This window comes from Roseovarius mucosus, assembly GCF_002080415.1.
Classification (GTDB): Bacteria; Pseudomonadota; Alphaproteobacteria; order Rhodobacterales; family Rhodobacteraceae; genus Roseovarius; species Roseovarius mucosus_A.
This window is the reverse complement of the sequence record NZ_CP020474.1, coordinates 1281517-1335585: the sequence shown is the minus strand read 5'-3', so window position 1 is coordinate 1335585 and position 54069 is coordinate 1281517. Positions and strand designations below refer to the sequence as shown.

The window sequence follows — 54069 nt, the reverse complement described above, 5'->3', positions numbered from 1 at the left end:
AAGTTTCACAGGGTGACTCCATTCGGCGACCACCGCTGCGGGGTGGCGGATCGCCTTGGCGAGATAGCCAAGCGTCACGGCGGCAAAGACCGCCATGGTCAGCCCATGCGCCGCCCATGACAGTGCGTGGGTGAGGCCGAGGGCCTCTTCGCCCGCGCGAAGCGCGAGGGTAAAGCCGCAAAGCCCCATGACGATGGTAAAAAGCGTCACGGGCACATATTGCAGGCGGCCTTGGGCCGGGTTTGTCATCGGGTTTACTCTGCGGCGGTGATGGTAAGGGTGAGCGGGGCCAGACCGTCAATCTCGCCCAAGAGCACATTACCGGGCAGCACGGGGCCAACGCCCGCTGGCGTGCCGGTATAGATCAGGTCTCCGGGGGCGAGATGATAAAAGCGCGACAGATGGGCGATGATTTCGGGCACGGACCAGATCATATCGGCCAGCGTCGCCTCTTGTGTGATGCGCCCGTCCACGGAGAGGCGAATGGTTTGCTCCGCGATGTCGCCAAACTCGGCCTTTGGGGTGATTGGGGCGATGATCGAGGCGTTTTCGAAATCCTTGCCGATGTCCCAGGGGCGGCGCTTTTCCTTGGCCACGCTTTGCAGGTCGCGGCGGGTGAGGTCGATGCCGCAGGCATAGCCATAGACGGCGTTCATCGCCTCGGCTGCGCTGATGCGAAACGCGGGGGCGCTGAGCGCCACGACGAATTCCATCTCGTGGTGGCAATCCGAGGTTTCGAGCGGATAGGGGATGCTGGACCCGCTGAGGCAGAGGGTTTGAGGGGCCTTGTTGAAGTAGAACGGCGCTTCGCGGTCCACCTCATTGCCCATTTCGAGTGCGTGGGCGGCGTAGTTGCGCCCGACGCAGAAGATGCGCTGCACCGGATAGCCCTGATCCGTGCCGGTGATCGGCACCAGAGGGGGGCTGGGCAGGGTGAAGAGCGGTTGGGTCATCGGGGCCTCCGGCGCAAGCGATTGAATTCGCGCCCGTTATGCGCCCCGATTCGACGGTTGTCAAAGCAGGCCTCAGGCGACGCGGGCCCCTTGCGACCAGACACCCCGCAGTGCTGGTGCGCCGCTGCGCAGGCGAAAGCGGATGAGGTCGGCGCGGGCGTTTACCGCCAGTTGGCCGCGATCCGAGAGGCCCACGGCGCGGGCGGGATTGGCGGTGACGGTGGCAAGGCCGCGCGCCATATCGCCCCACCGCGCGCCCAGTTGCACCGCGCCCAAAAGCAGCGCGGAGGGTACGTAATCGGACGAGAGGATATCGAGAAAGCCCAGATCGGCCAATTCCCCCGCCGCGACATTGCCGGAGTGCGATCCGCCCCGGATGAGATTGGGCGCGCCCATGATGACCGAGATATCATGGGCGTGGCAGGTGCTTGCGGCCTCGACCGTGGTGGGAAACTCGGCCAGCCGGATGCCGTAGCCGCCGGACACCGCCACCTGTTCGGCGGTGGTGTCGTCATGGCTGGCCAGCACCGCGCCATAGCGGGCGGCATGGGCCACGGCGGCGGCCTCGTGGCGGTCGCCATGCGCGGCGCGCAGCGCCTTGAGTTGGGCCACGTGTTCGGCGAATTCCGCATCCGTGAGGGCGTGTTTGCCCTTCATGTATTCTTCGAGTTTGGTCAGGTCGCGGAATTGGCGCTGACCCGGCGTATGGTCCATCAGGCTGACGATGCCGACGCGGTCCGATGGGCCGAATTGTTCCATCTCTTCTTCCAGTGTTTCGGAACAGACCTCGGCGCGCAGATGCAGGAAATGGCTGATCTTGAGCGCCTCCTCGGCGCGCAGGCTGAGGAGTTCGTTGGCGAGACCGCGCGCGTATTTGCTGTAGCGCCCGACGCCGGTGGGGATCGACCCCACGCGCATCGCGTCAAAGACGGTGGTGATGCCGACGCTGGCCAGTTCCGCGTCATGGGCGAGGATGGCGGCGTGATGCGGCCAATCCACCTTGGGGCGGGGTTGGATGTGCCGCTCCAGATTATCGGTGTGCAGCTCGATCAGGCCTGGGGCAAGGTAATCACCTTCGCAATCCACCGCACCGGGTGGCAGGGCTGTGCCGCTGTCGAGAGCGGTGATTTTACCGCCCTTGATCTGCAGCGCGCCGGGGATCACCTCGGTTGGCAGAATGAGGAGGGCATTGGCGAGAATGATGTCTTCTGTCATTTGGATGTCACGCTTTCTTGGCACGTCACGGCAACCCGACGAGAGACCTCATGGATTTTCACCGCTACGCGATTTATGTCACGCCCCCCGAGGGGGAATTTGCCGCCTTTGGTGCGGCGTGGTTGGGATGGGATAGCGCGCAGGGTTGTGCTGTGGCGCATCCCGAGGTGCCGGGGTTGCCCGCGCCCGTGGCGGAGATCACCGAGACCCCGCGCAAATACGGGCTGCATGCCACGATCAAGCCGCCCTTTGGCCTGGCCGAGGGACAGGGAGAGGCGGGGCTGGTTGCGGCGTTCGAGCGGTTTTGCGCAGGCGAGGCGGCGGTCACGCTGGAGGGGGTGCAGATCGCGGGGTTGGGCCGGTTTCTGGCGCTGGTGCCGGTGGGGGATCAGAGCGCCTTGAACGGGTTGGCAGCGCGCGCCGTGGCGGCGTTCGAGCCGTGGCGCGCGCCCTTGACCGAGGCGCAACTGGCGCGACGGCGGGCAGGGGGCCTGACGCCTGCGCAAGACGCGCATCTGCTGCGCTGGGGCTATCCCTATGTGATGGAGGAGTTCCGGTTTCATATCACCCTGACCGGCAAGCGGCCCAAGGCGGAATTGGCGCCGATCAAGGCCGCGCTGGAGGCGCGTTTGGGGCCGCTGGTGCCGCAGCCCTATGTCATCGACGCGCTGTCGCTGATGGGCGAGGATGAGATGGGGCGGTTTCACCTGCTGCACCGTCAGACCCTCACCGCGTAAACCGCCTTGAGCGCGGCCTTGGTCAGGCGGGGCAGGGCTGCGTCGGTGTCAAGCGTGATGACCGGGCCTACGCCCTCGGGCAAGGCCATATCCGCGCCGGTCAGGCGTTCGCGAATATCCTGCGGGGTTTCGCGCCCGCGCGCCACAAGGCGGGATGCCAGCACCTGCGGTGTGGCGGTCAGGTGCAGGATGACAAAGGGCTGAAACCGCGCCTGCGCCTGTGCCAGAACGCCCCGTGAGAGATTGACCAAGAGGTCGCGCCCCGCCGCGAGATCAAGGCAGATGCCCACCGGCACCCCGTAGCGCAGGCCGTGCGCGCGCCAATGCAGGGCAAAGCCGCCCTCTTTGAGGCGGGCGTCGAATTCGGTGTCGCTGACCGCCTCATGGCCTTCGCCCTCGGGGTCTGGGGGGCGGGTGATGACGCGGCGGGCACGGCGCAGGCCCGGATGCTCTGCGATCATCGCGCGCATCAGCGTGTCCTTGCCCACGCCCGACGGGCCGACCACGGCGATGAGGCGGCCATGTGTCATGCGGCGCGCGCCGGGGTGAAGGCGGTCACATCCACCTCGCGGTCGCAGACACGGGCGCGCGCGGCCTCGTCGTGGAAGATGCCCACAATGGCCGCGCCACGCGCCTTGGCCTCTTCAATCAGGGTCAGCACCACCTCGCGGTTGGTGGAGTCAAGGCTGGCGGTGGGTTCATCCAACAGCAGGGCGGGAAAGGGATGCGCAAAACCGCGCGCGATATTGACGCGCTGTTGCTCGCCGCCCGAGAATGTCGTGGGGCTGAGCGACCAGAGCCGTTCGGGGATATTGAGGCGGTCTAGCAACGCCTCGGCGCGGGCGCGGGCCGCATCGGGCGCGCTGCCAAGGATCAAGAGCGGTTCGGCCACCACATCGCGGGTGGGCACACGGGGCACGACGCGCAAGAACTGGCTGACATAGCCCAGCGTATGACGGCGCAACTGGATGATATCGCGCGGTTCGGCGCGGGCGACATCGGTGTCGCCGACCATGATCCGCCCTGCATTGGCGCGGTAATTGCCATAGATCATCCGCATGAGGGTGGATTTGCCCGCGCCCGAAGAACCGGTCAGCGCCACGCAAGCGCCGGCGGCGACATGCAGATGCGCGCCTGCCATCACGGGGATCACCGCGCCGCCCTGATTATGCAGGGTGAAGCTTTTGCTCAGGCTGTCGATCTCGATCATTGCGGGTCTCCGATAGGGTTAAAGCCAGCCGCGGCGGCGGAAAATCCAGAGCGGCACCAGTGCGGACAGCGCCATAAGCCCGAGCGCCATCGGATAGCCGAAGGGCCAGGACAGTTCTGGCATCACCTCGAAATTCATGCCGTAGATCGACGCCACCAGCGTGGGCGGTAGAAAGGCCACCGCCGCCACCGAGAAAATCTTGATGATGGCGTTCTGTTCGATGGTGATGAGGCCAAGGGCCGCATCCAGCATGAAGGCGGTTTTCTGTTGCAGATAGCCTGCCTGTTCGGTGATCGTGCGCACGTCGCGATATTGCGATTTGAGCGCGCCGCGCAGGGGTTTGGCCCCGCGCCGGGTGTCGATCACCGGCACGACAAAGCCCAAAAGCCGCTCGAGCGTCATCAGGCTCTCGCGGATTTGCATGACGCGCCCGTCAGCTTGGCCGATATCGCGGAGCGCCGTGCGATAGGCCGCGGTATTGAGGGGTTTGTCGCCAAAGATGCGCTTGGAGAGCGCGTCGATGTCGCGGCCAGCCTGTTCGATGATATCGGCAAGCCGGTCGATGATTTCCTCGATCAGGCCGATCAGCACCGCCTCGACCGTGGCGCAGCCATGCGAGGATTTCCCCGCCTTGTCGGGATAGGTGGTAAAGGGGCGCGGGGCGTGGTGGCGCAGCGTCACCAGCCGGTCTGCCATGAGCACGAAAGACACCGGGCCGACGATGGTTTCGCCCGCGTCGTTGCGCGCGGGCAAGAGGGCGGTCATCACAGGCACGCCCTCTTCGAGATAGAGGCGGGAGGATTGTTCGATTTCGTCCTGATCCTCGCGGCTGGGCAGGGCGATGCCAAGACGCCCCGACATTTGCGCCAATTCCTGCGGGTCGGGGCTGAGCATGTCGATCCAGAGGACGGGGGCATCGCCAAGGTCTGGCACCTGATGCAACCCGGTCTCGTGCTTGGCGTAATAGGTGATCATGCTCTGCTCCTGCTCATGGCGTCAGACCTGCAATACGCTGGAAACAAGCAGTTGCGTATAGCCGTGTTGCGGATCATCCAGCACTTGATCGGTCAGCCCGTCTTCGACCACAAAGCCATCTTTCATCACCATCAACCGGTCGGCGAGCAATCGCACCACCGCCAGATCATGGGTGACGATAATGGCCGAGAGACCCATTTCGCGCACCAGCCCGCGCAAAAGATCAAGAAGCCGCGCCTGAACGCTGACATCAAGGCCGCCGGTGGGTTCATCCATGAACACCAAGCGCGGGCCGGTCACGAGGTTGCGGGCGATTTGCAGGCGTTGCTGCATGCCCCCCGAGAACGCCTGTGGCTTGTCATCCACCCGGTCGGCGGCAATTTCGACCCGGCCCAGCCAGTCAATCGCCTGATCGCGGATATCCCCGTAATGCCGTGCGCCCACGGCCATCAGCCGTTCGCCGACATTGCCGCCCGCCGAGACCCCCATGCGCAGCCCGTCGCGGGCGTGCTGATGGACAAAGGCCCAATCGGTGCGCATCAGCATCCGCCGTTCGGGTTCGGACATATGCAGCGTGTCGCGGGGGCCGTGGCCACGCGTGTCAAAGATCACCTCGCCCCGGTCGGGGGGCAGATGCCCGGCAAGGCAACTGAGCAGCGTCGATTTGCCTGATCCGCTCTCGCCCACGATGCCCATCACCTCGCCGGGGTAAAGATCAAAGCTGACACCGTCACAGCCGCGCCGCGGCCCGTAGAATTTGGCGAGATCGCGCACTTGCAAGAGGGGGGTCATACCGTGGCCTCCTCATAGGGGGCACCCTGCGCCCCGATATGGCCGCCTGCGCGGCGCGCGCGGCAATAATCGGTGTCGGAGCAGACGAACATGCGCCCGCCCGCGTCATTCATGATCACCTCGTCCAGATAGCTGTGGGATGCGCCGCAGAGGTCGCAATCGTGATTGGCCTTGGTGGCCTCGAACGGGTGATCCTCGAAATCGAGACTGACGACCCGAGTATAGGGCGGCAGAGCATAGATGCGCTGTTCGCGCCCCGCGCCGAAAAGCTGGATCGCGGCCATGCTGAGTTTCGGGTTATCGAATTTGGGGATCGGCGAAGGGTCCATCACATAGCGCCCCTCGACCTTGACGGGATAGGCATAGGCGGTGGCGATGGCCCCGTGTTGGCTGATATCCTCATAGAGTTTCACATGCATGAGGCCGTATTCCTCGAGCGCGTGCATCTTGCGGGTTTCCACCTCGGAGGGTTCGAGAAAGCGCAGCGGTTCGGGGATCGGCACTTGGTAGACAAGGATCTGATCCTCGGTCAGCGGTTCCTCGGGGATGCGGTGGCGGGTCTGGATGAGGCTGGCGCGGGCGGTCTCCTCCGTGGTGGCGACCTGCGCGGTTTTCTCAAAGAATTTGCGGATCGAGACGGCGTTGGTCGTGTCATCCGCGCCCTGATCAATCACCTTGAACGTGTCATCCGGCGTGAGGCAGGCGGCAGAGACCTGCACGCCGCCCGTGCCCCAGCCATAGGGCATCGGCATTTCGCGGCTGGCAAAGGGCACCTGATAGCCGGGGATTGCCAGCGCCTTGAGAATGGCGCGGCGGATCATGCGCTTGGTCTGCTCATCGAGATAGGCAAAGTTGTAATCGCTCATAGGAGGCCCCTGTCGCAAAGGTCGGCGCGCAGGCCCTCGGGCCTGGTAAAGTGATGCGCCTGCCAGCCTGCGGCGCGGGCGCCGGTGACATTGCTGGCGGTGTCGTCGATGAAATAACACGCCTCGGGCGCGGCATCGGCGCGGGTGCAGAGGAGGTCGAAAATCTCGCGGTCGGGTTTGACCATGCGCTCGTGCCCCGACACGACGATGCCCTCGAAAAGCGTGTTCAGGTCGGGATGCAGATGGAGCGCCTGCGGCCATGTGTCGGCCGAAAAATTCGTAAGCGCCCAGAGGCGGTGGCCGCTATCCTTGAGCGTGGTGGCGATGTCCCATGACCCTTGGATGCGGTTCTGGATGGTCAGGCCGAAGCGATCGAAATAGCCGTCCATCAGATCGGCATGCTCTGGCCAGTGGGCGGCAATCGCTGCCACCGCCTCGAGCCTGCTCCGGCCCCGGTCCTGCTCATAGTTCCAGTCGTAGAATCGAACCTCGGCCAGCAGCGCATCAATCTCGGCGTCGCTGCCGATGGCATGGCGAAAGGCGGCCTGCGGGTCCCAGCGCAAGAGGACATTGCCGATGTCAAAGACAATGAGGGTCATGGGCGGGCCTGCTTCTTTATGGCAAAAATACTCATTCCGCCGCCTCCCGATGCGCCGCGCCCTCGGCCTCGCGGCGGAGTTTGCGCACCAGTTCCAGTTCGGACTGGAAATCGACGTAATGCGGCAGCTTGATATGCTCGAGAAAGCCGGTGGCCTGAATGTTGTCGGCATGCATGAGGACGAATTCCTCGTCCTGCGCGGGTGCGCCTTGATCCTCTTCGCCCAATTCTTTCCAGCGCAGCGCGCGGTCCACCAGTGCCATGGCGATGGCCTTGCGCTCGGTCTGGCCAAAGACCAGCCCATAGCCGCGCGTGAATTGCGGCGGTTCGGTTTTCGAGCCTTTGAACTGGTTGACGGTTTCGCATTCGGTGAGGGTGATCTCGCCCAGCTCAATCGCAAAGCCCAGTTCGGGGATATCCATTTCCACGGCAACAGCGCCGATGCGCAACTCGCCCACAAAGGCGTGGTTGCGGGCATAGCCGCGCTGGGTGGAATAGGCGAGCGAGAGGATAAACCCCTCATCGCCGCGCGTCAGCGCCTGAAGCCGCAGCGCGCGGTCTGCGGGCAGTTGCATCGGTTCGCGGGTGAGGTCGGGGGGCGTGCTGTCGCTCGGGTTTTCCTGCTGGATCAGCCCCTCGCGGTCGAGATAGCCCATGATATGCGGCGTGGGGCCGGGGGTGGGCGTGGCTGTGGGCGCTTGCGGCGTCTCGCCCTCTGCCGCGAGTTTGAAATCCAAGAGGCGGTGGGTGTAGTCAAACGTCGGCCCCAGCACCTGCCCGCCCGGCGCGTCCTTGAACGTGGCCGAGATGCGCCGATCACAGCGCATGGCGGCGGTATTCACTGGATGAGACGCGCCAAAGCGGGGCAGGGTGGTGCGATAGGCGCGGATGAGAAAGATCGCCTCGATCAGATCGCCGCGCGCCTGTTTGATGGCGAGCGCGGCAAGGTCGGGATCATAGAGCGAGCCCTCGGCCATGACGCGGTTGACGGCAAGGCTGAGCTGTTCGCGGATCTGCGCCACGCTGAGCTCGGCCACGGATGTATCGCCGCGCCGTTCCTCGGCCAGCCAAGCATGGGCGTTGTCGATGGCGCGTTCGCCGCCTTTGACTGCGACATACATCTATTGGCCCTCCACACGGGTTGAGCGCGGCAGCGCCGCGAGGTCATGACCAGAGGTAAAGAGAAAATCGAGCCCCAGCGGAAACTGTGCGGCGTTGCGCTGAAATGCGGCCATGTCGGGCGGCAGCGAGAGCGCGGCGGTGGTTGCAATCCCCGGTCCGGTCAGGCGTGCGCCGGTGTGCGTGAGCTGCGCCATCTCGACGATCAGGGTGGTTGCGCGGTCGGGGTATTCGGCCGTGCCGATGGGATAATCGGCCAGCGGTAGAAGGGCAGACCAAGGCCCGAGCGCGAACATGGCGCGGGGGCGGTCCACCAGCGATGCGCCGGTGTGAAAGGTGATCCAGTCGCGCACCATTGGGGTATCAACCGCCCCCGCCAGATAGAGTGGCGTTTCAGGATCACAGAGCGTCAAGAGCACCGCGCCTGCCGCGGGCGATAGGGGCGGTGGCGGCTCTGCGCCCATGATCTGCTCAATGGTGCCGGGACGGGCCATGGCGCGCATCACCGCGCGAAAGGCCAGGGCGGCCTCGGTGGGGGCTGCGGCAAAGCCGCCGGTCAGGGCTTCGGTCTGCATCAATCCTCTCCGCGCACAAGGGTGAAGAAATCGACCTTGGTCGCTGCGGCGCGGGCGGCGCGGGCGCTGCGGCGGGTGGTCTCGGCCTCGGCCAAAGGGGCCAGAACGCGGTCGCGGATCAGCGCGGCCTCGGCCCCCTGCATCAGCGCGTCAATCAGCGCGGCCTGCGTGGCGTGGCGCTTGTCGCGGCCCTGCACATAGCCGTGGCCAACGCGGCCATCGCCCAGTTGCAAGGCGCAGCGGGTGACGGTCATTTCACCAAGGTTGAAGGCGCCCCCCGTGGCCCCGGCGCGGCCCCGCACCATGACGCCGCCCACCTCGGGCGCACGCAGATAGGCGTAATCAGGGGATAGCCCCGTGTCAGACAAGAGCGTTTGCACATCCTCGGCGGGGGTGCGCGCCAAAAGACCCATCCAGCCCTTGCGCTCGGTTTCTTTGCTCATGTGGACACCTTGTGAAGTTGTCGGTATTACTATACAACTAGACAAATCTATACGCCAAACCCGCCTCCCTAGCAAGCCAGTCCACAATGAAACTTATGTGACATGCCCCGAGAAAAACCCGATGCCCTCTGGCGGGCGATCCACGACAGTCTGAGCCGTGACATCGCGGCAGGGCGCTATGGCCCCGGTGACAAGCTGCCGACCGAGGCGGTTCTGGCCACGCGGTTCGGCGTCAATCGCCATACGGTGCGGCGGGCGCTCGCGGTTTTGGCCGAGGCGGGGGTGATCTTTGCCCGGCGCGGGGCCGGGGCGTTCGTGGCGCATCGCCCGACCGAGTATCCGATTGGTCGGCGGGTGCGGTTTCACCAGAATTTGCAAGCGGCCGGGCGGTTGCCAACCAAAGAGATCTTGGCGCTTGAGACCCGCAGCGCCGATGCCGCTGAGGCCGAGGCGCTCAGGCTTGCGCCCGGGGCCATGGTGCATGTCTGTGACGGGCTGTCGCTGGCCGATGGCGTGCCGGTGGCGGTGTTTCGCAGCAGCTTTCCGGCGGCGCGGTTTCCCGGCCTGCCCGAGGCGCTGCGGCGGCTCAGATCGGTGACGGCGGCGCTGGCAGAGCAAGGGGTTGCGGATTTCACCCGCGCCTCGACGCGGCTCACTGCGAAACTGGCCAGCCCGATGCAGGCGGTGCATCTGCATCTCAGCCCGGGTGCGCCGATCCTGCGCACGATTGCGGTCAATGTCGATCCCGAGGGGCAGCCTATCGAATATGGCCGCACATGGTTTGCCGGGGACCGGATCACGCTGACCCTGGCGGATGCTTGAACACTTGCCCCGATGTCACGGCGCTGTCACATCGCGGGCCTATCAGCGATGTATAGATCAGCTGCCTTTTTCATCCATGATTTCAGCATCTCAAGGGCGGCCCGTTGTGGCCGCCTTTTTCTTGCGGTCAGCCGCCGTGCTTTTCAAGAAAGGCCTCGGCGCTCAGGCTGCGAAAATCATCTAGGTTCTCCCGCAGGCGGGCGTGATCCCACTCCCACCACGCCAGTGCCATCATGCGGTCGGCCAGAGCGGGGGCAAGGCGCGGGCGCAGCGGCTGGGCGGGCACGCCTGCGACGATCATATAGGGGGCTACGTCATGCGTTACCACAGCCCCGGCGGCGATAACCGCCCCGTGGCCCACGGTGATCTCGGGCTTGACCTGCGCATTGTGGCCGATCCAGGTGTCATGGCCAATGCGCGCCAGCCGCGCGCGGCGTTTGTCGAACCAAAGCGCATCGTCGGGCGCATCCTCCCAATAGCTGGCAGAGCGATAGAGAAAGTGGTGCAGGCTGGCGCGGTCGAGCGGATGATCCGTGGCCCCCACGCGCACAAAGCTGGCGATATTGGCGAATTTGCCGATCTCTGTATTGGCGAGATCGCAGGATCGGTCGCAATAGGAGTAATCCCCCATCGCCACATGCGCGAGGCGGCTGCCGCGCCCGACCTCGGTATAGATGCCGAATTCGCAATCGGTGATGTCGCAGTCCGGGTGGATCAGGGCCTTGTCGGCCTGCAATCGGGGCATCGCGCGCTCCATAAGGGTTTCGGGCCTCCGGCGGGAGTATTTTAGCCAAAAAGAAGAGCGAGGGCTGTTTCTTTATGGTTCAAATACTCACAGTCCGCCCTCTCAGTGCCCAGCGTCGTCCGAGGTGATAAGTTTGCGGCGCAACCAGCCTGAGAGAGTGTCCATCAGCATCACCATGATCAGAATGAGAATGATGTAATAGCTGACCTCTTCCCAGTCCTTTTGCGTGATCATGGCCTGTGTGAGTAAGAGGCCGATCCCACCGCCGGTGATGGCCCCGATGATGGTGGCGCTGCGGGTGTTGGATTCGAGGTAATAGAGCAGTTGGCTGAGCAGGACGGGTGTGATCTGGGGGATCACGCCAAAGCGATAGCGTTGCAGCGGTTTGGCCCCTGTGGATTGGACGCCTTCGATTTGGTTCTTGTCGACGTTTTCCAGCGCCTCGGAAAAGAGTTTGCCAAAGGTGCCGGTATCCGTGAGCAGAATGGCCAGCGCGCCGGTCATCGGGCCCGGGCCAAAGGCGCGGGCGAGCACCAGCGTCCAGATCAGCGCATCGACCCCGCGCAAGAGATCAAAGACGCGCCGCACCGCCGCACGCACCGCGAGATAGGGCGAGAAGTTGCGCGCCGCCGCAAAGGCCAGCGGCAGCGCCACGAGGCCCGCCCCCATGGTGCCGAGAAAGGCCATGAGGATGGTTTCGAAAATGGCCCAGAGCACATCCTTGTGCTGCCACATGCGGTTGTTCCAGACGTCGGATACCATCGCCGCAAGGTTGCTTTTGTCCGCGACCACCCGTTCGCCCGAGACGGCAAGGCGAGCCAATTCACCAAAGCTTTTGCCATAGAACGGGCTGTCGAGGGTGAACCAGAAGAGTTCCCAGCCGAAGTGATAGCGCATGACCTCGGTGCGCGCCCGTGTCAGGGTCACGCGACCGGCCTCGGTGGTGATGTCCACCCGTGCGTCGCTGGCGCTGATCCAGTCGGGGATGGTGTCTGTGGGCAGGGTGAGTTTGACACCCTCGCGGCGCGTGACCTCGGCTGTGATCAGCCCATAGCCCGGCACATCATAGCGCAGCGTGTTGCCGTCAATCAGCACCTCTTGACCATGTTTCAGGGATACCAGCGTGCGTTCCGGGCTTTGGATATCGACCCAATCGGGGCTGCGCCCCTCGGGCCATGTGCCCTTGTTCTCGCCCTCGACTGCGATGCTGAGTGCGCCCGACCGGTTGTCGCGGGTGACATGGGTTTTGTAGCTATAGCTGTCGGCGACAAGGATGCGGGCATTGTCGAGCCGCGCACGGTCGGCCAGCCCCATGATGTTGAACGCAAAGAAGATATAGGTGAAATAGGCAAGGATCACCGCCGGGACGGCAAAGGCCAACCGCCGTTTGCGGCGAAAGAGGGTGGCGGCGTCAAAGTGGGGCGGGGTGATGTCGGTCATCATGCTCATGGTCTTAGCCCTCGCCGATCAGCTTGTTGCGGTAATGGCTGGAGAGTTGGTCAAAAAGCACGATTGTGCCGAACAAAAGCAGAAAGATCGCGGCCACCTCATCGTAACGCCCTTGGCCCCAGCTAAAGGCGTTTTTCAGGTCGTATCCGATGCCGCCAGAGCCAACAAAGCCCAAGATGGCGGAGGCGCGGATGTTGATTTCGAAGCGCAGGAGCGCGTAGCTGAGGTAATTGGGGGCCACCTGCGGGATCACGCCCAGCCACATCCGTTGACCCCATGTCGCCCCCACCGATTGCAGCCCCTCGACGGGTTTGAGGCTGGCGTTTTCATTGACCTCGGAAAAGAGCTTGCCGAGCGCGCCCATGGTGTGAATGGCGATGGCGATCATCGCAGGCACCGGGCCGCCGCCGAGGATGAAAATCAGCACGAGGGCGATGACAATCTCGGGCACAGCGCGCAGGATATCCATGATCCGGCGAAAGAGACCGATGAGGCGGGGCCATTTTGCCAGCCCGCGCGTCGCCAACAGCGAGATCATCACCGCCCCAAGCGCGCCCAGAAGCGTAGAGGCTGCGGCGATGTTGACGGTCTCCAGCAGCGAGGGCAGGAATTTGGCCATCAGCCCCGGCAGGTTGGCGATTTTCTGGCCCGCCTCGGACAGAACTTCGCCGGGAAACTGAAAGATATTGCCGATCCCGTCCCAAAAGCCGCCCGCGTTGCGCGCATCCGCCACGCGAAAGCCCGAGACCATGAGGGCGATGAAGACGACCAGCATCACCATGCCGTAGAGGCGTTTGCGGCGGGTCATATCCATATAGGCGTCTTGCACGGATTTCACCCGTGCGGCGCCCGGTTCTGTGGCTTGGCCTGCTGTCAGATCGGTCATGTTTATCCCCCGTCATGCGAAACCGGGCCTGCGGCGATGCAGGCCCGGTTCTGTGTCAGCGCTTGGGCCTTAGTTCGAGGCCTTGCGCGCCTCGATGATCGAGAGATAGGCGTCGTGGTTGATCGGCTGGAAGCCGAGCGCCTCGCCGGCCATGAAGTTATAGGCACAATCGGCGTCCATATAGGGGAGCGAGGCGGTCAGGGTGGTGATGTCCAGCTTGACGCGCTCGGGCAGGGATTTGCGAAGCACGATGGGGCCTTCGGGGATGGGCTTGGATTTCCAGATTTCGACGATCTGGTTCATGTCGACAAGGCCCGCATCCGCCGCCTTGCGCAGCGCGCCGGAATTATAGCCGTCTTCCCATGCGCCCATGCCATCGGCCCAGGTGACGCCCGCGTCGACATCGCCATTGGCGACGGCAACGATGGTCTGCTCGTGGCCGCCCACGAACTTGACCTCACCAAAGTAGTCGCCCGAGTCCATGCTGGCCCCGATTTCGACGGGGATCTCGATCGAGGGGATCAGGTAGCCGCTGGTCGAGTTGGGATCACCAAAGGCAAAGACTTTGCCCTTCATGTCGTCGAGCGAGGCGATGTTGCGGTCTTTGCGCGCAAAGCCGATGGCATAATAGCCATAGGATTTGTCGAGGTTGGTCTTGACCATGACCGGCTCGACCGCCTCTGGGTCGGTCAGATAGGCCTTGGCATAGGCGGAGGCCCCAAGCCATGCCATGTCGAGCGTGCCGCCAAGCAGGCCCTGAATCACACCGTCATAATCGGCGGGGGTAAAGAGCTTGACCGGCACGCCGAGCAGGTCTTCGGCCTTGGCGCGGTAGCATTCGTTCGAGGTCATGCGGTCTTGGGCGTTTTCACCGCCCAGAATGCCGATGCGGAATTCGGTGATCTGGTCTTGGGCCAGCGCGGGGCTGACCAGAGCGGTGGTGGCGACGATGGCAGCAAAGAGGTTCTTCATGGGTTTTTCTCCGGTTGGATTGCGGCCCGCCACCCCCGGCGGGCCTTGGGTGGTTCGCGGGTCGTCAGACCGCCGCCTCGGCTGCGCGCAGGGCGCGGGCGGTGCTGCGGTCGAGCGTTTCAATCGAGGTCGATGTGCTGGCTTCGGAAAACGAGGCATCGGCACCGTAGATGTCGCGCGCGACGCCGGTGGTCAGTTGTTCGGGCGTGCCGTCGAACACGACGCGGCCATGCAGCATGCCGATCACGCGGTCGCAGTAGCGCCGCGCGGTATCGAGCGTGTGCAGGTTGGCGATGACCGTGCGCCCGTCCTCTTCGTGAATGCGGCGCAGGTCGTCCATCACGAGCTGCGCGTTCATCGGATCAAGGCTGGCGATGGGTTCATCCGCGAGCACGATCTTAGGGTCCTGCATCAGCGCGCGGGCAATCGCCACGCGCTGCTGTTGCCCGCCCGAGAGCGCCTCGGCGCGTTTGGGGGCATGGTCGGCGATGCCAAGCCGGTCAAGGATTTCGATGGCGCGGTGAATATCGGCATCGGGGTAGAGGTTGAACATGGTGGCCAGCGTCGAGCGGCGGTTGAGCGTGCCATGCAGCACGTTCGAGACTACATCCATACGCGGCACAAGGTTGAACTGTTGAAAGATCATGGCGCAGTCCGAATGCCACGCGCGTTTGTCGGCACCTTTGAGGGCTGTCACGTCGCGGCCCTCGAACAGGATTTGCCCCGATGTGGCATCGGTAAGCCGGTTGATCATGCGCAGCAGCGTGGATTTGCCAGCACCCGAGCGACCGATGATGCCGATCATCGCCGGTTTGTCGACGGTGAAGGACACCCTGTCCACGGCGGTGTTCTGGCCAAAAGTTCTGGTCAGGTTCTCGATGCTGAGCACGGTCGATGCCTCCTTGGGTTGGGCCACCACGTAACGGCGGTTCTCAAAGAGTTTGCGACAGACGCGTAAAACTTTTGCGACAGGGGGCTGACAGGGCCAATGCTGCGCCCCGCGACAGCGCCGCCTCTTGCAGCGCAAGGGCGGGCTGCGTATGGCAGGGGCATGACTGCGTTGCGCCGCCCCCGACTGACCCGCGATTACTGGCTTTTGGCCGGGTTCGAGGCGCTGTGCGAAGTGGGTCCGGCGGCGCTGGGCGCAGAGCCTTTGGCGCGGCGGCTGGGGGCAACGAAAGGGTCGTTTTACTGGCATTTTGCGGATGTTCCGGCCTATTCTGCTGCGCTTTTGGCGCTGTGGGAAGAGGACGCCGCACAGGGGCTTGAGGTAGCATCGCAGGCCGCCACCGAGGCGGCGCGCTTGCGCGGGTGTGCGCAGGCCATGGCTGCCACGGCTGAGGCCGATAGCCTGACACGGCGCGCCGAATCAGCGATCCGGGCCTGGGCCGGGACCGATCCTATCGCCGCAGAGGCGGTGGCGCGGGTGGATACGGCACGGCTGGCGCGGTTGCATCGGCTGCTTTCGGCCTGTGACATCGGCAATCTGGAAATGGCACGCATCGTTTATGCGGCGGCGATCGGGATGCAGGCGATGCGTGATCCGGCGCGGGATCAGGCGGCCCCGGCGATTGGCTCGCTGGTCGATCTCATTCTTGCGCTGAGGTAGGGCCGATGCGGCTGGCTGTGGCGGTTATGGCGCTGTCGGCGTTGGGCGCTTGCAAGGATGAGACGGTGACCGGCTATGGCGGGGCCGATCAGATCTGGCATCTTGAAAGCATTGACGGCGCGGCGTTTGGCGCGCGCGCAACGCTGGAGTTTCCGGCAAAGGGGGCATTGGCGGGCGCGGGGCCGTGCAACACCTATTCCGGCAGGCAGACCGTGCCCTATCCGTGGTTTTCCGCCGAAAGCGTTGTGACAACCAAGCGCGCCTGTCCGGAGTTGGCAGCAGAGGCGCTCTATCTGGCGGCGCTGCGCGAGATGAGTTTGGTCGAGGTACTGGGCCCTGTTTTAATTCTGTCCAATGACGCGGGCCGCGAGATGGTGTTTCGCGCGGGGGAGTAGGGACACGCGGCGGCGCTCCGCGCCGCGCTCAGATCAGCGCGCGTTCGCGGCTGATCATGGCGGCATGGGCGCGGTTGCGGGCGTTCAGCTTTTTGCAGATCGAGCGCATGTGCATCTTGATCGTGACCTCATTGGTGCCCATGTCGCGCGCGATTTCCTTGTTGGTCAGGCCATCGGCGGCAAGGCGCAGCACGAAAAGTTCCTTTTCCGTCAGGTCATGTTCTGGCCCGGCCTTGTCGAGGCCCGGCGTGCCGGCATCCATCGGCACAAAGACCTGCCCCGAATTAATCAGTTGCAGCACGCTGTTGAGCGATTGCAGCGGCATCGTTTTAGGGATCAGCCCCTTGCAGCCCAATTCCAGCGCGCTGTGCAGGAAATGCCGATCCACCATGCCGGTAAAAAGCACGACCTTGGCGGGGGCGGATTTCTCGATCACGCTTTTGACGCTGGCAAGCCCGACCATACCCGGCATCTTGAGGTCGAGCAGGACGATATCGACATCTGTATGCTCGGACAGCAGGCTGAGGATGCCATCATAGGAATCGGTGGTGATCGCCACATTGCCGGGCTGCGCGTTGAGCATGTTGCCCACGGCTTCGGCGAGAAGGTTGTGATCGTCTGCAAGTAAAATTTTCATAGACATTGCCTGGGTTGTCCTGCGCTGTAATTTAATCGCGGCGTGGCGACGCGAGCCCAGCTCTGTGCATCGTGAACTATCCCCATCTGTTAGACATTCCGGGGCGAAGTTCAATAGTTTCGGTGCAGGTTGGGGAAATCTGTCGTCAAGTGTTGCGATTTGTCTTGGGAAGGGGGCGAAATCCTGTGGTGACTGCCCTCTATCGGCGGTCAAGCCGTCGGGCGATGGGATGGCGTGCTGCGCCTAAAAAGCAGGCGGCGGCACAAAGCAGCAGCAGCGCGGCCTTGGGCTGAGGGGCCTCTAGGGCGGTGCCCAGAGACCAGAGACCCACGCCAATGAAGCAAAGGGTCGAGATCATTTCTCCGGTGGAGCGGGGGCGCTCGGTCATTGATTTCTCCATCTGAGGGGGCGGCCAAATTCGTCAAGTGTCAGGTCGGGGGGCAGGTCGACATCGGGCATGGGGGCGGGCTGCCCCTGTTCCAGACGCCACACATGCGCAAGGATCACAGCCACGGCGGCAAAGAGCACATCGGGAATTTCCCGGCCAATGGCCCCTGTAAAGTAAAGGGCGCGCGCCAGTGGCGGCACTTGCAATGTAGTGACACCCGCGCGGCGGCCCCGGCGGATCACAGCCTGCGCCATTGGTCCCTTGCCCATGGCAAGGATGCGCGGTGCGGTATCGGTGCCCGGCTCGTAACGCAGGGCGATGGCGAAATGGGTGGGGTTGGTGATGATGGCGGTGGCCATCGGTACATCGGCCAATGCCTTGCGCTCTGACGCGCGGCGCGAGGCCTGCATCTGGCGGCGGCGCATCGCACCTTTTTGCTCGGGCGAGCCTTCGGATTCCTTGGATTCGTCCTTGATGTCCTGCCGCGACATGCGCATGGATTTTGTGTTGGAGTGGATTTGCCAGCCAAGATCAAGTGCTGCGATCACCACAAGGCCAAGCAGCAGCCCGCCCAGCACCCGCAGCATCGCCGTGCCAAAGAGCACCATCGCATCGCCGGGCGCCAGCGCCGAAGAGCTGCCAAGCGCAGGCAAAAGCGGGTAGAGCATCAGCACACCCGCCGCAAGCAAGAGCGTGACCTTGAGCACCGCCTTGAGCAGATCGACCAGTGCCTTCATCGACACCATCCGCCCCAGCCCGGTCATGGGGTTCATTTTCTCGGGTTTGAAGCCCAACGCCTTGGGCGCAAAGTTCAGCCCCCCCATGGCCGATTGCGCCATGAGCACAGCCGCCAGCAGCGGCAGGCCCAGTCCGGGCCCAGCGGCCAGCATCCAGAGCATCATATCGCGCGTGTGCCCAATCATCATCGCGTCGAGCGATTGCGCCCCGTCGATCACCAGCCCTGTTGCCCAAAGCCCGGCCAGCCCCGGCAGCGCCCATTGTCCGGCGCTGAGGATAAGCGCGCCCATGCCCAGCGTGACCAGCACGAAGACCTCGGTAGAAGTTGTGATCCGCCCTTCTTCGCGCGCCTCTTGGCGGCGTTTCTGGGTTGGCTCTTCGGTTTTTTCCTGTCCGTCGTCTGCGTCAGCCATTGGGTAATCCGTTCAACATCTCCATCAGATGCTGCAAGGCCTGTGCCACCCGTTCCGACAGGGCGGGGCCAAGGCTGGTGACGGTGAGAAAAAGCAAGACCAGCGTGGCGGTCATCGTCAGCGGAAAGCCAAAGGCAAAAAGATTGAGCGAGGGGGCCGAGCGGGTGATCACCCCGATCACGAGGTTCAGCAGCAATAGCACCGAGACGACGGGCATCATCAACTGGGCCGCGTTGCGAAACATCGCTGTGGTCGCCTCCATGCTTGCGTCGATCAGCACCGTGCCCGCGATGGGCGTGCCGATGGGAATAAGGCGATAGCTGTCGAGCATCAGGCGGATGGCGGCAAGATGGCCGTCCTCGGTCACGAAAATGGCCAAGAGGAACAGCATGAAAAACTGGCCAATGACCGGCGATTGCGAGCCGCTGGTGGGATCGACCTGCGCCGCAAGGCCCAGGCCGGCGGTATTAGCGATGCGGTCGCCCGCCATGACGGCAGCGGCAAAGAGGATTTGCAGCACCATCCCCGCCGACAGCCCGATCGCCAGTTCACGCAGGGCGATAACCACGCTGGAGAGGCTGGAGAGCGCTTCGGGTTCGGGGATCGGCACCTGACCCATCAGTGGCACCGTCAGGCAGACCGAAATGATGATCCGCACCGGCAACGAGATGAACCGCGCCGCAAAGAGCGGGGCCGAAAGGACAAAGGCACCGATGCGCAGCATGGCGAACAGAAATTGCAGCGCGAGCCCCGTCAACTGCGTGAGTTCCAGACCCGGCAAACCGGTGGCAGAGGGGGCGAATTCGGGCAGCATCCTAGTGCATCGTCGCGATGGCGTCGAAGACATGGGTGAAATAATCGGTCATCGTGCTGAGCATGAAGCCCGACATGAGCGCCATGGTCACGATCACGATGGCCATTTTCGGCACAAAGCTAAGTGTTGCCTCGTTGATCGAGGTGGCCGCCTGAAGGATGCCGATCACAAGGCCCACGGCGAGCGCCACCAGCAGGACCGGGCCTGCTGTCAGCAGGATATTCCAGTAGGCCATGCGCAAATGTTCGATATTGGCGTCGAAATCCATGGCTCAGAGCGCTCCTTGAAAGCTGGAGGCAAGCGAGCCCATGGTCAGGGCCCAGCCATCGACCAGCACGAACAACAGCAGTTTGAAGGGCAGCGACACGATCATCGGAGAGAGCATCATCATGCCGAGTGCCATCAGGATCGAGGCGATCACCATGTCGATCACCAGAAAGGGCAGGAACAGCAGAAAGCCGATCTGGAACGCGGTCTTGAGTTCCGAAGTGATATAGGCGGGCAAGAGCACGGCCACCGGGACTTCGGCGTCGCTGGCATAGGGGGCATCGCCCGCCAGTTCCGCGAACATCAAAAGGTCGTTCTGCCGGGTATTGGCCAGCATGAAGCCGGACAGCTTGTCCCAGGCCAGCCGCACCGCCACATCCGGGGCCATTTGCCCATCGAGATAGGGGCTGAGCGCGGTGTCATACACCTCTGTCAGCACTGGCTGCATCACGAAGAACGACAAAAAAAGCGCGATGGCGATGAGCACCTGATTGGGCGGCGTCTGCATCGTGCCCATGGCTTGCCGCAGGATCGACAGCACGATGATGATCCGGGTAAAGGCGGTCATGCCCAGCACCAGCGACGGCAGCACCGTGAGCGCCGTCATCAGCGCCAGAATTTGCAGTGAGAGCGAATAGGTCGTGCCGTTCTCGTCCGAGAGGGTGATCGCGGGCAGGCCCTGTTGTGCCAGAACCGGCGCGGGCAGCAGAAGGGCAAGGATCAGAAGCGGAAAAAGGCGGCTCATGCTGCGGCCCCCTCGTTTTGTGCCAGAAGGGTCAGCGCGGTGCCCGAGCGGCGGCCCATCACCACCAGCACGGTTTGCCCTTCGGCCTTGAGCAAGAGCGCGCGGCTGTCGCCGCCCAGATTGAGCGTCTCGGTCAGTTCCAGTTTGCGACCGGTTGCCAGACGGGCGGCGAGCGGTGCGCGTTTATGGCGGATCACGGCCCAGACCAGCACGAGCACGCCCAGAAAGCCCGCAATGGTCAGGATGCGGTCAGGGGTCAAGACATCCACGGGGGTATTCTCCTGCAAAGGTTGATCAAGGGTCAGTTGATCAACCCGTGCAGGTTTCGTGCCACGCAAAGGGGTAGGGTGTCAGACGGTTTCGATCCGTTGCCGGGGATCGACGATATCGCCAAAGCGGATGCCGAATTTCTCGCCCACCACGACCACCTCGCCCTTGGCGATGGGGGTGCCGTTGACCAGAATATCGAGCGGGTCGCCCGCCATGCGGTCGAGTTCCACCACCGAGCCTTCGTTGAGGCGCAAGAGGTCTTGCAGCGTGATTTGGGTATTGCCCACCTCAACGGTCATGCTGACACGGACATTGGCCAAAAGGCCAAGGTCAACGTTGGTCAGGCTGGTGTCGGGCTGGTCGGTCGGGGGGGTGGCATCATTGGTCATGGCGGGGTCCTTGGGGTCAGGGTTCAATACGGCGGGTAAGCGAGAGCGCGGCGCGGCCATTCTGCGCGCCCGGTTCGGCGTCAAAGAGTGGTGTGCCTTCGACCAGCAATTGCGGGCGCAGCGTCAGATCAACCGGCACGACGCGACCGGGGCGCAGCCCGGTCAGGGCGCTGATGGGCACATTGGGTTCGGCCAGACGCGCCGTGACATTGAGCGGCACAGCCATCACCGCCTCGCGCAGGCGGCTGCGCCAGCGCAGGTCATCGGCCACTTGATCCGACTGCATCCGCGAGCGCAGGCGCGCGGCAATTGGTTTGAGCGCCTGAAGCGGGTAAATTAGATCCAGCGTGGCCGGATCGGCCTCGGGCAGCTGGATGATGAAAGAGCAGCAGACAACCTTTTCTTCGCTTTCGACAAAGGTGGCGAATTGCAGATTGTCCTCATGCACCGGATTGGCGAAATCGAGCGGGATCAGATCGCGCCACGCGGCCTCGAGCGCGCGGTAGATGCCCTTGGTCACGATTTCGATCACCCGCGTCTCGCTGGCGGTAAACTCGGCGCGGCCACCCGGCAGATAGGCGATATTGCCGCCGTAATAGGCATTGGTCAGCAAGGATACGAAATTGGGCGGCAGCATGATCAACTGATTGCTGCGCAGCGCATCGACGCGGGCGGTGGTCAGGCTGACAAAATTCTCCAACTCGTCGCAGTAATGCGAAAAGCTTTTGACCTCGGGTGGAAAGGCAGAGATGCGCGGGTGCATCCGCAGGAACGGCAGGAACACGGGCCGCGCCAGACGACAAAAGCGTTCGTTGACCATGCGCAACCCGTGGTAATCGCCCATGATCGACAGGTTGTCAGAGCCGAATTTGTAGCGCTTGACGCTTTCGGTGCCGTGGGTCTGCTCTTTCTCCATGTCGAGCAGGCCGTCGACAAGGGCTGCGACCTCGTTCGAGCTAAGTTTGTGGGTGGCGCTGGTGGTGTTGCGGGCCATGGGGCGACCTATTGCAGGACAAAGGAGGGAAAGAAGACGCCCTCGATGCCGCCGAACCCTTCGAGGGCTTCGAGGCGGGCGTTGATCGCAGTCTTGAGCGCCTCTGCCAGCGCCTCGCGTCCGGCGGTGCCTTCGACATCTTCTTCGGCAAAGCCCGAGATCACCGCCAACATATCCGAGCGCAGGGCCATGGCGTGGGTTTCGATATGCGCGATGACGCTCTCGTCATATTGGGTCGAGACGCCAACACCGATCTGGAGAAACCGGCGCGAGCCCTTGAGATTGGTGGTCAGCGGATCGGGAAACTCGTGATAGCGGGTTTCGAAGACGGGGGCCTCGGGCATTTCCTTGGGGATGCGCTTGGGGCCAGCCTCGGCCTCGCCCGCGGCCTCGGCGGCGGCGGTTTCCAATTCGAGCAGGCGCAACACCTCTTGCGACGGCGAAAGCGCCCCGCCAGACAGGTAGAAACCCGCCCCAAAGCCGCCGCCGCCCAGAAGGAGCGCCATCAAAAGCCAGACAAGCATCTTCTTGAGAAAGCCACCCTTGGGGCGGGCATCGAGATTGGGGAGTGCGGCATCGGCCATGGGAAACCTCAGGCGATCAGGTCAATGGAAGAGCGCGCAGGCGCGCGCGGGGAAAGCGGGTGTGAGGAGCTGTCATCGTGAGCGGTGGCATCCTGCGACAGGCCCGGTTCGGTGCCGGGCTGGCCATTGCCACGCGGGTTGGCATCGCCGCCCGTGGTGCCAAAGCCCGCCGCGCCGCCTGAGCCGCCCGTCGTCGTTGTGGTGGATTGGCTGCCCATCTCGAGCCCGGCGCGGGCCATGGCCTCGGCCAGACGAGGCTGGGCCTCGGCCATGGCGCGGGCGGCTTCGGGGCTTTCGGTGACGATATGCACATGGGTCACACCGTCCTGAGTTTCTAGCCGGATTTGCAGCGGGCCAAGACGCTCGGGGGTGAGCGTGAGGGTCAGAGTGTCGATATCTGCGCTGATGCCCTGCTGAATGTCCTGCACCATCTGTTCGGGCCAGTTGGGGGCTGCAAGATCAAGGGTTTGCGGCAGCGGGGCGCTGGTCAGGGGGGCAGGGGCGGCGGTTTGCAGCGCGGCTTGTGGGGCGGCCATGGGCGTGGCTTCTGCTGTGGCCATGGGCGCGGCTCCGCTGGGTTCAGCGGGGGCAAGCGGGGCGGGATCGGCGCTGAGCGCGGCTGTGGCGGGTGTGGTGCTGCCTGCGGGCGCTGTGGGCGGCGGCGCGGGCATGAGGGGGGCCGCGATGGGCAGGGCAGAGGCGGCGAGTGGCAGCGCTTCGGCGGTTTCCGGGGGTTCCACGCTTTCGGTGGGCTCTGCTGTGTCGGCGATGTCGGGATCCGAGGCCGCTTGTGCGACTTGCGCTGCAACGGGCGGGACTGCGCCCGGTTCGGGGGCTGGCGTGGCGATGGGCAGGTGATCCGTTGCCCCCTGCGCAGAGGCGGCTTCGGACAGGGGTATATCCTCGGGCGTGATCTGCGCCTCGGGGGCGCTGTCTGGTTGGGGTGGGACGGCCTCGATGGTGATCCGAGGCGGTTGGAAATCGGCGATTTGCACGCCCGCCGGATTTGCCACGGGCGTGGGCATAGGCGCTGTGGGCACGGGCGCTGTGGGCACGGGCGCTGCGACAGCAGGCGTGGGGCCCGGCGTGATCGGCCCGAGGTGAGGGGTGGAAAGCTGCGCGGGGGGCTGCGCCGGGGCCTGTGCTGCGTCCAAAAGGGCAGAAAAGCCTTGGTTTGGCACGCCAGCGCCTTGGCCAAGCGCCGTCGCACCACGGGCCGGGGCCGTGGCTGCGGGGTTGGGAAGGCTGGTCAATACCGGGGCGATCATGCCGGGCTCCGTCTGGGGGTCACTCCAGAAGGTGCAAGCATCATGCCAAGCGCAGGCTGGGCGCGGCCAGACGATATGCGCCCGGCGCAATGAAAAAGGCACCCCGGATCGGGGTGCCTTTGCGGCCCATGGTCAGGGGCGTTTACTTGTTATCTTCGATCGAAAGCGCCACGAACCGCGGATCGCCACCGCTGCGCACCAGCATCAGCAGGGATTTGCGCCCGGCCTCTTTGGCCTCGGCGATGCGGTCGTCAAGATCAGAGATGCTGGCCACTTTTTGTTGTCCGGCCTCGGTGATCACATCGCCCGCGCGCAGACCTTTTTCGTAGGCCTCGGACAGCTCGTCGATATTCACCACGACAAGGCCCGTTGCCGAATTGTCCAGCTCAAGCTGCGCACGCAGCTCGTCACTGAGCGGGGTCAGCGTGAGGCCCAAAATGGTCTTTTCTACGGGTGCCTCGGGTGTGGCCTCCTCGCCGGGCTGGGCCACGGGAATGGCACCTTCGGCCTCTTCGCGGCGGCCCAATGTGATCTTGAGCGTGGTTGTTTTGCCCTCACGGAAGACCACGACGCGCACGGTCTTGCCCACCTCGGTATTGCCCACGGTGCGCACAAGGCTGCGGGTGTCGGACACATCCTGCCCGTCAAAGGACGTGATCACGTCACCGGCCAGCATACCGGCATCGGCTGCGGGGCCTTCGGGTACATCCGTCACAAGGGCACCGGCGGCTTTCTCAAGCCCCATCGCCTCGGCCACATCGGCTGTGACGTCCTGAATCCGTACGCCCAGCCAGCCGCGCCGTGTTTCCCCGAATTCCTGCAACTGATCGACCACGCGCTTGACCACATTCGAGGCCATGGAGAAACCGATACCGATAGAGCCGCCGGTGGGGCTGAGGATGGCAGTGTTCACGCCCACGACCTGACCGTCGAGATTAAAGAGCGGCCCGCCCGAGTTGCCCCGGTTGATGGCCGCGTCGGTCTGAATAAAGTCGTCATAGGTGCCGCTGAGCGCGCGGTTGCGCGCCGAAACGATGCCCGCAGACAGCGAGAACCCCTGACCCAGCGGGTTGCCCATGGCCAGCACCCAATCGCCCACGCGGGCGGTGTCACTGTCGCCAAAGCTGACGAAAGGCAGCGGTTTATCCGCCTTGACCTTGAGCAGGGCGATATCGGTCTTGGGGTCGGTGCCGATCACCTCGGCGGCAAGGGTTTCACCGGAAAAGAATTCGATGATGATTTCATCCGCGCTTTCGATCACGTGGTTGTTCGTGACCACAAACCCATCTTCGGAAATCACAAAGCCGGACCCAAGCGCTGAGGAACGCTGTGGCCGGTCACCTTCGCCCAGACGGTCGCGGAACTGCTCGAAGAAGTCTTCGAAGGGCGAGCCTTCGGGCACGATGGGCGAGGGGCCGGTGCCCCGTTCGACCACGGTTGACGTTGTGATGTTCACCACCGCCGGGCTGATTTTGTCCGCAAGATCGGCAAAGCTGTCGGGCCGTGCTGAGGCGGCCATTGCCTGAGCGATCAACAGCCCAACCATCAGGGCCATGACCCAAAGAGCCCGCAGGCCGCTGGGCAGGGATCGTGTTGTGGAAATCGTTTGGGTGTTCACACCAATGTCTCCTTTGGTTCGTGCATCGGGCGGCACGCGCGCCCTCTTGCACTGGAATGTAGGTGGTCTTTGCCGGATCGCAAAGTTTGCGGGATCAATTCACATCCATGTGACCGTTTTGGCGGACCAAGATCAAGCGCCAAGCGTCTTGGCCGCCCAGACAAGGATCAGCCCCAGCACCAGCGCAATCGCCCCCATGAGGCGCCGCGCCTCGACGGGCAGCGCCGACAGGGCCACAAGCATCTGTTCAATAAGCGAAGGGGCCAGTGCATAGACCAGCCCCTCCACAATCAGCACCAGTCCCAATGCAAGAAGCGCGGTTTCGAGCATTATGGCGCGCTTCCCGACTTGAGATAGTCAAAGAATTCGCTGTCCGGTGTCATTACCATCGAAGAATTGTTGCCTTGCAGCGCCTTTTCATAGGCTTCGAGCGAGCGGTAGAAGGCAAAGAACTCGGGGTCGGCACCGAAAGCCTCGGCAAAGATCGCGTTGCGTTCGGCGTCGGCCTCGCCTCGGATCACCTGCGCTTCACGCTCGGCATCCGAGAGCGTCTCGGTCACGGTCCGGTCGGCAAGGGCGCGCACGCGCTGTGCGGCCTCGTTACCACGGGCGATCTCGTCGGCGGCTTCCCGCTCGCGCTCGGCGCGCATCCGGGCAAACGTTGCCTCGAGGTTCTGCTCGGGCAGGTTGGTCTGCTTGAGCCGCACATCCACCACGTCAAGGCCAAGGCCCGCCGCACTGGTCTGTGCCTGCCGCTGGATGCGGCGCATCAATTCGCGCCGATCTTCGGACAGGATCGTATCGGACGTCACCTGATCGGCACCCAGAACTTCGCGGATCTGCGCGTTGAGAATGGATGACAGACGATCCTCGGCCAGACGCACCCCGCCCACGCCGACGGCCTGACGGAACTGCACCGCGTCGCGGATGCGGTAACGCGCAAAGGCATCGACCACAAGACGGCGGTCATCCGACGGCGTCACCTCGATGGTGTCGGTATCGAGCGACAGGATGCGGTCATCATAGCGCACCACCTCCTGAATGAAGGGGATCTTGAAGGAGAGGCCCGGTTCTTCCTTGACGGATTTGATCTGGCCGAATTGCAGCACCAGAACCTTTTCGCGCTCATCGACCACAAAGACCGAAGAGAGACCCAAAAAGCCCAGAACGACCACAAGAGGGATTAGAAATTTGGTCATGATCTTAGTTCCCCTGTTCTGTCGTAGAGCGGCGCAGTTCGTTCAGCGGCAGATAGGGCACAACCCCGTTGCCGCCTTCGCTGCCGACGATGGAACTGTCGAGAATGGTCTTGTCGATACCGCCAAGAACCCGCTCCATTGTCTCGATATAAAGACGTTTGCGCGTCACATCCGGTGCCTTGGCGTATTCTTCGAGAACCGAGGTGAAGCGGCTCGCGTCACCCTGTGCCTCGTTGACGACGCGGGCGCGGTAGCCTTCTGAATCCTCTAGGATCTGGGCGGCTTGACCGCGCGCTTCTGCCAGCGCCCGGTTGGCATAGGCATCCGCCTGCCGTTGCAAACGGTCGCGTTCCTGTTCGGCGGCCTGCACTTCGCGGAAGCTGTCGATCACCTCGCGCGGCGGATCGGCCTTGTCGAGGTTGACCCGCACCACCTGAATCCCGCTGTCATATTCATCAAGCGCCTCTTGGATGTTGCGCATCGCTGTGTCGGCGATGATCCCACGATCCCGGTTGAGGATGGGGGCCAGATTGGACGCCGCGATGATCTCGCGCATCACGGATTCCGACACCGCCTGCACCGTCAGTTGCGGATCGCGGATGTTGAAGAGCAGTTTTGCCGGGTCGGAAATGTTCCAAACCACCTGAAAGCCGATATCGACGATATTGGCATCGGTGGTCAGCATCAGCCCGCCTTCACGCCCGCCGGTGCTGCGACCGATATCCTCGGTCCGTTCCGAGGTCACATTGACGATTTCAGCCGTCACAATGGGCCATGGGGCAAAGTTCAGACCGGGATTGCCGGTCTTGTAGTAGGCCCCCAAGAAGAGCTCGACCGATTGCTCTTCGGGCTTGACCGTATAGACGCTGGCAAAGACCCAGAGCGCGACTGCACCCAAGGCCGCAAGGCCAATGGTGCCCTTGCCGAACTGTGGCCCGCCTTCGCCACCGGTGCCACCGCCCTTGTTGCCGCCGCCGCGCCCCCCCATGAGAACCCGAAGCTGATCCTGACCCTTGCGCACCAACTCGTCGATTTCGGGCAGCTGCGGTCCTCCCTCTGGGGGACGCCTGCCACCCCCACCATTGCGGTCGCGGTCATCGCCGCCGCCGCCCGAATTTCCGCCGCCGCCCCATGGGCCGCCAGAGTTTCCAGCCATACGTTTGTCTTCCCTTGTTGTCCTGCCGTTCCCGGCCCGTTTCACAACCTGTGCAGCACAGGCGAAAAATCAAGCGGTGCGCACAGGCGTTTTCATCGTTACAAGCTCTTCCGACATGGTCGGATGCACCGCTACGGTGCGGTCGAAGTCTTCTTTTGTCGCGCCCATCTTGACGGCGATCCCCGCCATTTGGATCATCTCGCCCGCACCCGGAGCGACGATATGACACCCCAGCACCTTGCGGGTGGCCTGGCTTACGATCAGTTTCATCAACACCCGGTCGGGTCGCCCGGCAAAGGCCGTCTGCATGGGCCGGAACGAGGTGGCATAGACCTCGATCGGCTCTTGCTCGCGCGCGGCTTCTTCGCTCAGGCCCACGGTGCCCATCTCGGGTTGGGTGAAAATCGCGGTGGGGATCAGATCATGGTCCACCGGCGTCGGGTTGCCGTTGAACACCGTTTCCACAAAGGCCATGCCCTCGCGGATGGCCACCGGCGTGAGGTTCACACGGTCGGTCACATCGCCAATCGCATAGACCGAGGGCACGCCGGTCTGGCTATAGGCATCCACGACAATCTCGCCCTTGCGGCCCACGGACACGCCTGCGGCCTCAAGCCCCAGATTTTCCGTGTTGGGCGCGCGCCCGGTTGCGAACATCACCTGTTCAAACACCGCCTCGCTGCCATTGGTGCCGGTCACGCGATAGCCGCCGTCGACGGGCTCCATCGTCTCGATATTGGTGCCCAGATGCAGGGTGATCCCCGAGGCGATCATCTCGTCCGAGACCAGCCCGCGCGCCTCTTCGTCAAAGCCGCGCAGAATTTGCGCGCCGCGATAGAACTGCGTGACCTTGACCCCCAAACCGTTGAGAATACAGGCGAATTCACACGCGATATAGCCGCCGCCGACGATCAGGATCGACTTGGGCAGCCGCTCTAGATGAAAGATCTCATTGCTGGTGATCGCATGCTCCGCCCCCGGCAGATCGGGTTTCACGGGCCGCCCGCCAGTGGCGATGAGGATGTGTTTGGCGCTCCGCCGCGTGCCGTCGGCCAGTTCCACCGTATGCGGATCAACAAGGCGCGCCCGGCTATCATAAGTCTCGACCCCGTTGTTTTTCAGAATACCGCGATAGACCCCTTCGAGCCGGTCCAACTCGGTATGCAGCTTGTCGCGGAAGGTGACCCAATCGAACCCGCCCGCATGCACTGTCCAGCCATAGGCCTGCGCATCGGCCATAGCCCCGCGATATTCCGAGGCAAAGACCATCAGTTTCTTGGGCACACAGCCGCGAATGACGCAGGTGCCGCCATAGCGATCCTCTTCGGCCAAGGCGACGCGCGCGCCACCCTGTGCCGCCACCCGCGCCGCGCGCACGCCGCCAGACCCGCCGCCGATCACGAAAAGGTCGTAGTCGAATTCGCTCATCATCGTCCCCTCAATCCGTCAGATCACGAAAGAGATTGTCGGTCTCGACAAAGTCGAGCCGGTCTTCCTCCACGGTGCCTTCGTTGATGTCGCGGGTTTCCACACGGCCATCGCCATAGCCCAGAATGACCACATCGCAGATATCGAGGAAAAGCCCGTTTTCAACCACCCCCGGCATCTGATTGAGCGCCATCGAGAGTTGATGCGCGGCCCCAATCCGCCCCAGATGCAGATCGAGAATATAATTGCCCTCATCGGTGATGAAGGGCCGCGCGCCATTCATCCGCAGCGTGGCATCGCGCCCCAGCACATCCATATTGATCAAGAGTTCCTCGACCAGCGATTTCGTCGTCTGCCAACCAAAGGGGATCACCTCTACCGGCAGGGGGAAGGCGCCCAGCGTCTCGACCTCCTTGCCGACATCGGCGATCACGATCATCTGGTCAGAGGCTGTCGCCACGATCTTTTCTTGCAAGAGCGCGCCGCCGCCGCCCTTGATCAGATTGAGATTGCTGTCAAATTCATCGGCCCCGTCAATTGTAAGGTCGAGCCATTTCGCCTCATCCAGGCTGATAACCTCGATCCCCACCTCACGTGCCAGTTCCGCCGTGCGCGTCGATGTCGGCACGCCGCGAATGCGCAAGCCGCCCTCGCGCACCAACTCTCCCAGACAGCGGACCATCCACGCGGCGGTTGATCCGGTGCCAAGGCCCACGCGCATCCCGTCCTCGACGAAATCCACCGACCGCTTGGCGGCAACGAATTTGGCCTTGTCAATCGGCGACAATTCTCCGGTCATGGCAGCGACTCCCAGACTGTTTCGCAGGGGTTATAAGAGAGATGCCGCGCAGGTGCGAGACCGAATTCGCCCGGTTTCAAAGGGCAGCCAGCGTTAACCATTCTTAAACCTCTGCCGCGCTACGCATTAACCTTGTTAGAAGCATAGGGAACCACATGGTCGCGCGCGCCTATACCGTGGCCTTTGAGGGGGTCGAGGCCAAGCCCGTCGAGGTGCAATGCGCCATCACGCCGGGCGTTCCCGCCTTTTCCCTCGTGGGCCTGCCCGACAAGGCGGTGTCCGAGGCGCGCGACCGGGTGCGCGCGGCGCTCTCGGCCATGGCCATCGCCCTGCCGTCGCGGCGCATCACCATCAACCTCTCGCCCGCCGACATGCCGAAAGAGGGCAGCCATTTTGACCTGCCCATCGCGCTCGCCCTTCTGGCAGCGCTCGAAATCATCCCGCATGACGCCGCCGAGGGCACAACGGCGCTGGGGGAATTGTCGCTCGACGGCACGCTGGTGCCAGTGATCGGCGCGTTGCCCGCCGCCATGGCTGCCGCTGAGGAACACCGTATCCTGCTCTGCCCCAAGGCTTGCGGCCCCGAGGCGGCCTGGGTCGGCGCGGTGCAGGTGATCGCGGCGGCGTCGCTCTCGGATGTGGTACGCCACTACACCGGGCAGGCGCCGATCCCCGCCTCGGACCCCGGCGAGGTGATCGCACCGCCACAGGGCCGCGACCTGCGCGACGTAAAAGGGCAGGAACGCGCCAAACGCGCGCTGGAAATTGCGGCGGCAGGCCGTCACCACCTGATCATGATCGGCACGCCGGGGTCTGGCAAATCCATGCTGGCCGCGCGCCTGCCCGGCATCTTGCCGCCGCTTTCCGCGCCAGAGGCGTTGGAGACCTCGATGATCCATTCGCTTGCCGGGCTCTTGTCCGAGGGCGGCATCAACCGCGCCCGCCCCTTTCGCGAGCCGCATCACACCGCCTCGATGGCCGCGATTGTCGGCGGCGGGCGCAGCGCCAAGCCGGGGGAAATCAGCCTTGCGCACAACGGCGTGCTCTTCATGGATGAGTTTCCCGAATTTCCCCGCACCGTGCTGGAAACCCTGCGCCAACCGATCGAGACCGGCGAGGTGATGGTCGCCCGCGCCAATGCGCATGTGAAATATCCCTGCCGTTTCATGCTGATCGCTGCCGCCAACCCCTGCAAATGCGGCTATCTGAGCGACCCCAACCGCGCCTGTTCACGCGCGCCCAACTGCGGCGAGGATTACATCGGACGCATTTCCGGCCCGTTGATGGACCGCTTTGATCTGCGGATCGAGGTGCCGCCCGTGGCCTTTACCGATCTCGATCTGCCCGCCTCGGGCGATGCCTCGGCCACGGTCGCAAACCGCGTGGCGGGGGCGCGGGCGGTGCAGGCGGCGCGCTATGCGGGCCATGCCCATATGCGCCTCAACGCTGATGCCGAAGGGGCGGTGCTCGATGATGTCGCCACGCCGGACGCCGAGGGGCGCGCCCTTGTGACGCGCGTTGCCAGCCGCTTTGGGCTTACGGCGCGGGGCTATCACCGGGTGTTGCGGGTGGCGCGCACCATCGCCGATCTTGACGGCTCCGTGGATGTCCGCCTGCCGCACGTGGCCGAGGCGGTCAGCTTTCGCATCGCCGGGGTCAAAGAGACCTGATCCAGGCGGCCAGATCGCGCAGGGTGCTGCGCGCCTCGGGCAGGATATTGTGGAAAATTGGCCAGACATGCGGATGATCGGGCGCGACTGTGAGTGTGCTCTGCACCCCCTGCGCCACCAGCGCGGCCTGCATCCGCAGCGTATCATCGCGCAGGATCTCGGTGTCGCCCACGGTCATCCACACGGGCGGCGCGCCGGTGAACACACCAAAGAGAGGCGAGGCGCGCGGGTCGCGAGGGTCTTGCCCGCGCAAGAACATCTCCAGCATCTCGGCGACCCGGCTGGCCGACAGCACGCAATCGCGCGCGGCATTCTCGGTGACGGACGCGCCGGAATAGGTCACATCGGTAAGGGGCGAAAAGGCAAAGACGCCCAAGGGCGGGGCAAGACCCTGTGCAAGGATTTCATGCAAGAGCGCAAGCGCCAGCCCGCCGCCCGCGCTATCGCCACCGATGATCACCTCCTGCTTGGCCCTCAGCGCGCGGTATGTGGCCAGCGCATCCGTGATCTGCGCCGGAAAAGGATGCTCGGGGGCCAGCCGGTAATCGGGCAAACAGGCGGGCAGCCCGGTCAGCGCCGAGAGCTTGGCCAGCATCGCCCGATGCGTGGTCGAGGTGCCAAAGACATAGGCCCCGCCATGGAAATAGAGGATCACGGGCGCAGGTTGCGCACCACGGGCCCGCGCCCATTGCACCGGCACCCCGTCTAGCGTGTCACGCAGAAAGGAACTGCCAAAGGGGGCATGAAAATAAAGCCGCGATTTGAACGCAAAGGACCGCCGGAGGCGGTCCTTGTCATGGCGCGCCAGCGCCGGCTTCTCGAACCAGCGCAACTGGCGGTTCAAGAGGCGCAGTTGCCAGCTCATCCCCGCCGTGTCGCGATTGCATCCCAGATCAGCCCGGCACCATTGGTGCCGTCAAACCGCTCCAGCTCTTGCAGGCCGGTGGGCGAGGTCACGTTGATCTCGGTGAGATAGTCGCCGATCACGTCTATGCCGACGAATATCTGCCCCTTCTCGCGCAAAAGCGGCCCGATGGTGGCGCAAATCTCGCGGTCGCGGGCGGTCAGCTCGACCTTTTCCGCGCGCCCGCCCACATGCATGTTTGAGCGCGTCTCGCCCTGCGCGGGCACGCGGTTGATGGCCCCGATGGGTTCGCCATCCACCAGAATCACCCGTTTGTCGCCCTTGCTGACGGCGGGCAGGTATTTTTGCACGATGAGCGGCTCGCGGCTGAATCCGGTGAACATCTCATGCAGGCTGGCAAGGTTGCGGTCGCTCTCGGGCAGGTGGAACACGCCCGCGCCGCCGTTGCCGTAAAGCGGCTTGAGGATCACATCGCCATGCCGTGCGCGAAAGGCGCGGATCGTCTCGAGATCGCGGGCAATCGCCGTGGGCGGCATGAGTTGCGGGAAATCGAGAATCAGCAGCTTTTCAGGATAGTTGCGCACCCAGAACGGATCATTTGCCACCAGTGTGCCGGGGCTCAGCCGTTGCAGGATATGGGTTGTGGTGATGTAGAACATATCGAACGGCGGGTCTTGGCGCAGCCAGACCACATCGAAGGTGCTCAGATCGACTGTTTGCTCTGCGCCCAGCCGAAAATGATCGCCCTGCACCCGTTGCACGGTCAGGGGCCAGCCCCGCGCCGTCACCCGCCCCTCGTCATAGGCCAGCCGGTCGGGCGTGTAGTAAAACAGCTCATAGCCGCGCGCCTGCGCCTCTTCCGCGATGCGAAAGGTGCTGTCTCCGTTGATATTGATCGGCCCGATCGGGTCCATCTGAAAGGCGATTTTCATATCCTGCCCCTTTTCACCGTCTCCTGCCTACATGCGGCAAGAGCGCGGGGCGCGCAATTCAGAAATGACCAAAGGCATTCTCAAGAATGCGCACATCGCCCCGGCCATCCACGATCCCCAGATCAAAACGAACAGAGGCCAATTGCCCCTCGGGCAAAAGGCCCAGATATTCCGACGCGGCGGCGTGGATGCGCCGCATCTGGCCTTGGTGCAGCCGCTCGATGGCCAGATCAAAGCTGGCCGCCTGCTTGACCTCGCAGAAGACATACGTATCGGGCGCGCGCAGGATCATGTCGATCTCGCCACTTTGCCCGCGCCAGCGTTGGTGCAATGCTGTCACGCCCCGCCGTTCGTAGGCGCGCAAAACACCGGCCTCCGCCGCCCGACCCGAGAGATAGGCGCGCCGCCCCCGATCCTGACGGCGCAAGACTAGCGGGGCCACCACAATCGCCGCCCCGCCAATCGCCTCAAAATCAAATGCCAGTTGCCGCATCTCTCAATCCGCCTCTGAATCTCCGCTCTTTGCCAAAGAGAGCGCCCGTTGATAAATCTCGCGCCGGGGCATGCCTGTGTCCGCCGCCACCAGATCCGCCGCATCGCGCACAGAGTGCCCCTTGAGCGCATCAAGCACCATTCGGTCTAAATCAACTTCCTTAATTTTCTCCGAACCGCCACGATCAATAATCACGACAATTTCGCCTTTTGGCGGCGCATCGGCCCAGATCAGGGCCAATTCATTGAGTGTGCCGCGCCGGACCTCCTCGAATTTCTTGGTCAACTCGCGGCAGACCGCCGCGGCGCGCGCACCGCCCAACACTTCGGCCGCATCGCGCAGCATCGCCACCACCCGCTTGGGCGATTCGTAAAACACCAGCGTTGCGGGCACGCTTGCCAGCTCCTTGAGCACCGTCTTGCGCTTGGAGGCGGTGTTGGGCAGGAACCCGGCAAAGAGAAAGCGATCCGTGGGCAGGCCCGCCAGCGTCAGCGCCGTGATCACCGCCGAAGGGCCGGGGGCCGAGACAAGGTCAAACCCCGCCGCGACCGCCGCGCGGCCCAGATCGAATCCGGGGTCTGCCACCATTGGCGTCCCCGCCTCCGAGGCGTAGACCACCGATTGCCCAGCCTCGAGCGCCGCCAGTATCCGGGGCCGCATCTGCCCGCCGTTGTGGTCGTGATAGGGCCAGAGCGGGCGGTCATCGAGCCGCACGCCGTGAATCTCCATCAGCCGCCGCAGGCTGCGCGTATCTTCGGCCACCAGCACATCCGCCGAGGCGAGGATGTCGAGCGCGCGCAGCGTGATGTCGCGCGCGGTGCCGATCGGTGTGGCGATGAGGTAGAGACCACCGGCCAGTTTCTGCTGTTTGGGATTCACCACTGGACCCGCTCCATATGACCGTTATGATTGTCCGCAATCGCGTCTGGCCAAGGGCAAAGCGCAACAAGGGAGTGAGAGATACGCATGTTCGCCGTTTTACACATCATCCGCAAGTCGGTCGCCACCCTGGCGCTTCGGCCTTTCCTGATGCTTGCAGCACTCGTCTTGGCCGCCTGTCAGCCTGTGTCGGTGGCCGCGCCCGGTGGTGGTGGCACGGCACCTTCGGGGCCGGTTCCGGTGGCCTTGCTCGTGCCGCATGGCAGTGCGGATGCGCAAGAGGCGCAGTTGGCGCGCGATCTTGAAAACGCGGCGCGGTTGGCGGTTGCGGACCTTGCAGGCGTGCAGATCGACCTGCGCGTCTATGGCACCGCTGGTCAAGCCGGACAGGCGCAGCAGGCCGCGCTCAATGCCGCCGCTGACGGCGCGCGGATCATCATCGGGCCGCTCCATGCCGAATCGGCCAATGCCGTGGCGGTCGCCATGGCCCCGCGCAACATCAACGTGCTGGCCTTTTCCAACAATCCGACCATTGCGGGCGGAAATCTTTTCATCCTTGGGCAGACCTTTCAGAATACGGCCAACCGGCTTGCGGATTTTGCCACCCGGCAACAGAAATCCCGCATCATGGCGGTCTATTCCGACAATCTCGCGGGTCAGCTTGGCCGCACAGCCATTGAGCAGGCGGTGCGCGACAATGGCGCGACCTTGGCGGGCAGCGTGGGCTATGAATTCTCGCAAGAGGGCGTGATTGACGCCATCCCCAAGATCAAGACTGCCGCCGAAACCAATGCTGCCGATGCGATTTTCCTCACGGCGAATTCCGCGGGGGCCCTGCCGCTCTTTACCCAAATGCTGCCTGAAAACGGGCTTGGCCCGGACCGGGTGCAGTATATTGGCCTGTCGCGTTGGGATACCCCGCCGCAGACGCTTGATCTGCCGGGGGTGCAGGGCGGGTGGTTCGCCCTACCGGACCCGGCCCGTGCAAGCCAGTTCACCCAGCGCTTCAGCGCCGCCTATGGCAATGTCCCCCATCCCATCGCAAGCCTGTCCTATGATGGCATTGCTGCGGTCGGGGCCTTGGTCAAATCCGGCAACCGCGAGGCTTTGGGCCGCGCGGCGCTAACCCAATCGGCCGGGTTTCAGGGCGTCAGCGGTGTTTTCCGTTTCCGCCCCGATGGCAGCAACGAGCGCGGACTGGCCGTGGCCACGATCCGCGACCGGCGCGTGACGATCCTGTCCCCCGCCCCCCAAAGCTTTGGCGGGGCCGGATTTTGATCCCAATGCGCATCATGGCACCAACCTCTGACGAGGGTGCGAAACGTCGGACATGATTCAACTCATCACGGCGCGGGATGATCTGATCTGTCCTGCCGAAACGATTTTCGACATTCCCGCCGTTGCGGCAGAGATCGCGCGGGCCGTGGCCGAGGCGGGGCCAGACATGGGCGCGCTTCGGCGTGGGGTTGTGGCCTGCCTCAGCACACGGATCACCCAAGGTCGCGATGCGATAGCTGAGGGGCTGGCGGCACAGCCCTTTGCCGCGCGTCCCGCCACCCGCTCCTATTGCTGGCTCACGGATTGTTTGATCCTGACCACGCTTGATGTGGCCACCCGTGTCATGCACCCGCTGCCCAACCCGACCGAGGCCGAGCGCATCGCCGTCTTTGCCGTGGGCGGCTATGGTCGCGGCGAGATGGCACCGCATTCCGATGTCGATCTGTTGTTCCTCACGCCCTACAAGATCACCCCCTGGGCCGAGAGCGTGATTGAATCCATGCTCTACATGCTGTGGGATCTGCGGCTCAAGGTCGGGCATTCCAGCCGGACCATCCGCGATTGTTTGCGCCTTGGTGGCGAGGATTACACGATCCGCACAGCGCTCCTCGAAAACCGCTTTCTCGCGGGCGAGGGGGATCTGGCCGAAAAGCTCAACCAGCGCCTCTGGAATGACCTCTTCAAAGGCTCGGAGCGCGCCTTTACCGAGGCCAAGCTCGCGGAACGCGACGCGCGCCATGAAAAGCAGGGCGAGCGCTATATGGTCGAGCCCAATGTCAAAGAGGGCAAGGGCGGATTGCGCGACCTGCAATCGCTGTTCTGGATCGCCAAATACCTGCACCGTGTTCGTGACGTAAGCGAGCTGGTGGCCTTGGGCATGTTCACGCCCGAGGAATTCGCCACCTTTTCCAAGGCCGAGAATTTTCTTTGGGCGGTGCGGTGCCATCTGCATCTGATCATCGGGCGGCCCAATGACCAGCTCACCTTTGACATGCAGGTCGAGGTGGCGCAGCGCATGGGCTACAAGGATACCGCCGCCCGGCGTGGGGTGGAAATCTTCATGCAGGACTATTTTCGCCACGCCACTGCCGTCGGCGATCTCACGCGGATTTTCCTGACCAAGCTTGAGGCGACGCAGATCAAGTCTGAGCCGCTCTTGCAACGCCTTTTGCGCCGCCGCAAGACCCTGAAAGAGGGCTATGTCGAGGTGCACGGCCGCCTTGGTATCGCCGATCCCAAAAGCTTTCTCACCGACCCGCTCAATCTTTTGCGCCTGTTCGAAGAGGCGCTGCGCACCGGCCTCTTGATCCATCCCGATGCGATGCTGCTGGTTTCGGCCAATATCCGGCTGATCGACGAGAGCATGCGCAACGACCCTGCCGCGCAAAAGCTTTTTCTCGACCTGCTGCTGAAACATGGCAACCCGGAACGCGCGCTCAGGCGTATGAACGAATTGGGCGTGCTCTCGGCCTTTATCCCGGAATTTGAACCCATCGTCGCGATGATGCAGTTCAATATGTATCACCATTACACGGTGGATGAGCATATCATCCAATGTATCAGCCACTTGGCCCAGATCGAGCGGCGCGAGCTGATCGAGGAATTGCCGGTGTCCTCGTCAATTCTCAAAGAAGGGATCAACCGCCGCGTGCTCTATGTGGCGCTCCTCCTGCATGACATCGGCAAGGGCCGTGAAGAGGATCACGCCATCCTTGGCGCGCGCATCGCCCGCCGTGTCGGGCCCCGTCTGGGGCTGAAACCGCGCGAGGTGGATACCGTTGAATGGCTGGTGCGCTATCACCTTCTGATGTCTGACATGGCGCAGAAACGCGATATCGCCGATCCCCGCACCGTGCGCGATTTTGCCAAGGCGGTGCAAACTCGCGAACGGCTTGACCTGCTGCTCTTGCTCACGGTCTGTGATATTCGCGGCGTTGGCCCCGGCACCTGGAACAATTGGAAGGCGTCGCTCTTGCGCGCCCTTTACCGCCAGACCCGCCGCGCCATGGAAGGCGGGCTTGAGGATCTCAACCGTGAACAGCGCGGCTCGGATGCCAAGCGCAACCTGCGCGAGGCGCTGCCGGATTGGGATGCCAAGGACCTCAAGCACGAGACCTCGCGCCATTATCCGCCCTATTGGCAGGGGCTGCATGTTACCGCGCATGTGGTCTTTGCCCGCCTGCTGCACAATCTGACCGAGGATGAGATTGCCATTGATCTGGCGATTGACGAGGATCGCGATGCCACCCGCGCCTGTTTCGCGCTGGCCGATCATCCGGGTATCTTTTCGCGTCTGGCGGGGGCCTTGGCGCTGGTCGGGGCCAATGTGGTGGACGCGCGCACCTATACGTCCAAGGATGGCTTTGCCACTGCGGTCTTCTGGATACAGGACGCCGATGGGCACCCCTTTGAAGCCGACCGCCTGCCGCGCCTGCGCAACATGATCCAAAAGACCCTCAAAGGCGAGGTGGTTCCCCGCGAGGCGATCAAATCCCGCGACAAGCTCAAGAAGCGCGAGCGCGCCTTTCGCGTGCCCACCCATATCACCTTTGATAACGATGGCTCTGAAATCTATACGATCATCGAGGTGGATACCCGCGACCGCCCCGGCCTGCTCTACGATCTTACGCGGACCTTGGCCGCCAACAACGTCTATATCGCCTCTGCCGTGATCGCGACCTTTGGCGAACAGGTGGTTGATACGTTTTATGTCAAGGATATGTTCGGGCTGAAATTCCACTCAGACAGCAAGCGCGCCGCGCTTGAACGCAAACTGCGCGCCGCCATCGAAGAAGGGGTCGAGCGCGCCTCAGCCTGAGGGGCATTGCGACTCTCTCTGGCAGGGATACGTGCCCCCACAACTTTACATCATATGTCGCGCGGTGACTGCTCGTTATAGGGGGCGGCTGCTTAGCGTCTGTGCAACGTCACGGCTGAAATCGAGGGCATTCTGCCTCGCTACAGGACCCTTATTACAAAGGTCTTGATCTGGATCGGATTTACACGCAAACGTTACCCACCGTCAATTTATGTGAACAGTGATGGCTCCCTTTTGACCAACAGGAACAATTCATGGAACCTATTCAACAATCTGTCGTCGCTCAGTGGAATGAGCTTCAGCTTCAAGTAATCCGCGAAGGGGGACCAGCCCCGACACCGACCACCTACCAACTGCACCTTGCAAATGCTGCGATTTATGATGCCTACGCTGCCTTGGCACCGTCGGCCTCTGGTCACTACTCTGACATCGAAACCTCGCTTGAGAATAACGATGCCAACCTCGCCGAAGCGATCAGCTATGCCGCTTTCACGGTGATGAGCCAGCTTCATCCGGCCCGCGCTGCTGATTTCGAGGCCTTCCTTGTCGAATTGGGCTATGATCCTGCCAATGTCTCGACCGATCCGGACACCGCGGCCGGTCTTGGCAATCTGGCCGCGCAAAACGTGTTCGCCGCCCGTGCCAATGACGGCTCGAACGCGGCGAACGGATTTGCCGATACCACGGGCTTCGTGCCGGTGAACGAGGCCGATCCGACCTCGGATCGCGCGCCCGGTGGCGAGAATTTCGATCCCAATCAGTGGCAGCCGCTGCGCGAGCCCAATGGCACGCTGACCGATGACAATGGCATTCCGATTTTCGACAATGACGATCCCAGCACGTTCAAGGATCAACGCGCGCTGACCCCGCATTGGGGCGGCGTTGACAGCTTTGCGCTCGACTCGAACGATCAGTTCCGTCCGCCTGCACCGCCGCAATTGGGCGACTTTTCCGAATATGTCGACGGGCTTGGCAATGTGACGACAGGCGATCAGGCCTATCGCGATCAGGTCACCGAGGTGCTTGAAATCTCTGCCAACCTGACCGACGAGCAAAAGCTGATTGCCGAATACTGGGCGAATGGCCCGCGCGGCGAAACCCCTCCGGGTCACTGGTTCCAGATTGCACAGGATCTTGCACTGCGCGATGGCCATGGCAATGCGCAGGACGCAGAGATGTTCTTTGCGCTCAGCACGGCCATTTTTGATGCCGGGATCGCGACATGGGAGGCGAAGTATACCTATACCTATATCCGCCCCTATTCGGCTATTCGTGATCTGTTCTTTGATCAGGAAGTTCAGGCATGGGGTGGTCCGAACCAGGGCACACAAACCATCCTTGGTCAGGAATGGCTGCCGTATCAGAACGTAACGGCGCCCACACCGCCGTTCCCCGAATTCGTCTCGGGCCACTCGACCTTCTCGACAGCCGCCGCGCGGACCTTGGCCGCCTATCTGGGCAGCGATGTCTATTACGATGGCACCAGCGTCAGCAACTATGATCTCGACGGTGTCGCAGGTGCGGACCTGATTGGCGAATTCATCACCTCCGAGCTGACCTTCGAAGATCGCGCCGACGGCGGTGATCCCATCGTCCTGCGTTGGAACACCCTGAGCGAGGCAGCCCAAGAGGCGGGACAATCGCGTATCTTTGGGGGCATCCATATTCAGGACGGTAACTTGTTCGGTCTCCAAGTGGGCGAGCAGGTTGCGGCCAGCGCCCAAGAGCGTTGGAGTGCTCTCTTCTCGAACGGCGGGTCGTCTCTGACCACATTGTCCGATGCTGGCGAACTTGCACTGGCGGGCGCTGGCAATGACAGCGTTGCCGGCGGCGCCGGGGATGACACGATCGAAGGCGGCTCTGGCGATGACGTTCTGGCGGCCAGCGCTGGCAATGATGTCGTGCTCGGTGAGGCTGGCAATGACCGCATCGGCGGCGGCTTGGGCGATGATACGATCGACGGCGGTGCTGGCGATGACGTGATCGGCGCGGGCCAAGGCAATGACATCGTCGAAGGCGGTGATGGCAATGACCTGATCAGCGGCGGTGCTGGCGATGACACGCTCAACGGTGGTGCGGACAATGACTCGATCTCTGGCAGCTTTGGCAGCGACAGCATTGACGCGGGCGCTGGCGATGACGTCATTGGCGGCGGCGCAGGCCGGGATACGATCGAGGGCGGCGCGGGCGATGACGTGATCGGCGGCGGCGAAGGCGATGACGATCTCTTCGGCAGTGACGGGAATGACTTTATCGCTGGTGGCGGGCGGAATGACTTCATCCTCGGCGGCGCAGGGGATGACACGATCAATGGCGGTGCTGGCAACGACATCATGTCGGGCGGCGAGGGCGCAGATGTCTTCGTGTTCAACGAATTTGTCGCGGGCAGTTTCGAAAACATCACCGATTTCGAGGCGGGTGTAGATACCGTCTTTATCCGCGTTGATGGCCTCGACAACGGCGGCAACGGCCTTCAGGGCTACCTTGACGCCCTTGGCATTGTCGATACGGACCAAGGTGCGCAGTTCACCGTCAATGATAACGGCGTCCTCTTCGTGGACGTGCTGGCAGCGGATCTGACGCTCGACAGCTTTACGTTCCTCTGATCATGGGCACGGGGGGGCGGCGCAGGCTGCCCCCTTTTGATCCGGCGAAACGCGGACCAAAGCAAACAAACCAAAGGCCCCGAAAGGGGCCTTTTTCATGCGGCTATCGTTTGGGAACTATCACTGGTCGGGCTGAGAGGATTCGAACCTCCGACCCCCTGCTCCCGAAGCAGGTGCGCTACCAGGCTGCGCTACAGCCCGACCGTGAGACAGGCGATTATACCGCGTGGCGGGGCATTGCAAGGGGTTTCACGGTCTTTCGCCCGCCCTGCCTGACTGGTCCGAAGGTCGGATTGACAGGGCAGGGACCTGCGGCGTCTAAAGGGCTATTCCACCACAACGGATACCACCGGAGCCTGCCAGATCACCCACCGCCGCACCCATATCGACAAGGTTCTCGAGGACTCACACTCCGCCACTGCGCCCGCACGGTCGCGGATCGCGGCGTCGTGGCGGCGCTCGATGCTCAAGCATGGTCTGGACCCGGCCGAACGCCGCGCGCCGGGGCGTGTCGAGGCCAGCGATCTGGCGACGCGCCAAGGTGCGCAGGCGCAATTCCTGCAGGTCGCCGCCCCCAAACTCGACCAGCTTTTTGGCCTTGTCGGCCATTCGGGCTGCGCCGTGCTTTTGACCGATGCCGAGGGCGTCGTGCTCGATCAGCGCTGTGCGCAGGGGGATGCCGCGATCTTTCAGGATTGGGGCCTCTGGCAGGGGGCTGACTGGTCCGAGGCGTCCGAGGGCACCAACGGCATCGGCACCTGCCTCGCCGAGGATCGCCGCGTCATCATCCACCGCGATGAGCATTTTCTGGCGCGAAACACCGCCATGAGCTGTATGGACGCGCCGATCTATGGCGCGGATGGGCGCATCATCGGTGCGCTCGATGTCTCTTCTGCCCGTTCCGACCAGACCGAGGCGTTTAACCGCCTCATCGCCGCGATGGTGGCCCAGACCGCCCGCCAGATCGAGGCCGACAATTTCCGTGCCGCCCATCCGCGCGCCCGCATCCTTTACGCCGACCATGACGAGACCGAGGCCGCGATGCTGCTCGCGGTCGATGCCGATGACATCGTCGTGGGGGCCACCCGCGCCGCGCGCAAGGCGTTCAATCTGGGGGCCATCGGCCCGATCCGACCCATCCCCGCCTCTGATATCTTTGGCCGCGACGAGGGCCCCAGCGGCTTTGAGCGGGCCGAGCGGGCAGCGGTGATTCGCGCCCTTGCCCGTACCTCTGGCAATGTGTCCGAGGCGGCGCGCGCGCTTGGGATCGGGCGCGCCACGCTCTATCGCCGGATGAAACGGCTGGGGATCGGTGAAAACCTGCATTGAGGTGTCTCAGTCCTGAGACAGATGGGCATCCCTGTGCCCCGTCCCCCCGGTGACGCAAGGCGGGGTAGGGCGCATGCTCTGGTCATTCCCGGCGGAGGACCGGGCGTAACCGGAGGACCCCCAATGAATGAGATGACCCAAGTCGCGGGCAGCTATGCTTCCCCCTTCAAAACCCGCTATGACAATTTCATCGGCGGCACATTCGTGCCCCCCGTCAATGGCCGCTATTTCGACAATATCACGCCCATCACCGGCGAAGTGATCTGCGAAGTTGCGCGCTCTGACGCGATGGATGTGGAACGCGCACTTGATGCCGCCCATGCCGCGCGCGAGGCGTGGGGCCGCACCTCTGCTGCGGATCGTTCCAACACCCTGCTCAAGATTGCCGATGTGCTCGAGGCCAATCTTGACCTTCTGGCGCAGGCCGAAACCTGGGACAATGGCAAGCCCATCCGCGAGACGACCCATGCCGATATCCCGCTCGCCATCGACCATTTCCGCTATTTCGCGGGCGTCTTGCGCGGGCAAGAGGGCACCATGTCCGAGATCGACCATGACACGGTCGCCTATCATTTCCACGAACCCTTGGGCGTCGTGGGCCAGATCATCCCGTGGAACTTCTCGATCCTGATGGCGGCATGGAAATTGGCCCCGGCCTTGGCCGCTGGCAATTGCATCGTGCTGAAACCCGCCGAACAGACCCCCGCCGCGATCATGGTTCTTGTCGAACTCATCGCTGATCTGCTGCCTGCCGGTGTGCTCAACATCCTCAACGGCATGGGGGCAGAGGTGGGCGCGCCGCTCGCCAAATCCACCCGTATCGCCAAGATTGCCTTTACCGGCTCGACCGCGACGGGCCGCAAGATCATGCAGGCCGCAACCGAAAACCTCATTCCCGTGACGCTGGAACTGGGCGGCAAATCCCCCAATATCTTCTTTTCGGATGTGATGGCCGCCGATGACGCCTTTCTCGACAAGGCGGTCGAAGGCTTTGTTCTTTTTGCCTTTAACCAGGGTGAGGTTTGCACCTGCCCATCCCGCGCACTGATCCAGGAAGACATCTACGAGGAGTTCATCGCGCGCTGCATTGCCCGCGTGAAGGCGATCCAGCAGGGTGACCCGCGCGAGATGGCGACCATGGTCGGCGCACAGGCCAGCCAGCAGCAGTTTGACAAGATCATGTCCTATTTCACCATCGGCGTGGAAGAGGGGGCCGAGGTGCTGGTGGGCGGCGACGCCGCGCGCTTTAACGGCGAGATTGCGGGCGGCTATTACATCCAGCCGACCATCCTCAAGGGGCACAACAAGATGCGCGTGTTCCAAGAGGAAATCTTTGGTCCGGTCGTGTCCGTGACCACCTTCAAGGACGAGGCCGAGGCGCTCGCCATTGCCAATGACACGATGTATGGCCTTGGCGCCGGTGTCTGGACCCGCGATGGCACCCGCGCCTATCGCTTTGGCCGCGCTGTCGAGGCGGGCCGCGTCTGGGTCAACAACTATCACGCCTACCCGGCCCATGCGGCCTTTGGCGGCTACAAGCAGTCGGGCATCGGGCGCGAAAATCACAAGATGATGCTGGATCATTACCAGCAGACCAAGAACATGCTGGTCAGCTACAACCCCAACAAGCTCGGGTTTTTCTAAAGGTTCGCAGGTCACGAGTGCAAGCCGCCGGGGTCTTCTCCGGCGGCAATTTTTATTGGGCTGACGCTGGCCTCAATCGTCAATGCGCGGAATCAAGGCGCGGCACGCGCCGCCGCGCAGCGCCCGTCCGCCCCACCGGGCGGGCGCTTTTGCAACGTCATACACGATTGATAACGCGGAAGTGTTTGGCAAGCATCAAGTGCCAGCCGATAAGGTTGCAACGCCCACCCGGCGGACGGGCGCTGCGCGGCTCATCCCTTGTGGCCATGGCCACCAGCACTCAGCCAAACCTACGCCGTGCACCCCCAACAAAAAAGGCCCGCACAAGTGGCGGGCCTCTCCGTGTTGAACCTGCGTTTGCCTCAGAGGCTCGCGTCAAGCGCCGCCACAATCGCATCGCCCATCTCAGTGGTCGACACCGGCGTCACACCATCCTCACCCAAGAGATCAGCGGTGCGCAGACCGTCCGCCAGCACCTGCTCCACAGCCTTCTCCAGCCGCGTCGCCTCGGCCCCTTGGTCAAACGAATAGCGCAGCGCCATGGCAAAGCTGAGGATACAGGCAATCGGGTTGGCCTTGCCCTGACCGGCAATATCGGGGGCAGAGCCATGCACCGGCTCATAAAGCGCCTTGGGCCGGCCATTGGCCATCGGCAAACCAAGCGAAGCCGACGGCAGCATGCCCAGCGATCCCGTCAGCATCGCCGCCGCATCCGACAAGAGATCCCCAAAGAGGTTGTCGGTCACGATCACGTCGAACTGCTTGGGCCAGCGGCAAAGCTGCATGGCGCCCGCGTCCGCATACATGTGGCTCAGCTCGACATCCGGGTAATCGGCGTCATGCACCTTTTGCACAACCTCGCGCCACAGCACGCCCGATTCCATCACATTGGCCTTTTCCATCGAACAGACACGGTTGCCCCGCTTGCGCGCCAATTCGAAGGCCGCGCGCGCCACGCGGTCAATCTCGCTCTCGGTATAGCGCTGCGTGTTGATGCCGACCCGCTCATTGCCTTCGGTGAAAATGCCGCGCGGCTCGCCGAAATAGATGCCAGAGGTCAATTCCCGCACGATCATGATGTCGAGACCGGCCACCACATCGCGCTTGAGGCTCGAAAAATCCGCCAGCGCGTCAAAGCATTGCGCCGGGCGCAGGTTGGCAAATAGGTCCATTTCCTTGCGCAGGCGCAACAGGCCGCGCTCAGGCTTGACGCTGAAATCGAGGTTGTCATATTTCGGCCCACCGACGGCCCCCAACAGCACGGCATCGACCTCTTGTGCCTTTGCCATCGTGTCGTCATGCAGCGGCGTGCCGTGCTTGTCATAGGCGGCACCGCCCACAAGATCCTCGGACACGTCAAACGCCATCCCTCGCTTGGCCCCGTACCAGTCAATGATCTTGACCACCTCGGCCATGACCTCGGGGCCGATCCCGTCACCGGGCAGAATAAGAAGCGATGGGTTGCTCATGGGGCGTTTCCTTGGCTTGCGTTTGATGTTGCCCGTTGGCCTATACGCAAGCCCCGCAATGGTCAAGAAACCCCGATGTCATGGCAGGCTCAGATCGACCCAGACCAGCCGATGACGGCTGGCGGTGGCGGCCAAATCCCCCTCTGGCGTGCCCTCGGGCGGCCAATGCACGCCGGCACCCGTGACGCTCAGATCGGCGGCGGGCAGGATATAGGACACCCGCCGCGTACCGGGGCCGGGGGGCGGCCAGTGAACGGTCGCAAGTGGTGGTTCCGCCGCTCCGGGGCGCAGTGGGCGGGGGTCTTGCAGGCGCGGATCGGCCAGCAGCGCGCGCAGTGCCTCTGGCCGCCCGCCACCCGCCTCCGGGTCAAGATTGGCATGGCCCATGAGCACGAAGCCCCCCCGCGGCGGCGGCCCGAACGCCCCATCCAGATAAAGCTGCCAGAACCGGAGTTCATCATGGTTGCGTCGCCCGTTCCGATCCTCTGGCCCGTCAAACACCGGCGGTGTGGCGTGAAAGGTCATCACCTGAAGCGCCCCAGAGGGCAGCAGCACCGGCACCACCCACTGCCCGCGCGACGCGAGGCGCTGCACGGCCTGAGCCGCCTCTGACGGGAAGGGTTGGCCGTCCCGCAGGGGCAACAGCGCGCCGGGCAGGTCGCGCCAGAGGACTGCACTGAAATCCTGCGCGCCCGGCTGATCCACAGGATAGCGCGACAAAATCGCCATGCCCCCCTGACCGGTGAAATCACCATAGCCCTGGGCATCGCGCGGCCCGCCGCGCCGCCCGTCGCCATCCATGTCAAGCCCGGTTGCGAGACCGGCATTGGGGGTACGGGCAAAGAGGTGTTCGTATCGCGGCCCGCCCCCTTCGGAAATACGGTCGCGCAGCGCGCTCAGCGCAAGCAGGTCAAGGTCGTAATCCACCCCCTGCAAAACCAGAATATCGGGCTGTGTTTGCGCCAGCACATGCGTTATTGCCGCAATCTGCGCATCCTCGCCCCGCCGCAAATCCCGCAACAGGAGCCCCGGCCCCGCGCGCTCCAGATCCACATTCCAACTCGCCAGACGCAGCCTGTCTGCATATGCGGGCCAAGCGCAAAGAAGAAGCGCGCAAAGCCCCGCGATCAGGCGCCTTGCAGCCCCTTGGCTGTCAATGCGTCGCCTTCGGCATAGGCGCGGCGGCGCTTGTCCTCGATCATGTCGGCAATCCGACCCATCGCGATACCGCGCATCAACATACTGGCAGGAAGAAACGCCCATGCGGCCATCGTCCAGATCAAGGTTTGCGGTTGCGCGATCGAAATCGGATCAATCAAATCCGAGGCCGCGCGCACCGCTGCTGGAATCAAGAATGGCAGCAAAGATCCTAATACAACATTAAGACCGGCATCCCGGCGCAAACGGTGCAGCACATCGCCGCCCCCCGTGGGATCAAAAAGCGGCAGGTTGATCCAGACATTGAACGCGCCCGAGCGCGCAGGCCAGCCCAGAAATCGCACCAACGTCACGAAATAGAGGATCATCACCAGCGACACGGTATAGGAAATCCCCGAGGCGATCCGCACCATGTCAATCAATGCGGCATCGGCATCGGCGGGCATCATCAGAACCACCAGACGCACGGGCGAATAGGGAAAATCAATCGCCTCACCCAGACCCCGGCCCAGGTGTGTCAACCATTCGGTCGCTTCGGTCGGGTGGGTGGTGCCCCGCACGATCATCGCCAGCGAGACAAGAATGATCGTCAGCGCGAAAAACTTGGCGCGGTTGAAGGGCGGGGCAAAACGGAACTCGATGATGCTGGGATATTTGCCGTAATATTCGATAAAGGTCATAAACCCTGCAAGGATCGAGAGCACGATTACGATCTGTGCGGTATCCGCACCTGTGGACGGCACGACCAGAGAGGGCGTGGCGACCAGCATCGCAATCAATATGGCGCGCGCGAGCGCACCTGGAACCAGTGAAAACACTGCCCTTTCCCCTTCAACTTGGTCAGTCGCGATGCGGTGCCGCGCCCTTGTGCCAACTTGATCCCACACTTTACGGCGGGCTGCCTCAATCTCGCCCAATTTTTGCCTTCTTTCACTTATCACCACAAGTCCTTGGTTAATCAGACAAAAGATTTAGGGCCGATTGAGGGTGTAAGTGGTGCAGGATTGCATCAAACTTGGTTCAGCTTTGTGGCGTAAGGGACTGTAAATACTGCATCTTGTGGAATGGGCTGTGCGGGGCACAAGACGCATAGCCAAAACAAAACGCCGCAGAGTGCTCTGCGGCGTCTTTTTATGTGTTTTTGATCCGGTTCAGACCCAGGGACGCGCCTGCGCCGCCTGCGCCTCGAAACTCTCGATGGCTGCGGCCTTTTCCAGCGTCAGGCCGATATCATCCAGCCCTTCCAGCAGGCAATGTTTCTGGAACGCATCCACCTCGAAAGAGAACACGACCCCCTCCGATGTCGACACCGTCTGCGCCTCCAGATCAATCTCGATCCGCGCATTGGCGCCCTTTTCGGCCTCTTTCATCAGCACATCCACCTGCTCTTGCGGCAGGGCAATCGGCAGGATGCCGTTCTTGAAACAGTTGTTGTAGAAAATATCGGCATAGCTTGGCGCGATGACGCAGCGGATGCCGAAATCCTTGATCGCCCAAGGCGCATGTTCGCGGCTCGACCCGCAGCCGAAATTATCGCCCGCAACCAGAATCTGCGCGTCGCGATACTGCGGCTTGTTCAGCACGAAATCGGGGATTTCCTTGCCGTCATCATCATAGCGCATCTCGTCAAACAGGTTCACACCCAAGCCCGACCGCTTGATCGTTTTGAGGAACTGCTTGGGGATGATCATATCGGTGTCGATATTGATCAAGGGCAGGGGGGCGGCGATACCGCTCAGTTTTTCGAATTTTTCCATCACATCATCTCCCGCACATCTGTAAGCCGCCCTGTCACTGCCGCCGCTGCCGCCATGGCCGGTGACATCAGGTGGGTGCGTCCGCCGCGCCCCTGACGCCCCTCAAAGTTGCGGTTCGACGTGGCCGCGCAGCGCTCGCCCGGTGACAACTGATCGGGGTTCATCGCCAGACACATGGAACAGCCCGCAAGCCGCCATTCAAACCCGGCCTCGATGAAAATATCCGCCAGCCCCTCTTCCTCGGCCTGCGCGCGCACAAGGCCAGAACCGGGCACAACCATCGCCCGCTTCACAGCGATTTTCTTGCCCTTCAGGATTGCCGCCGCAGCACGCAGATCCTCGATCCGGCCATTGGTGCAAGACCCGATAAAGACGGTGTCGATCTCGACATCGCTCAGCTTCTGACCGGGCTTGAGGCCCATATACTCCAACGACCGGCGCGCGGCTTCAACCTTGCCGCCCTTGAAATCCTCCGGCGCAGGCACGCTTGCGGTGATCGGCAGCACGTCCTCGGGGCTGGTGCCCCATGTGACGACGGGGGCAATATCCTCACCCTTCAGCGTGACCACCTTGTCCCAATGCGCGTCATCATCGGAATAGAGCGTTTTCCACCAGTTAAGCGCGGCCTCCCACTGCGCGCCCTTGGGGGCATGCGGGCGACCTTTGACATAGTCATAGGTCTTGTCATCCGGCGCGATCAGGCCTGCGCGCGCGCCGCCCTCAATCGCCATGTTGCAGACCGTCATGCGGCCTTCCATGCTCAGATCGCGAATAGCCTCGCCGCAATATTCGATGACATAGCCGGTGCCGCCTGCGGTTCCGGTGGCCCCGATCACCGACAGGGTGATGTCCTTGGCGGTCACACCGGGGCGCAGCTTGCCGGTGATCTCGACTTTCATATTCTTGCCCTTGCGCTGGATCAGCGTCTGGGTGGCCAAAACATGCTCGACCTCAGAGGTGCCGATGCCATGCGCCAGCGCGCCAAAGGCCCCATGCGTCGCGGTGTGGCTGTCGCCGCACACCACGGTCATGCCGGGCAGGGTCCAGCCTTGTTCCGGCCCCACGATATGCACGATCCCTTGGCGCACATCCGACACCGGATAATAATGAATGCCGAAATCGCGCGCATTCTTGTCCAGCGCCTCAACCTGAATACGGCTGTCCTCGGTCATGGTGGCGGCATTGGCGCGGTCAAGCGTGGTGGGCACGTTGTGATCCGGCACGGCAATGGTCTTGTCGGGGGCATGCACCTTGCGGCCCGCCATCCGCAGCCCTTCAAAGGCCTGCGGGCTTGTCACCTCATGCACGAGGTGGCGGTCGATGTACAAAAGGCAGGTGCCATCTTCGGCCTCATGGGCCACATGGGCATCCCATATCTTGTCATAGAGTGTACGCGGAGCAGACATGGCTCTCTCTTTTCGTGTTTGGTTTCGATCAATAAAGGGGGGAGTGGGCATGCGCGGTCAGCGCCGGCCCTCACGCACGTGCGAGGACGGTGCAGGTCATGCCAAAAAAGCGGGCCGGTAGCCGCGCGTGGTCGGTTATGTTGAAAAAGACGAACCGTTGCATACCCTGCACATAAACCCGAATGGGGTCTCAGGCAAGGACAAGAGCAGAGTCAAAGGGGCCGCATGAGCGGCCCCTTTCTGGACGTATCAGGCAGGCTGATACTGTCTCACTCCCGATGGTCCGGGGGTCACAAGCACGCAGAGCGCTCCAAGCACGCAGGCGGCATAGGCTATAGGCATAAGATAGACAAAGGTTTCCGCCGGGCTTGCAGCGAGGAACTTGCTGACACCCATCGCCAGAGCAAGCATCCAACTGGCGGTAGAGATCCCTCCGATCAGTCCCATTCCAAACCGCTGCCGCCGTGACAGATCAAGGATCGTCTGGCCGATTGCATTCTTCAAGATCGGCATGACCTTGGCGGCGATGAACCACGCATTGATCGTGAGCAGCGTCACGGTGATGACTTTCCCCACCAGCTTTGGCGTCATCTGAGCCGCGTCAAATCCGGTTTTCATCCCGATGATCACCAGACCACTCGCCCACATCACGACAAGCGCGGCGACGACGACCTGGTGGTACCGATGCAGCAGCTCAAGAAACTCGTCATCTATCCGTTGTCTTAAACGGCTGGCTGCGTGGATATCTGCAAGAATCGACGTCCCAAGCCCTGCGCAAACAGCAAGAATATGTACAAAACGAATACCGTCAGCATACAATTGTGAGTCCATTTCAGTCTCCCGATTTGCCCTGATTGGCACTTACGATCACCCATGTGTTCCGGCATCGCGCCATCGGGGTACGGGCAGTCACGCAATCGTGCAAATCGGGTGGCGCGCCGTGGTGACGTGTTTTCGCCTGAGGATCGGCAGTTTTCTGCGCGCGCCGTGTTTTGGCTCTTGTTCGGGGCTGAAACGGTCCAAATGGCGCTGATTTCGGCGGCGGGTTGCCCATCCAGCAGCGGCATTGCGCCAGTGTCAGGGCGACGTCCAACCCGTATTGGGGCAAGGGTCTACAAGTCTTGCGCTAAAAAATTCTCGCTCTAGGCGCGAATCGATCACGGTTTGACGCTGGTTCCCACCAAAACTCCCGGATTTCATGGTCATTGCGCCGGTGAACGTCACGCGCGGCGATACGGCAATGCCATGCGGTTCCGGCTTCATCTGGCCCGAAATACCTCGGGGGGGCCCCGGACAGGGTCCGGGGCGGGGGCAGCGCCCCCAGTCTGCGCTGTCGTTTAATCCGACGCGAGCATATAGCCCTCGCCGCGCACGGTTTGCAGATACCGCGGCTGCTTGGGGTCGCTCTCGATCTTGCGGCGCAGGCGGGTGATCTGCACATCCACGGCGCGCTCTTGCGCCTGCCCGCCCGCGCGGCCCAGATCCTCGACCAGCTTGGCGCGGCTGACCGGCTTGCGCAGGTTCTCGGCAAAGATCCGCATCAGTTGCACTTCGGTCGCGGTCAGGCGCACAGGCTTGCCTGCCCGGCTTAGTTCCGCGCGCTCGATGTCATAGCGCACCGGCCCCAGATGCACGACCTTGGGTTGCGCCGGCTCTTGTTCCGGCTCGGGCATCCGCCGCAGGATTGCATTGATCCGCAGCAAGAGCTCTTTGGGCTCGAACGGCTTGGGCAGGTAATCATCTGCACCCGCCTCCAACCCTTCGATCCGGTCTGGGGTTTCGCCCTTGGCCGTCAACAGCAGGATCGGCGTCTTGTGGGTGGCCCGCAGCGCGCGCGTCAACTCCACACCGCTTTCGCCGGGCATCATCACATCCATCACGATCAGGTCGAAATCCAGCCCCGCCAGCACCCGCCGCGCGTGGCCCGCATCGCGCGCGATCGAGACCAGGAAACCGTGCCGCATCAAAAATTTGCGCAAGAGGCCGCGAATGCGCTCGTCGTCATCGACGATCAGCAGATGGGGGGCGGGTTCGGTCATGTGTCACTCTCCCGAATGGCGTGATAGCGGCGGCGCAATTCAGGCTCCATCATCGCCTCCAGAACCTGACGAAACCCGGCCACGGCCTGTGGCCCCGCCGCGCGATAGGCGGCACGCATGCGCGCGCGCTGCGCATCCGACAGCTTGCGTTCCAATGCGGCCCCCGCTTCGGTCAGCGTCAGATGCCGCTCGCGCTTGTCTGCGGTGCCGACCCTGCTTTCGACCAGCCCGTCTTCGATCAAGGTCCGCAGCACGCGGTTCAGCGATTGCTTGGTCACGCCAAGAATGGCCAGCAGGTTATTCACTGTGGTGCCGGGGCTGCGGGCGATGAAATGGATGGCCCGGTGATGCGCCCGGCCATAGGCCATGGTCGCCAGAATACGATCCGGGTCAGCCGTAAACCCACGATAGGCGAAAAACATCGCCTCAATACCCTGCCGCAATTGCTCGTCCGTTAGAAACAACAGGTTTTCGCCGCCATGCATTTCGGCCATGCCTAGGCTCCGTTCACAATTTACGAGCTACATATTTCACATTAAGTCAGCTTTGTTGACATTCCAAGATCAAACTGCTACCGAATCTCAGTTTTTGCGCAATATTATGTCCGAGACGGACATATGCAGCGCAATAAATGCAAACATGGTGAAGAGGAAGCGGAAATGTCTGGCTATGACGATCGGGACGGCAAAATCTGGATGGATGGCAAAATGGTGGAGTGGCGGGATGCCAATGTGCATATCCTGACACACGCGCTGCATTATGCCAGCTCCGTCTTTGAGGGCGAGCGCTGCTATGGCGGCAAAGTCTTCAAAAGCCGTGCCCATTCCGAACGCCTGCTGAAATCCGGCGAGCTGATGGATATGGCGATCCCCTATACGGTGGACGAGATCGAGGCCGCCAAACGCGCCGTGCTCGAGGCCAATAACCTGACCGATGCCTATGTGCGCGTTGTCGCGTTCCGGGGGGCTGGCCCCGATATGGGCGTTGCCGCCGCGCGCAACCCGATCCGCATGGCCGTGACCGCGTGGGAATGGGGCAACTATTATGGCGACGCCAAAATGAAGGGCGCCAAGCTCGACATCGCCAAATGGAAGCGCCCCAGCCCCGAGACCATTCCCGTCGCCGCCAAGGCCGCCGGTCTCTATATGATCTGCACCATGTCCAAACATGCCGCCGAGGCCAAGGGCTGTTCGGATGCCATGTTCCTCGACTATCGCGGCTATGTGGCCGAGGCGACGGGGGCCAATATCTTTTTCGTCAAGGATGGCGAAGTGCATACGCCGCTGGCGGATGCCATCCTTAATGGTCTCACGCGCCAGACCGTGATCGGTATGCTCAAGGATCGCCAGATCAAGGTGCATGAGCGCCATATCATGCCCGAGGAACTCGAAGGGTTTGAACAGTGCTGGCTGACCGGCTCTGCCGCCGAGGTGACACCCGTGGGTCAGATCGGCGATTACACCTTTGAAGTGGGCGCGATGACGCGCGACGTTTCTCAGGCCTATGAGGCGCTTGTGCGCGCCTGACCCTAGGTCCTAATTCTGCCACAATCGCCGTCCGGTCCTGCCGGGCGGCATTTTAATGCGGATTCCAGCGTTTTTGCCCCGTTCGGGCCGAGTGATTCGCCGCAATTTCCCGCCGCGCGGCTGTTTTAGCCC

57 protein-coding genes and 1 tRNA gene (1 of these 58 only partly in view) are annotated in these 54069 nt (G+C 62.9%); 11 read left to right on the top strand and 47 right to left on the bottom strand.

Going from position 1 to position 54069, the window contains the following annotated elements; genetic code table 11:
* From ROSMUCSMR3_RS06540 to ROSMUCSMR3_RS06530, 3 genes are all read right to left on the bottom strand, one after another.
* Positions 1–249, bottom strand: partial view of an SLAC1 anion channel family protein gene (locus tag ROSMUCSMR3_RS06540; protein ID WP_008279075.1) — the 5' end (the start) only. It extends 714 nt beyond the left edge of the window; 249 of the gene's 963 nt are visible here — the first part of the coding sequence; the start codon lies at positions 247–249; its stop codon lies beyond the left edge, outside the window.
* Between the two features lie 5 nt (positions 250–254).
* Positions 255–953: a fumarylacetoacetate hydrolase family protein gene (locus ROSMUCSMR3_RS06535; protein ID WP_081506817.1), complete on the bottom strand. Its 699-nt coding sequence runs from the start codon at positions 951–953 to the stop codon at positions 255–257.
* Between the two features lie 72 nt (positions 954–1025).
* Complete coding sequence (locus tag ROSMUCSMR3_RS06530; RefSeq protein ID WP_081506816.1) at positions 1026–2168, bottom strand: alpha-D-ribose 1-methylphosphonate 5-triphosphate diphosphatase; 1143 nt, start codon at positions 2166–2168, stop codon at positions 1026–1028.
* Positions 2169–2218: 50 nt separating this feature from the next.
* Between ROSMUCSMR3_RS06530 and ROSMUCSMR3_RS06525 the strand changes: the two genes are divergently transcribed.
* On the top strand, positions 2219–2905 hold the full coding sequence (locus tag ROSMUCSMR3_RS06525) for a DUF1045 domain-containing protein (protein WP_081506815.1): 687 nt from the start codon (positions 2219–2221) through the stop codon (positions 2903–2905).
* Here ROSMUCSMR3_RS06525 and phnN read toward each other — a convergent pair.
* The 9 genes from phnN to phnG are packed head-to-tail and all read right to left on the bottom strand — an operon-like array spanning position 2887 to position 9483.
* Positions 2887–3435 (bottom strand): phosphonate metabolism protein/1,5-bisphosphokinase (PRPP-forming) PhnN, encoded by a 549-nt coding sequence (gene phnN / locus ROSMUCSMR3_RS06520; RefSeq protein ID WP_081506814.1) that lies wholly within the window; start codon positions 3433–3435, stop codon positions 2887–2889. The genes ROSMUCSMR3_RS06525 and phnN overlap by 19 nt on opposite strands.
* A complete protein-coding gene (gene phnL, locus ROSMUCSMR3_RS06515) occupies positions 3432–4115 on the bottom strand; it encodes a phosphonate C-P lyase system protein PhnL (protein ID WP_081506813.1) in 684 nt (227 codons plus the stop codon). The genes phnN and phnL overlap by 4 nt, the downstream gene beginning before the upstream one ends.
* A gap of 18 nt (positions 4116–4133) precedes the next feature.
* The gene (locus tag ROSMUCSMR3_RS06510; RefSeq protein WP_081506812.1) at positions 4134–5090 is read right to left on the bottom strand and encodes a magnesium transporter CorA family protein; all 957 of its coding nucleotides are present in this window, start codon (positions 5088–5090) and stop codon (positions 4134–4136) included.
* Positions 5091–5111: 21 nt separating this feature from the next.
* Complete coding sequence (phnK, locus tag ROSMUCSMR3_RS06505) at positions 5112–5882, bottom strand: phosphonate C-P lyase system protein PhnK (RefSeq protein WP_081506811.1); 771 nt, start codon at positions 5880–5882, stop codon at positions 5112–5114.
* Complete coding sequence (locus tag ROSMUCSMR3_RS06500; protein WP_081506810.1) at positions 5879–6748, bottom strand: alpha-D-ribose 1-methylphosphonate 5-phosphate C-P-lyase PhnJ; 870 nt, start codon at positions 6746–6748, stop codon at positions 5879–5881. Before ROSMUCSMR3_RS06500 ends, phnK begins: the two co-directional genes overlap by 4 nt.
* Positions 6745–7347, bottom strand: coding sequence for an HAD family hydrolase (locus ROSMUCSMR3_RS06495; RefSeq protein WP_081506809.1), 603 nt, complete (start codon positions 7345–7347; stop codon positions 6745–6747). The genes ROSMUCSMR3_RS06500 and ROSMUCSMR3_RS06495 overlap by 4 nt, the downstream gene beginning before the upstream one ends.
* A gap of 31 nt (positions 7348–7378) precedes the next feature.
* A complete protein-coding gene (locus ROSMUCSMR3_RS06490) occupies positions 7379–8467 on the bottom strand; it encodes a carbon-phosphorus lyase complex subunit PhnI (protein WP_081506808.1) in 1089 nt (362 codons plus the stop codon).
* Positions 8468–9040, bottom strand: coding sequence for a phosphonate C-P lyase system protein PhnH (gene phnH, locus ROSMUCSMR3_RS06485; RefSeq protein WP_081506807.1), 573 nt, complete (start codon positions 9038–9040; stop codon positions 8468–8470).
* The gene (gene phnG / locus ROSMUCSMR3_RS06480) at positions 9040–9483 is read right to left on the bottom strand and encodes a phosphonate C-P lyase system protein PhnG (RefSeq protein WP_081506806.1); all 444 of its coding nucleotides are present in this window, start codon (positions 9481–9483) and stop codon (positions 9040–9042) included. Before phnG ends, phnH begins: the two co-directional genes overlap by 1 nt.
* A 102-nt stretch (positions 9484–9585) precedes the next feature.
* On the opposite strand from phnG, the gene phnF reads away from it, so the two are divergent.
* Entirely contained in the window at positions 9586–10305 is a 720-nt protein-coding gene (gene phnF, locus ROSMUCSMR3_RS06475; protein ID WP_008279061.1) for a phosphonate metabolism transcriptional regulator PhnF, read from the top strand.
* Between the two features lie 127 nt (positions 10306–10432).
* Here phnF and ROSMUCSMR3_RS06470 read toward each other — a convergent pair whose 3' ends face one another.
* The 5 genes from ROSMUCSMR3_RS06470 to phnC all read right to left on the bottom strand — a co-directional run bounded on the left by ROSMUCSMR3_RS06470 (position 10433) and on the right by phnC (position 15246).
* Positions 10433–11050: a chloramphenicol acetyltransferase gene (locus ROSMUCSMR3_RS06470; protein WP_232279144.1), complete on the bottom strand. Its 618-nt coding sequence runs from the start codon at positions 11048–11050 to the stop codon at positions 10433–10435.
* Between the two features lie 102 nt (positions 11051–11152).
* Positions 11153–12499, bottom strand: coding sequence for a phosphonate ABC transporter, permease protein PhnE (gene phnE, locus ROSMUCSMR3_RS06465; protein WP_081506805.1), 1347 nt, complete (start codon positions 12497–12499; stop codon positions 11153–11155).
* Between the two features lie 4 nt (positions 12500–12503).
* Positions 12504–13385, bottom strand: a complete 882-nt coding sequence (gene phnE / locus ROSMUCSMR3_RS06460) for a phosphonate ABC transporter, permease protein PhnE (protein ID WP_081506804.1) — start codon at positions 13383–13385, stop codon at positions 12504–12506.
* Positions 13386–13454: 69 nt separating this feature from the next.
* Positions 13455–14357 (bottom strand): phosphonate ABC transporter substrate-binding protein, encoded by a 903-nt coding sequence (gene phnD / locus ROSMUCSMR3_RS06455; RefSeq protein WP_081506803.1) that lies wholly within the window; start codon positions 14355–14357, stop codon positions 13455–13457.
* 64 nt (positions 14358–14421) lie between these two features.
* Positions 14422–15246, bottom strand: a complete 825-nt coding sequence (gene phnC, locus ROSMUCSMR3_RS06450; protein ID WP_081506802.1) for a phosphonate ABC transporter ATP-binding protein — start codon at positions 15244–15246, stop codon at positions 14422–14424.
* A 162-nt stretch (positions 15247–15408) separates the two neighbouring features.
* On the opposite strand from phnC, the gene ROSMUCSMR3_RS06445 reads away from it, so the two are divergent.
* Together ROSMUCSMR3_RS06445 and ROSMUCSMR3_RS06440 are read left to right on the top strand one after the other, a co-directional pair.
* A complete protein-coding gene (locus tag ROSMUCSMR3_RS06445; protein WP_237183543.1) occupies positions 15409–15966 on the top strand; it encodes a TetR/AcrR family transcriptional regulator in 558 nt (185 codons plus the stop codon).
* A 5-nt stretch (positions 15967–15971) separates the two neighbouring features.
* Positions 15972–16361 carry an META domain-containing protein gene (locus ROSMUCSMR3_RS06440; protein WP_081506800.1) on the top strand — a complete coding sequence of 130 codons (390 nt, stop codon included), beginning with the start codon at positions 15972–15974 and terminating at the stop codon, positions 16359–16361.
* Between the two features lie 28 nt (positions 16362–16389).
* Here the strand turns inward: ROSMUCSMR3_RS06440 and ROSMUCSMR3_RS06435 are convergent, their stop codons facing one another.
* The 17 genes from ROSMUCSMR3_RS06435 to rpiA form a co-directional block, all read right to left on the bottom strand.
* On the bottom strand, positions 16390–16998 hold the full coding sequence (locus ROSMUCSMR3_RS06435; RefSeq protein WP_008279053.1) for a response regulator: 609 nt from the start codon (positions 16996–16998) through the stop codon (positions 16390–16392).
* Between the two features lie 199 nt (positions 16999–17197).
* The gene (locus tag ROSMUCSMR3_RS06430) at positions 17198–17386 is read right to left on the bottom strand and encodes a hypothetical protein (protein WP_008279052.1); all 189 of its coding nucleotides are present in this window, start codon (positions 17384–17386) and stop codon (positions 17198–17200) included.
* Positions 17383–18537, bottom strand: a complete 1155-nt coding sequence (locus tag ROSMUCSMR3_RS06425; protein ID WP_008279051.1) for an EscU/YscU/HrcU family type III secretion system export apparatus switch protein — start codon at positions 18535–18537, stop codon at positions 17383–17385. Before ROSMUCSMR3_RS06425 ends, ROSMUCSMR3_RS06430 begins: the two co-directional genes overlap by 4 nt.
* On the bottom strand, positions 18530–19351 hold the full coding sequence (gene fliR / locus ROSMUCSMR3_RS06420) for a flagellar biosynthetic protein FliR (RefSeq protein ID WP_081506799.1): 822 nt from the start codon (positions 19349–19351) through the stop codon (positions 18530–18532). Before fliR ends, ROSMUCSMR3_RS06425 begins: the two co-directional genes overlap by 8 nt.
* A 1-nt stretch (position 19352) precedes the next feature.
* Positions 19353–19619, bottom strand: coding sequence for a flagellar biosynthesis protein FliQ (gene fliQ / locus ROSMUCSMR3_RS06415; RefSeq protein ID WP_008279049.1), 267 nt, complete (start codon positions 19617–19619; stop codon positions 19353–19355).
* Between the two features lie 3 nt (positions 19620–19622).
* Entirely contained in the window at positions 19623–20363 is a 741-nt protein-coding gene (gene fliP, locus ROSMUCSMR3_RS06410) for a flagellar type III secretion system pore protein FliP (RefSeq protein ID WP_081506798.1), read from the bottom strand.
* Positions 20360–20632, bottom strand: a complete 273-nt coding sequence (locus ROSMUCSMR3_RS06405; RefSeq protein WP_157667268.1) for a flagellar assembly protein FliO — start codon at positions 20630–20632, stop codon at positions 20360–20362. Before ROSMUCSMR3_RS06405 ends, fliP begins: the two co-directional genes overlap by 4 nt.
* Before the next feature lie 81 nt (positions 20633–20713).
* Positions 20714–21022, bottom strand: coding sequence for a flagellar motor switch protein FliN (gene fliN / locus ROSMUCSMR3_RS06400; protein WP_008279046.1), 309 nt, complete (start codon positions 21020–21022; stop codon positions 20714–20716).
* A 16-nt stretch (positions 21023–21038) separates the two neighbouring features.
* The gene (gene fliM / locus ROSMUCSMR3_RS06395) at positions 21039–22016 is read right to left on the bottom strand and encodes a flagellar motor switch protein FliM (protein WP_008279045.1); all 978 of its coding nucleotides are present in this window, start codon (positions 22014–22016) and stop codon (positions 21039–21041) included.
* Between the two features lie 8 nt (positions 22017–22024).
* A complete protein-coding gene (locus tag ROSMUCSMR3_RS06390) occupies positions 22025–22600 on the bottom strand; it encodes a flagellar basal body-associated FliL family protein (RefSeq protein ID WP_081506796.1) in 576 nt (191 codons plus the stop codon).
* Positions 22601–22608: 8 nt separating this feature from the next.
* Positions 22609–23868, bottom strand: a complete 1260-nt coding sequence (locus ROSMUCSMR3_RS06385; protein ID WP_081506795.1) for a flagellar hook-length control protein FliK — start codon at positions 23866–23868, stop codon at positions 22609–22611.
* Between the two features lie 142 nt (positions 23869–24010).
* Complete coding sequence (locus ROSMUCSMR3_RS06380) at positions 24011–25423, bottom strand: Do family serine endopeptidase (protein ID WP_008279042.1); 1413 nt, start codon at positions 25421–25423, stop codon at positions 24011–24013.
* Between the two features lie 195 nt (positions 25424–25618).
* Positions 25619–25816 (bottom strand): DUF2065 domain-containing protein, encoded by a 198-nt coding sequence (locus ROSMUCSMR3_RS06375; RefSeq protein WP_008279041.1) that lies wholly within the window; start codon positions 25814–25816, stop codon positions 25619–25621.
* Positions 25816–26685, bottom strand: a complete 870-nt coding sequence (gene hflC / locus ROSMUCSMR3_RS06370) for a protease modulator HflC (RefSeq protein WP_008279040.1) — start codon at positions 26683–26685, stop codon at positions 25816–25818. Before hflC ends, ROSMUCSMR3_RS06375 begins: the two co-directional genes overlap by 1 nt.
* Before the next feature lie 4 nt (positions 26686–26689).
* A complete protein-coding gene (gene hflK, locus ROSMUCSMR3_RS06365) occupies positions 26690–27841 on the bottom strand; it encodes an FtsH protease activity modulator HflK (protein WP_081506793.1) in 1152 nt (383 codons plus the stop codon).
* Between the two features lie 69 nt (positions 27842–27910).
* Positions 27911–29269 (bottom strand): glutathione-disulfide reductase, encoded by a 1359-nt coding sequence (gor, locus tag ROSMUCSMR3_RS06360; RefSeq protein ID WP_081508564.1) that lies wholly within the window; start codon positions 29267–29269, stop codon positions 27911–27913.
* A 10-nt stretch (positions 29270–29279) separates the two neighbouring features.
* Positions 29280–30068 (bottom strand): ribose-5-phosphate isomerase RpiA, encoded by a 789-nt coding sequence (gene rpiA, locus ROSMUCSMR3_RS06355; protein ID WP_008279037.1) that lies wholly within the window; start codon positions 30066–30068, stop codon positions 29280–29282.
* 155 nt (positions 30069–30223) lie between these two features.
* On the opposite strand from rpiA, the gene ROSMUCSMR3_RS06350 reads away from it, so the two are divergent.
* A complete protein-coding gene (locus ROSMUCSMR3_RS06350; protein ID WP_081506792.1) occupies positions 30224–31738 on the top strand; it encodes a YifB family Mg chelatase-like AAA ATPase in 1515 nt (504 codons plus the stop codon).
* Here the strand turns inward: ROSMUCSMR3_RS06350 and ROSMUCSMR3_RS06345 are convergent.
* Genes ROSMUCSMR3_RS06345 through rsmI form a run of 4 tightly spaced genes read right to left on the bottom strand, consistent with a single transcriptional unit; the run spans position 31725 to position 34910 of the window.
* Entirely contained in the window at positions 31725–32603 is an 879-nt protein-coding gene (locus ROSMUCSMR3_RS06345; protein ID WP_081506791.1) for an alpha/beta hydrolase, read from the bottom strand. The two genes, ROSMUCSMR3_RS06350 and ROSMUCSMR3_RS06345, sit on opposite strands and share 14 nt — an antisense overlap.
* The gene (gene gshB, locus ROSMUCSMR3_RS06340) at positions 32600–33535 is read right to left on the bottom strand and encodes a glutathione synthase (RefSeq protein WP_081506790.1); all 936 of its coding nucleotides are present in this window, start codon (positions 33533–33535) and stop codon (positions 32600–32602) included. The genes ROSMUCSMR3_RS06345 and gshB overlap by 4 nt, the downstream gene beginning before the upstream one ends.
* A gap of 58 nt (positions 33536–33593) precedes the next feature.
* Positions 33594–34028 (bottom strand): YraN family protein, encoded by a 435-nt coding sequence (locus tag ROSMUCSMR3_RS06335; RefSeq protein ID WP_081506789.1) that lies wholly within the window; start codon positions 34026–34028, stop codon positions 33594–33596.
* A gap of 3 nt (positions 34029–34031) precedes the next feature.
* Entirely contained in the window at positions 34032–34910 is an 879-nt protein-coding gene (gene rsmI, locus ROSMUCSMR3_RS06330; protein WP_237183542.1) for a 16S rRNA (cytidine(1402)-2'-O)-methyltransferase, read from the bottom strand.
* 84 nt (positions 34911–34994) lie between these two features.
* Between rsmI and ROSMUCSMR3_RS06325 the strand changes: the two genes are divergently transcribed.
* The 3 genes from ROSMUCSMR3_RS06325 (at position 34995) to ROSMUCSMR3_RS06315 (ending at position 41609) form a co-directional block, all read left to right on the top strand.
* Positions 34995–36185, top strand: coding sequence for a penicillin-binding protein activator (locus ROSMUCSMR3_RS06325; protein WP_008279031.1), 1191 nt, complete (start codon positions 34995–34997; stop codon positions 36183–36185).
* 52 nt (positions 36186–36237) lie between these two features.
* Positions 36238–39003: a [protein-PII] uridylyltransferase gene (locus ROSMUCSMR3_RS06320; RefSeq protein ID WP_081506788.1), complete on the top strand. Its 2766-nt coding sequence runs from the start codon at positions 36238–36240 to the stop codon at positions 39001–39003.
* A 254-nt stretch (positions 39004–39257) separates the two neighbouring features.
* The gene (locus ROSMUCSMR3_RS06315; protein ID WP_081506787.1) at positions 39258–41609 is read left to right on the top strand and encodes a DUF6851 domain-containing protein; all 2352 of its coding nucleotides are present in this window, start codon (positions 39258–39260) and stop codon (positions 41607–41609) included.
* 124 nt (positions 41610–41733) lie between these two features.
* Here the strand turns inward: ROSMUCSMR3_RS06315 and ROSMUCSMR3_RS06310 are convergent.
* Positions 41734–41810, bottom strand: a tRNA-Pro gene (locus tag ROSMUCSMR3_RS06310).
* Between the two features lie 261 nt (positions 41811–42071).
* Here ROSMUCSMR3_RS06310 and ROSMUCSMR3_RS06305 point away from each other — a divergent pair.
* Together ROSMUCSMR3_RS06305 and ROSMUCSMR3_RS06300 are read left to right on the top strand one after the other, a co-directional pair.
* Positions 42072–42938 (top strand): GAF domain-containing protein, encoded by an 867-nt coding sequence (locus ROSMUCSMR3_RS06305; protein ID WP_008279028.1) that lies wholly within the window; start codon positions 42072–42074, stop codon positions 42936–42938.
* 123 nt (positions 42939–43061) lie between these two features.
* The gene (locus ROSMUCSMR3_RS06300; RefSeq protein ID WP_081506786.1) at positions 43062–44582 is read left to right on the top strand and encodes an aldehyde dehydrogenase family protein; all 1521 of its coding nucleotides are present in this window, start codon (positions 43062–43064) and stop codon (positions 44580–44582) included.
* Positions 44583–44944: 362 nt separating this feature from the next.
* Here the strand turns inward: ROSMUCSMR3_RS06300 and leuB are convergent, their stop codons facing one another.
* The 8 genes from leuB to ROSMUCSMR3_RS06260 all read right to left on the bottom strand — a co-directional run bounded on the left by leuB (position 44945) and on the right by ROSMUCSMR3_RS06260 (position 52905).
* Positions 44945–46051, bottom strand: coding sequence for a 3-isopropylmalate dehydrogenase (gene leuB / locus ROSMUCSMR3_RS06295; protein WP_081506785.1), 1107 nt, complete (start codon positions 46049–46051; stop codon positions 44945–44947).
* 78 nt (positions 46052–46129) lie between these two features.
* Positions 46130–47104: an endonuclease/exonuclease/phosphatase family protein gene (locus ROSMUCSMR3_RS06290; RefSeq protein ID WP_081506784.1), complete on the bottom strand. Its 975-nt coding sequence runs from the start codon at positions 47102–47104 to the stop codon at positions 46130–46132.
* 74 nt (positions 47105–47178) lie between these two features.
* Positions 47179–47979 carry a hypothetical protein gene (locus tag ROSMUCSMR3_RS06285; RefSeq protein ID WP_008279023.1) on the bottom strand — a complete coding sequence of 267 codons (801 nt, stop codon included), beginning with the start codon at positions 47977–47979 and terminating at the stop codon, positions 47179–47181.
* 381 nt (positions 47980–48360) lie between these two features.
* The gene (gene leuD, locus ROSMUCSMR3_RS06280) at positions 48361–48966 is read right to left on the bottom strand and encodes a 3-isopropylmalate dehydratase small subunit (protein WP_008279022.1); all 606 of its coding nucleotides are present in this window, start codon (positions 48964–48966) and stop codon (positions 48361–48363) included.
* Positions 48966–50372, bottom strand: a complete 1407-nt coding sequence (gene leuC, locus ROSMUCSMR3_RS06275; RefSeq protein ID WP_081506783.1) for a 3-isopropylmalate dehydratase large subunit — start codon at positions 50370–50372, stop codon at positions 48966–48968. The genes leuD and leuC overlap by 1 nt, the downstream gene beginning before the upstream one ends.
* A gap of 249 nt (positions 50373–50621) precedes the next feature.
* Positions 50622–51203: a hypothetical protein gene (locus tag ROSMUCSMR3_RS06270; RefSeq protein WP_081506782.1), complete on the bottom strand. Its 582-nt coding sequence runs from the start codon at positions 51201–51203 to the stop codon at positions 50622–50624.
* Between the two features lie 506 nt (positions 51204–51709).
* A complete protein-coding gene (locus ROSMUCSMR3_RS06265; protein ID WP_008279019.1) occupies positions 51710–52411 on the bottom strand; it encodes a response regulator in 702 nt (233 codons plus the stop codon).
* Positions 52408–52905, bottom strand: coding sequence for a MarR family winged helix-turn-helix transcriptional regulator (locus ROSMUCSMR3_RS06260; protein ID WP_008279018.1), 498 nt, complete (start codon positions 52903–52905; stop codon positions 52408–52410). The genes ROSMUCSMR3_RS06265 and ROSMUCSMR3_RS06260 overlap by 4 nt, the downstream gene beginning before the upstream one ends.
* Before the next feature lie 165 nt (positions 52906–53070).
* On the opposite strand from ROSMUCSMR3_RS06260, the gene ROSMUCSMR3_RS06255 reads away from it, so the two are divergent.
* Positions 53071–53937 (top strand): branched-chain amino acid aminotransferase, encoded by an 867-nt coding sequence (locus ROSMUCSMR3_RS06255; RefSeq protein ID WP_008279017.1) that lies wholly within the window; start codon positions 53071–53073, stop codon positions 53935–53937.
* Positions 53938–54069: the final 132 nt, after the last annotated feature.

Bases quoted from the DNA above. Each gene is read 5' to 3' on its own strand.
- ROSMUCSMR3_RS06510 (WP_081506812.1), bottom strand. From the start codon at position 5,090: ATGATCACCTATTACGCCAAGCACGAGACCGGGTTGCATCAGGTGCCA.
- ROSMUCSMR3_RS06350 (WP_081506792.1), top strand. From the start codon at position 30,224: ATGGTCGCGCGCGCCTATACCGTGGCCTTTGAGGGGGTCGAGGCCAAG.
- leuB (WP_081506785.1), bottom strand. From the start codon at position 46,051: ATGAGCAACCCATCGCTTCTTATTCTGCCCGGTGACGGGATCGGCCCC.
- leuC (WP_081506783.1), bottom strand. From the start codon at position 50,372: ATGTCTGCTCCGCGTACACTCTATGACAAGATATGGGATGCCCATGTG.
- ROSMUCSMR3_RS06375 (WP_008279041.1), bottom strand. From the start codon at position 25,816: ATGCTCGAAACCGCGCTTCTTGCATTGGGACTGGTGCTGATTGTGGAG.
- phnK (WP_081506811.1), bottom strand. From the start codon at position 5,882: ATGACCCCCCTCTTGCAAGTGCGCGATCTCGCCAAATTCTACGGGCCG.
- ROSMUCSMR3_RS06390 (WP_081506796.1), bottom strand. From the start codon at position 22,600: ATGGCCGATGCCGCACTCCCCAATCTCGATGCCCGCCCCAAGGGTGGC.
- ROSMUCSMR3_RS06255 (WP_008279017.1), top strand. From the start codon at position 53,071: ATGTCTGGCTATGACGATCGGGACGGCAAAATCTGGATGGATGGCAAA.
- ROSMUCSMR3_RS06265 (WP_008279019.1), bottom strand. From the start codon at position 52,411: ATGACCGAACCCGCCCCCCATCTGCTGATCGTCGATGACGACGAGCGC.
- fliP (WP_081506798.1), bottom strand. From the start codon at position 20,363: ATGAGCCGCCTTTTTCCGCTTCTGATCCTTGCCCTTCTGCTGCCCGCG.
- ROSMUCSMR3_RS06535 (WP_081506817.1), bottom strand. From the start codon at position 953: ATGACCCAACCGCTCTTCACCCTGCCCAGCCCCCCTCTGGTGCCGATC.
- ROSMUCSMR3_RS06525 (WP_081506815.1), top strand. From the start codon at position 2,219: ATGGATTTTCACCGCTACGCGATTTATGTCACGCCCCCCGAGGGGGAA.
- phnL (WP_081506813.1), bottom strand. From the start codon at position 4,115: ATGATCGAGATCGACAGCCTGAGCAAAAGCTTCACCCTGCATAATCAG.
- fliM (WP_008279045.1), bottom strand. From the start codon at position 22,016: ATGGCCCGCAACACCACCAGCGCCACCCACAAACTTAGCTCGAACGAG.
- ROSMUCSMR3_RS06315 (WP_081506787.1), top strand. From the start codon at position 39,258: ATGGAACCTATTCAACAATCTGTCGTCGCTCAGTGGAATGAGCTTCAG.
- ROSMUCSMR3_RS06345 (WP_081506791.1), bottom strand. From the start codon at position 32,603: ATGAGCTGGCAACTGCGCCTCTTGAACCGCCAGTTGCGCTGGTTCGAG.
- phnE (WP_081506805.1), bottom strand. From the start codon at position 12,499: ATGAGCATGATGACCGACATCACCCCGCCCCACTTTGACGCCGCCACC.
- ROSMUCSMR3_RS06440 (WP_081506800.1), top strand. From the start codon at position 15,972: ATGCGGCTGGCTGTGGCGGTTATGGCGCTGTCGGCGTTGGGCGCTTGC.
- ROSMUCSMR3_RS06270 (WP_081506782.1), bottom strand. From the start codon at position 51,203: ATGGACTCACAATTGTATGCTGACGGTATTCGTTTTGTACATATTCTT.
- phnF (WP_008279061.1), top strand. From the start codon at position 9,586: ATGCCCCGAGAAAAACCCGATGCCCTCTGGCGGGCGATCCACGACAGT.
- ROSMUCSMR3_RS06530 (WP_081506816.1), bottom strand. From the start codon at position 2,168: ATGACAGAAGACATCATTCTCGCCAATGCCCTCCTCATTCTGCCAACC.
- ROSMUCSMR3_RS06490 (WP_081506808.1), bottom strand. From the start codon at position 8,467: ATGTATGTCGCAGTCAAAGGCGGCGAACGCGCCATCGACAACGCCCAT.
- ROSMUCSMR3_RS06430 (WP_008279052.1), bottom strand. From the start codon at position 17,386: ATGACCGAGCGCCCCCGCTCCACCGGAGAAATGATCTCGACCCTTTGC.
- leuD (WP_008279022.1), bottom strand. From the start codon at position 48,966: ATGGAAAAATTCGAAAAACTGAGCGGTATCGCCGCCCCCCTGCCCTTG.
- ROSMUCSMR3_RS06470 (WP_232279144.1), bottom strand. From the start codon at position 11,050: ATGCCCCGATTGCAGGCCGACAAGGCCCTGATCCACCCGGACTGCGAC.
- phnE (WP_081506804.1), bottom strand. From the start codon at position 13,385: ATGACCGATCTGACAGCAGGCCAAGCCACAGAACCGGGCGCCGCACGG.
- phnH (WP_081506807.1), bottom strand. From the start codon at position 9,040: ATGCAGACCGAAGCCCTGACCGGCGGCTTTGCCGCAGCCCCCACCGAG.
- ROSMUCSMR3_RS06325 (WP_008279031.1), top strand. From the start codon at position 34,995: ATGTTCGCCGTTTTACACATCATCCGCAAGTCGGTCGCCACCCTGGCG.
- hflK (WP_081506793.1), bottom strand. From the start codon at position 27,841: ATGGCTGGAAACTCTGGCGGCCCATGGGGCGGCGGCGGAAATTCGGGC.
- phnN (WP_081506814.1), bottom strand. From the start codon at position 3,435: ATGACACATGGCCGCCTCATCGCCGTGGTCGGCCCGTCGGGCGTGGGC.
- ROSMUCSMR3_RS06380 (WP_008279042.1), bottom strand. From the start codon at position 25,423: ATGGCCCTGATGGTTGGGCTGTTGATCGCTCAGGCAATGGCCGCCTCA.
- ROSMUCSMR3_RS06435 (WP_008279053.1), bottom strand. From the start codon at position 16,998: ATGAAAATTTTACTTGCAGACGATCACAACCTTCTCGCCGAAGCCGTG.
- fliR (WP_081506799.1), bottom strand. From the start codon at position 19,351: ATGCTGCCCGAATTCGCCCCCTCTGCCACCGGTTTGCCGGGTCTGGAA.
- ROSMUCSMR3_RS06425 (WP_008279051.1), bottom strand. From the start codon at position 18,537: ATGGCTGACGCAGACGACGGACAGGAAAAAACCGAAGAGCCAACCCAG.
- ROSMUCSMR3_RS06385 (WP_081506795.1), bottom strand. From the start codon at position 23,868: ATGATCGCCCCGGTATTGACCAGCCTTCCCAACCCCGCAGCCACGGCC.
- ROSMUCSMR3_RS06300 (WP_081506786.1), top strand. From the start codon at position 43,062: ATGAATGAGATGACCCAAGTCGCGGGCAGCTATGCTTCCCCCTTCAAA.
- ROSMUCSMR3_RS06500 (WP_081506810.1), bottom strand. From the start codon at position 6,748: ATGAGCGATTACAACTTTGCCTATCTCGATGAGCAGACCAAGCGCATG.
- ROSMUCSMR3_RS06495 (WP_081506809.1), bottom strand. From the start codon at position 7,347: ATGACCCTCATTGTCTTTGACATCGGCAATGTCCTCTTGCGCTGGGAC.
- fliQ (WP_008279049.1), bottom strand. From the start codon at position 19,619: ATGGATTTCGACGCCAATATCGAACATTTGCGCATGGCCTACTGGAAT.
- ROSMUCSMR3_RS06320 (WP_081506788.1), top strand. From the start codon at position 36,238: ATGATTCAACTCATCACGGCGCGGGATGATCTGATCTGTCCTGCCGAA.
- hflC (WP_008279040.1), bottom strand. From the start codon at position 26,685: ATGACCAAATTTCTAATCCCTCTTGTGGTCGTTCTGGGCTTTTTGGGT.
- ROSMUCSMR3_RS06445 (WP_237183543.1), top strand. From the start codon at position 15,409: ATGACTGCGTTGCGCCGCCCCCGACTGACCCGCGATTACTGGCTTTTG.
- fliN (WP_008279046.1), bottom strand. From the start codon at position 21,022: ATGACCAATGATGCCACCCCCCCGACCGACCAGCCCGACACCAGCCTG.
- ROSMUCSMR3_RS06285 (WP_008279023.1), bottom strand. From the start codon at position 47,979: ATGCTGGTCGCCACGCCCTCTCTGGTCGTGCCGTCCACAGGTGCGGAT.
- gor (WP_081508564.1), bottom strand. From the start codon at position 29,269: ATGAGCGAATTCGACTACGACCTTTTCGTGATCGGCGGCGGGTCTGGC.
- phnD (WP_081506803.1), bottom strand. From the start codon at position 14,357: ATGAAGAACCTCTTTGCTGCCATCGTCGCCACCACCGCTCTGGTCAGC.
- rpiA (WP_008279037.1), bottom strand. From the start codon at position 30,068: ATGACCGGAGAATTGTCGCCGATTGACAAGGCCAAATTCGTTGCCGCC.
- gshB (WP_081506790.1), bottom strand. From the start codon at position 33,535: ATGAAAATCGCCTTTCAGATGGACCCGATCGGGCCGATCAATATCAAC.
- phnG (WP_081506806.1), bottom strand. From the start codon at position 9,483: ATGAGCAAAGAAACCGAGCGCAAGGGCTGGATGGGTCTTTTGGCGCGC.
- ROSMUCSMR3_RS06260 (WP_008279018.1), bottom strand. From the start codon at position 52,905: ATGGCCGAAATGCATGGCGGCGAAAACCTGTTGTTTCTAACGGACGAG.
- ROSMUCSMR3_RS06305 (WP_008279028.1), top strand. From the start codon at position 42,072: ATGCTCAAGCATGGTCTGGACCCGGCCGAACGCCGCGCGCCGGGGCGT.
- ROSMUCSMR3_RS06335 (WP_081506789.1), bottom strand. From the start codon at position 34,028: ATGCGGCAACTGGCATTTGATTTTGAGGCGATTGGCGGGGCGGCGATT.